At 74.0% G+C, this 41,500-nt stretch carries 34 protein-coding genes and 1 pseudogene (1 of these 35 running past the window's edge); 9 read left to right on the top strand and 26 right to left on the bottom strand.

What is annotated here, in order from left to right; genetic code table 11:
- Positions 1 to 105 precede the first annotated feature (105 nt).
- The 4 genes from ACZLMO_RS04615 to ACZLMO_RS04600 form a co-directional block, all read right to left on the bottom strand.
- The gene (locus tag ACZLMO_RS04615) at positions 106 to 1,029 is read right to left on the bottom strand and encodes a hypothetical protein (protein ID WP_463653018.1); all 924 of its coding nucleotides are present in this window, start codon (positions 1,027 to 1,029) and stop codon (positions 106 to 108) included.
- 135 nt (positions 1,030 to 1,164) lie between these two features.
- Complete coding sequence (locus ACZLMO_RS04610; protein ID WP_425713687.1) at positions 1,165 to 1,695, bottom strand: amino-acid N-acetyltransferase; 531 nt, start codon at positions 1,693 to 1,695, stop codon at positions 1,165 to 1,167.
- Between the two features lie 42 nt (positions 1,696 to 1,737).
- Positions 1,738 to 3,402, bottom strand: coding sequence for an alpha/beta hydrolase (locus ACZLMO_RS04605; RefSeq protein WP_463653017.1), 1,665 nt, complete (start codon positions 3,400 to 3,402; stop codon positions 1,738 to 1,740).
- Positions 3,396 to 3,974 carry an LppA family lipoprotein gene (locus ACZLMO_RS04600; protein WP_463653016.1) on the bottom strand — a complete coding sequence of 193 codons (579 nt, stop codon included), beginning with the start codon at positions 3,972 to 3,974 and terminating at the stop codon, positions 3,396 to 3,398. Before ACZLMO_RS04600 ends, ACZLMO_RS04605 begins: the two co-directional genes overlap by 7 nt.
- A gap of 198 nt (positions 3,975 to 4,172) precedes the next feature.
- Between ACZLMO_RS04600 and ACZLMO_RS04595 the strand changes: the two genes are divergently transcribed.
- Positions 4,173 to 5,033 (top strand): SMP-30/gluconolactonase/LRE family protein, encoded by an 861-nt coding sequence (locus tag ACZLMO_RS04595; protein ID WP_463653015.1) that lies wholly within the window; start codon positions 4,173 to 4,175, stop codon positions 5,031 to 5,033.
- A 7-nt stretch (positions 5,034 to 5,040) separates the two neighbouring features.
- Here ACZLMO_RS04595 and ACZLMO_RS04590 read toward each other — a convergent pair whose 3' ends face one another.
- Both ACZLMO_RS04590 and ACZLMO_RS04585 read right to left on the bottom strand, forming a co-directional pair.
- Complete coding sequence (locus ACZLMO_RS04590) at positions 5,041 to 5,325, bottom strand: hypothetical protein (RefSeq protein ID WP_463653014.1); 285 nt, start codon at positions 5,323 to 5,325, stop codon at positions 5,041 to 5,043.
- A 57-nt stretch (positions 5,326 to 5,382) separates the two neighbouring features.
- Positions 5,383 to 6,816: an HNH endonuclease gene (locus tag ACZLMO_RS04585; RefSeq protein ID WP_463653013.1), complete on the bottom strand. Its 1,434-nt coding sequence runs from the start codon at positions 6,814 to 6,816 to the stop codon at positions 5,383 to 5,385.
- A gap of 892 nt (positions 6,817 to 7,708) precedes the next feature.
- Here ACZLMO_RS04585 and ACZLMO_RS04580 point away from each other — a divergent pair.
- Entirely contained in the window at positions 7,709 to 8,512 is an 804-nt protein-coding gene (locus tag ACZLMO_RS04580; RefSeq protein WP_463653012.1) for an ATP-binding protein, read from the top strand.
- Positions 8,513 to 8,569: 57 nt separating this feature from the next.
- On the opposite strand, the gene ACZLMO_RS04575 is transcribed toward ACZLMO_RS04580, so the two are convergent.
- The 16 genes from ACZLMO_RS04575 to ACZLMO_RS04500 all read right to left on the bottom strand — a co-directional run bounded on the left by ACZLMO_RS04575 (position 8,570) and on the right by ACZLMO_RS04500 (position 25,278).
- Positions 8,570 to 9,541, bottom strand: a complete 972-nt coding sequence (locus ACZLMO_RS04575) for an aldo/keto reductase (RefSeq protein ID WP_463653011.1) — start codon at positions 9,539 to 9,541, stop codon at positions 8,570 to 8,572.
- A gap of 9 nt (positions 9,542 to 9,550) precedes the next feature.
- Positions 9,551 to 11,104, bottom strand: a complete 1,554-nt coding sequence (gene lysS / locus ACZLMO_RS04570) for a lysine--tRNA ligase (protein ID WP_463653010.1) — start codon at positions 11,102 to 11,104, stop codon at positions 9,551 to 9,553.
- A 26-nt stretch (positions 11,105 to 11,130) separates the two neighbouring features.
- A complete protein-coding gene (gene panD, locus ACZLMO_RS04565; RefSeq protein ID WP_463653114.1) occupies positions 11,131 to 11,592 on the bottom strand; it encodes an aspartate 1-decarboxylase in 462 nt (153 codons plus the stop codon).
- Between the two features lie 29 nt (positions 11,593 to 11,621).
- On the bottom strand, positions 11,622 to 12,506 hold the full coding sequence (panC, locus tag ACZLMO_RS04560) for a pantoate--beta-alanine ligase (protein WP_463653009.1): 885 nt from the start codon (positions 12,504 to 12,506) through the stop codon (positions 11,622 to 11,624).
- A gap of 44 nt (positions 12,507 to 12,550) precedes the next feature.
- Positions 12,551 to 13,438, bottom strand: coding sequence for a Rossmann-like and DUF2520 domain-containing protein (locus tag ACZLMO_RS04555; RefSeq protein WP_463653008.1), 888 nt, complete (start codon positions 13,436 to 13,438; stop codon positions 12,551 to 12,553).
- Positions 13,435 to 15,288, bottom strand: coding sequence for a PH domain-containing protein (locus tag ACZLMO_RS04550; protein ID WP_463653007.1), 1,854 nt, complete (start codon positions 15,286 to 15,288; stop codon positions 13,435 to 13,437). Before ACZLMO_RS04550 ends, ACZLMO_RS04555 begins: the two co-directional genes overlap by 4 nt.
- Entirely contained in the window at positions 15,285 to 15,812 is a 528-nt protein-coding gene (locus ACZLMO_RS04545; RefSeq protein ID WP_463653006.1) for a PH domain-containing protein, read from the bottom strand. The genes ACZLMO_RS04550 and ACZLMO_RS04545 overlap by 4 nt, the downstream gene beginning before the upstream one ends.
- A gap of 153 nt (positions 15,813 to 15,965) precedes the next feature.
- The gene (locus ACZLMO_RS04540; RefSeq protein ID WP_463653005.1) at positions 15,966 to 16,436 is read right to left on the bottom strand and encodes a DUF3180 family protein; all 471 of its coding nucleotides are present in this window, start codon (positions 16,434 to 16,436) and stop codon (positions 15,966 to 15,968) included.
- Complete coding sequence (gene folB, locus ACZLMO_RS04535; protein WP_425713701.1) at positions 16,433 to 17,362, bottom strand: dihydroneopterin aldolase; 930 nt, start codon at positions 17,360 to 17,362, stop codon at positions 16,433 to 16,435. The genes ACZLMO_RS04540 and folB overlap by 4 nt, the downstream gene beginning before the upstream one ends.
- Positions 17,359 to 18,246: a dihydropteroate synthase gene (gene folP / locus ACZLMO_RS04530; protein WP_463653004.1), complete on the bottom strand. Its 888-nt coding sequence runs from the start codon at positions 18,244 to 18,246 to the stop codon at positions 17,359 to 17,361. The genes folB and folP overlap by 4 nt, the downstream gene beginning before the upstream one ends.
- 5 nt (positions 18,247 to 18,251) lie before the next feature.
- Positions 18,252 to 18,848: a GTP cyclohydrolase I FolE gene (folE, locus tag ACZLMO_RS04525; protein WP_425713703.1), complete on the bottom strand. Its 597-nt coding sequence runs from the start codon at positions 18,846 to 18,848 to the stop codon at positions 18,252 to 18,254.
- Entirely contained in the window at positions 18,845 to 20,956 is a 2,112-nt protein-coding gene (ftsH, locus tag ACZLMO_RS04520; protein WP_463653003.1) for an ATP-dependent zinc metalloprotease FtsH, read from the bottom strand. Before ftsH ends, folE begins: the two co-directional genes overlap by 4 nt.
- Positions 20,957 to 21,103: 147 nt before the next feature.
- Entirely contained in the window at positions 21,104 to 21,658 is a 555-nt protein-coding gene (hpt, locus tag ACZLMO_RS04515; RefSeq protein WP_463653002.1) for a hypoxanthine phosphoribosyltransferase, read from the bottom strand.
- Positions 21,649 to 22,785 (bottom strand): tRNA lysidine(34) synthetase TilS, encoded by a 1,137-nt coding sequence (gene tilS / locus ACZLMO_RS04510; protein ID WP_463653001.1) that lies wholly within the window; start codon positions 22,783 to 22,785, stop codon positions 21,649 to 21,651. Before tilS ends, hpt begins: the two co-directional genes overlap by 10 nt.
- 10 nt (positions 22,786 to 22,795) lie before the next feature.
- A complete protein-coding gene (locus tag ACZLMO_RS04505) occupies positions 22,796 to 23,836 on the bottom strand; it encodes a zinc-dependent metalloprotease (protein WP_463653000.1) in 1,041 nt (346 codons plus the stop codon).
- A 41-nt stretch (positions 23,837 to 23,877) separates the two neighbouring features.
- Positions 23,878 to 25,278, bottom strand: coding sequence for a D-alanyl-D-alanine carboxypeptidase/D-alanyl-D-alanine-endopeptidase (locus tag ACZLMO_RS04500; RefSeq protein ID WP_463652999.1), 1,401 nt, complete (start codon positions 25,276 to 25,278; stop codon positions 23,878 to 23,880).
- Positions 25,279 to 25,441: 163 nt separating this feature from the next.
- Between ACZLMO_RS04500 and ACZLMO_RS04495 the strand changes: the two are divergent.
- The 4 genes and pseudogenes from ACZLMO_RS04495 to ACZLMO_RS04480 all read left to right on the top strand — a co-directional run.
- A pseudogene (locus tag ACZLMO_RS04495) lies at positions 25,442 to 25,936 on the top strand (inorganic diphosphatase); the annotation flags it as partial.
- 252 nt (positions 25,937 to 26,188) lie between these two features.
- Positions 26,189 to 27,508 carry a bifunctional o-acetylhomoserine/o-acetylserine sulfhydrylase gene (locus tag ACZLMO_RS04490; protein WP_463652998.1) on the top strand — a complete coding sequence of 440 codons (1,320 nt, stop codon included), beginning with the start codon at positions 26,189 to 26,191 and terminating at the stop codon, positions 27,506 to 27,508.
- A 1-nt stretch (position 27,509) separates the two neighbouring features.
- Entirely contained in the window at positions 27,510 to 28,694 is a 1,185-nt protein-coding gene (metX, locus tag ACZLMO_RS04485) for a homoserine O-acetyltransferase MetX (protein WP_463652997.1), read from the top strand.
- Between the two features lie 48 nt (positions 28,695 to 28,742).
- The gene (locus ACZLMO_RS04480) at positions 28,743 to 29,984 is read left to right on the top strand and encodes an alpha/beta hydrolase (protein WP_425713711.1); all 1,242 of its coding nucleotides are present in this window, start codon (positions 28,743 to 28,745) and stop codon (positions 29,982 to 29,984) included.
- On the opposite strand, the gene ACZLMO_RS04475 is transcribed toward ACZLMO_RS04480, so the two are convergent.
- A complete protein-coding gene (locus ACZLMO_RS04475) occupies positions 29,985 to 30,647 on the bottom strand; it encodes a hypothetical protein (RefSeq protein ID WP_463652996.1) in 663 nt (220 codons plus the stop codon).
- A gap of 182 nt (positions 30,648 to 30,829) precedes the next feature.
- On the opposite strand from ACZLMO_RS04475, the gene ACZLMO_RS04470 reads away from it, so the two are divergent.
- The gene (locus tag ACZLMO_RS04470) at positions 30,830 to 31,282 is read left to right on the top strand and encodes a TetR/AcrR family transcriptional regulator (RefSeq protein WP_463652995.1); all 453 of its coding nucleotides are present in this window, start codon (positions 30,830 to 30,832) and stop codon (positions 31,280 to 31,282) included.
- A 15-nt stretch (positions 31,283 to 31,297) separates the two neighbouring features.
- Here the strand turns inward: ACZLMO_RS04470 and ACZLMO_RS04465 are convergent, their stop codons facing one another.
- Both ACZLMO_RS04465 and ppdK read right to left on the bottom strand, forming a co-directional pair.
- On the bottom strand, positions 31,298 to 34,309 hold the full coding sequence (locus ACZLMO_RS04465) for an FAD-binding and (Fe-S)-binding domain-containing protein (RefSeq protein ID WP_463652994.1): 3,012 nt from the start codon (positions 34,307 to 34,309) through the stop codon (positions 31,298 to 31,300).
- A gap of 130 nt (positions 34,310 to 34,439) precedes the next feature.
- Positions 34,440 to 37,157: a pyruvate, phosphate dikinase gene (ppdK, locus tag ACZLMO_RS04460; protein ID WP_463652993.1), complete on the bottom strand. Its 2,718-nt coding sequence runs from the start codon at positions 37,155 to 37,157 to the stop codon at positions 34,440 to 34,442.
- Positions 37,158 to 37,343: 186 nt separating this feature from the next.
- On the opposite strand from ppdK, the gene ACZLMO_RS04455 reads away from it, so the two are divergent.
- Positions 37,344 to 38,075 carry a glutamine amidotransferase gene (locus ACZLMO_RS04455; RefSeq protein ID WP_463652992.1) on the top strand — a complete coding sequence of 244 codons (732 nt, stop codon included), beginning with the start codon at positions 37,344 to 37,346 and terminating at the stop codon, positions 38,073 to 38,075.
- Between the two features lie 108 nt (positions 38,076 to 38,183).
- A complete protein-coding gene (locus tag ACZLMO_RS04450; protein ID WP_463652991.1) occupies positions 38,184 to 39,317 on the top strand; it encodes a DUF4349 domain-containing protein in 1,134 nt (377 codons plus the stop codon).
- 93 nt (positions 39,318 to 39,410) lie between these two features.
- Here ACZLMO_RS04450 and ACZLMO_RS04445 read toward each other — a convergent pair whose 3' ends face one another.
- A protein-coding gene (locus ACZLMO_RS04445) for an ATP-dependent Clp protease ATP-binding subunit (RefSeq protein WP_463652990.1) crosses the window boundary here: on the bottom strand, positions 39,411 to 41,500 show its 3' portion. The gene runs 487 nt beyond the window's last position; only the last 2,090 of its 2,577 coding nucleotides appear in the window; its start codon lies off the right edge, out of view — the gene reads right to left on this strand; the stop codon is at positions 39,411 to 39,413.

Raw genomic sequence — 41,500 nt, 5'->3', positions numbered from 1 at the left:
TTACCACACCCCCCCTCCCCAACCCCCCCCTCGCCGTAGCACCCTCCCCCCCCCCCCCCCCCCCCCCCGAGGTCGGACTGCTACCGGGTCACGGGTGCCGCCGGGTCACTGGAGCGACATCTCGCGGACGGACTCGAGGACCGCGTCGTCGACACCCTCGCTCTGGTACTCGAGGACGGCGACCTCCTCGGTCTCCTGGTTCTCCACGACCCAGTAGACGATCTCGGTCTGGCCGTCGCTCACCGAGATCTCGGTGGCGTTGAGGCCCTCGGCGACCGGCTGCAGCTGCTGGATGTCGACCTCGGTGTCCGGGTCGGCCGCGCTCGGGTCCCCGGTCTGGGGGATGAAGTCGACGCAGTCGCTGTAGCCGAGCGTCCCGGAGTCCGGCGCGTGGCAGTCGTTCAGGTGCAGCGCAGCACCGTCGTTGCCGGACCAGACGCCCTCCTCGAACTCGCTCCAGTCCTCGGGCAGCGGAACGGCGAGCCAGTCGGAGTGGATCGCGACGCCGGCCGCACCGGTCCCGGCCGGATCGCCCTCGGGGGCCCCGCCCTCAGGGGCCTCACCCTCCGGTGGTGCTCCGCCGTCGTCGGGCACCCCACCGTCGTCGGGCACCCCACCGTCGTCGGGCATCTCCCCTCCGTCGTCGGGCACCCCACCGTCGTCGGGCATCTCCCCTCCGGGGACGTTCCCGTCCTCGCCGGGCGCGACGCCGCCCTCGGAGCCACCGTCCCCGCCGGGCGCGACGCCGTCGGACGCACCTTCCTGGCCGGGCGCGACGCCGTCGGGCGCCCCCTCGTCGGAGGCCGAGTCCTCGTCGGGAGCCTCCGGCTCCTGCGAGTCCTCGACGGCGGGCGGTTCGACGGGGTCCGTCGCATCGTCGGAGCAGGCGGCGATCCCGCCGACGAGAAGCAGCGCGCTCGAGCCGAGCGCCAGTCGCTGGGTGACCTTCGCGTTGATGGTCGTCTCCTTCCTGCCCTTGTGGCCGCTGCGGCCACGAGGAACCGGAGTGTCGATGTCGTGCTCGGTCACCCACCACGCTAGAAATCACGCCGCGCGGGTCGCAGATCCGGACCGTGGGGACTTCTGTCCTGCCCTGACCTGGGCAAAGACTCCGACATGCAGAGAACCGCGTCGTCGTGGGGAACGGTGTGCCTCCCCCGGGTACTACAGCTCGAGCAGCATCCGGGTGTTGCCCAGGGTGTTCGGCTTGACACGGGCGAGGTCGAGGAACTCGGCGACACCGTCGTCGTGGGAGCGCATGAGCTCCTCCTGGACGTCGACGCCGACGGGCGTGCCCTCGATGACCTCGAAGCCGTGACGGCCGAAGAAGTCGACCTCGAAGGTGAGGCAGAACAGACGCTTGAGCCCGAGGGCGCGGGCGCGGTCGACGAGGGACCGGAGGAGCAGTCCGCCGATGCCGCGTCGGAGCCACGACTCGTCCACCGCGAGCGTGCGGATCTCCCCGATGTCGTCCCACATGACGTGCAGGGCGCCGCAGCCGACGATCGTGCCGTCGTCCGCCTCGGCCACGAGGAACTCCTGGACGGACTCGAAGTAGGTGACGAGGTCCTTCGTGATGAGCGTGTTCGTGGCGGCGTAGGGCTGGACGAGCCTGGCGATCGTGCGCACGTCCGTCACGAGCGCGGGCCGGACGGCGACCGCGCCACGGGGCTCCGTGCCTGGTCGCGACGTCATCGGAGAATCATGCCACCGCCTCGGCCGACGGTCCGGACGTGGCTACCAGGGCCACTCGACCGGGTCGGTCCAGAACTCGTGCGCGCGCTCGGAGACCACGTGCTCCTCGAGCCCGGCCACGACGAGCCCGGTGTTGTGCTGCGCCATCGACCCGTCGTCGAAGACGCTGGAGTGCCCGGTGGTGCCGTCGCGGTGCTCGCCGTACGCCGTCTGTCCCTCGTACGTGGACAGGTGGGTGAGGCCGTCGACGCCGGTGGGGTCGGGCCCGAACCGGCCGAGGTCGGCGATGAGGTCGTTGTCGTTCTCGAGGTAGTAGATCGCGTCGCCCGGCACGTCGAAGTCGTCGAGATCGCCGGTCGAGATGCCCGGGGAGGACATGAACACGGCGTTGTCGACCCCCGTGCCCTCCTGCTGGAGCGCGTACCCCTGGGTCGTCGACCCGTACGAGTGCCCGAGCGCCGTGAGGTTGGGGTCGACGGGACGCGAGGCGTTGATCCCGGTGTAGAAGCCCGCGAGGTCGTCGCCGCCTCGCTGCGCGGCGCCGGACAGCGCGACGGAGTTGCCGGACAGCGTCTCGTCCCACTGGGGTGCGTCGTAGCCGAGCCACGATACCGTCGCCACCGTCTGGTCGTGGTGGCCGTAACGGTCGAGCTCGGCCTCGGTGACCCCCTTGAGCGAGGACATCCGGCTGTCGTAGCTCGCCAGGCTGCCGTCGACGGTGGTGGTGAACCCCGGCGTGAGGACGGAGACGTGGTCCGCGGTGTCGACGTCGCCGTTCGCGACCGCCGCCTTGACCCGGTCGCCGGACTCGGTGTCGAGCAGGAGGAGGTAGCGGTCGTCCTGGGCGATCGTCTCCTCGACCTGGGTGATCGAGTCGAGCGCGGCCTGGGCGTCGTCGATCGCACCCTGGTCGCCCGAGGCCTCGGCGGCTGCCAGCGCCTCCTCGGCGTCGGTCTTCTCGCCGTCGAGCCGGTTGCGGTTGGCCTCGTCCCTGGCGGTGGACGGGATGCCGTCGCGGTTGCCGACGAGGTCCGGCTCGTCGTCGAGGATCTCCTGGCGCTGGGCCGGGGTGAGGGACTCCCACCAGTCCGCCTGGGCCTGCTCGTCGCCGTCGGGCGGCGGGGGCCAGGTGATCTGCCCGTCGGTGTCGCCGGCCGCGGCGGCCGCCGCGAGATCGGTGTGCCCCGAGTCGAGCTGGTCGCCGTGCGCGGAGTCGAGGACCGCGGCCAGCGTTGTGTCGGCGGATTCGGCAAGCAGGAGGACCTCGGTGACGGCCTGCGACACGACGTCGACGGCCTCCTGGCGCTCGCGCGTGTACGCGTCGCGGTCCTCGACCGTGTCGAACTGGGCCGGCGGCGTCCGGGTGTCGGTGACCGAGCCGTCGCTGCCCACCGTGACCTCGCGGCTGCTGGCGAGCGCGTCGATGTCGGCGACCTTGTCCTCGACGGTGCGCACGGAGTCCTCGGCCTCGTCGACGGCCGCCCGGACGAGGGAGACCTCGTAGACGATCGACTGCGCGGCGGTGCCGATCTGGGTGCGGCGGGTCCCGGCGGCGGTGGCGGCATCACCGGTCCAGCCGGCGGGGGTGACCATCGCGTCGAGCTCGTCCTCGATGCCCTGCAGCGTGTCGCGAGCGTTCCCGAGCGCGGTGACCTCGGCGGCGAGCGACGACGACGACCAGCTCCGCACGTCCGACCAGGTCACCATCGCGGGACCTCGTCGACGATGTCGGGGGCCGCATCCGGGAGGTCGGCGCCGGCGGGGCCGATGAGGGGCTCGGCCGAGGCCGAGCCGGCCGAGGCGGGGTCGGGCGCGCCGGGGCCGACGGCGCCGGACCCTGGCGCCGCGCCTGGTCCGCCCATGTGCGCCGGCAGGCCGGCGCCCGGTCGCACGGTCACGCGGAAGATCGTCGAGGCGGCGGTGCCGAAGGTGAGGATGCGGCCGTCCTCGGCGTAGAACCGAGCCTCGTGGTCCTCGAGCCTGTCGACGGCGAGCTCGGCCCCCGTGTACCCCACCCGGCGGGCGTGGGCCGCGACGATCGCGATCGCGCGGTCCCACTCGTCCTCGTCGAGGTGCCGGGCGACGCCGAACGTGTAGTGCCGGTCCACCGGGTCGCTCGCTCCCGGACCGGTGCGCGCCGTGCTCAGCTGCGGGCGGTTCTGGATCCAGGTGAGCCCGTCGAGCGCGGCATCGAGGTCGTCCTTGACGGCCTCGGCGAGGTCGGTGATCTCCCGGTCGGCGTCGGTCGGCTCGGGCGGTGAGCCGTCGGCATCGTCCATGCGCGCATCTCCTGGGCAGGTCCGTCGTCGTCGGCGTCCCGGAAGTGCCGACGGGACGAATCTTCCACGTCGCGCCCCGAGGGCCGAATCCATGACAACGATCGCGCGGGGAGAAGTCCCCATCGACGACGACGGGAGCACGTGGCAGGCCCGCTCCCGGGTGGCGCGCCGCGACGGGCCGTGGTCGACAATGGGCCCATGACACACGTGCACTCGGCACCCGAACAGGTCACCGACGCCGTCGCCTATCACGGTGAGGGGCCGGTCTGGTCCGCGAGCTGGGGCGGGCTCCGGTTCGTCGACATGCTCGCCGGGGACCTGCTGACCGTCCGGGACGACGGCGTGGTCGACCGCCTGCCGACCGGCTCCGCCGTCGCCGCCTTCGTCCGCCCGCGCGCCGACGGCGGCTACGTGGTCGGCACCGAGCGTGGGCTGGCCACGTCCGACGAGCCCGACGCCGAGCCCTCACCGTGGTTGACCCTCTGGCGCCACGAGGGACTGCGGATGAACGAGGGCGGCTGCGACGCCGCCGGCAACCTCTACGCGGGCAACATGGCGTACGACCGCAGCCCGGAGGTCGCGAGCCTCTACCGGATCACGCCCGGCGGGGACGTGACGACCGCCATCGAGCGGGTGACGACCTCCAACGGCTTCGACGTCTCCCCCGACGGCTCGCTCGCGTACTACAACGACACCTCGGCCGGAGGGACCGATGTCTTCGACGTCACCGACGCCGGGCTCCGCAACCGACGGCGCTTCGCGACCGTAGCGTCCGACGAGCGGCCCGACGGCCTGACCGTCGACTCGGCGGGGAACGTGTGGGTCGCGCTCAACCGCGTCGGGAAGGTGCGCCTGTACTCCCCCGAGGGGGCCGAGCTGGCGACGGTCGACCTGCCCGTCCGCCTCGTCACCGCATGCACGCTCGGCGGCGAGGACGGCCGCGACCTGTTCGTCACCACGTCCAGGGAGAAGCTCGACGACCCGGAGCCGGAGGCCGGCGCCGTCTTCCGCATCCGGGTCGAGGTACCGGGCCGGCCGGTGCGCACGTTCGGCGGCTGAGCCGGGGTCAGCCGAAGTCCTGCGCCGCCGCCTCGTCGGTGTCGCGGTAGGTGCGCGCCGCTGCCTCGAGCCCGGCCGCGTAGTCGTCCAGCCCCCCGGTGAGGGCATCCTTCTCCCCGGTCCAGCTCGTCCCCAGCTCTGGCGCCGACACCGCGGAGGTCGAACCGGGCATCGCCGTGGCGATCCCGTCGACCGCTGCCGGCAGGTCGACGTCGGCGATCTCGCCGGACGCGTCTCGGGCGTTGCTCGCCGCGGTCTCGAGCTGGCTGATCTCGGCCTCGAAGTCGCTCACGGGGAGATCGTGCCACGTGCCCCTGACCGGCCCGACATGGTCCCGCCAGGGACGGGCTCACCCCGACCACCCCCCGCGGTAAGGCAGGTCATACATGTCGGGCACCTCGAACTCCTCCAGGTCGTCCACGTAGGACAGGTCGTCGAGGTCGTCCAGGTAATCACGATCGTCCGGCTCCACCATCTCGGGTGGATCACCACCGGCCGCCGCGATCCAGCCGGGCGGATCGCCACTGGTTCCGACGCCTGGCAGCTGCGAAGGAGCCACGCCGTCCGAGATTCGGACCGGCTGCTCGAGCTCCGCAAGCGCCGCCCGGCTCTCGGCGTAACGCCGACGCATGGCGTCCGTCCGGCTCGCCCGGAACGTCTGGGCGAGGGCCGAGCCGCCACGGGTCGAGTACGTGTGCCCCGTCGGCGTCCTGACCACGAGGTCCTCGCCGTCGACGCTGTGGGACCACCCCTCGTTCTCCTTCGCGAGGTTGCACCGCTGGCACAGCCCCGACGCATTCGCGACGTCCGTCGTCCCGCCGGCCGCGTGCGGGCGCACGTGGTCGACCTGCCGGATCGGCGCGCCGCACCACAGGTTGCGGCATCGGTCGTCGCGCGCCAGCACGAGTGCCCGGAGTCGTTTGGAGAAGAGCCGCGAGCGGACGTCCATCTTCGTGATCCGCCCGGTCTCCGGCTCGACCCACAGGCGCCGCAGCTGGACGTCGCCCGCCTGGTCCGCGGTGAGGATGCCGCGCGCGACGGCCGCGTCGAGCGGACCCTCCCCCGGTATCCGTGCCGGCTCGTTGCCGCCCAGCAGCGTCTCGTCCGTCATCACGAGGGTGAGGTCGACACCTCCCGGGCGTCCGGGTCGCGTGCCGGTGATGCGTTCGACGAACAGATCCGCCGCCACCTGGTCTCGGGTACGCGCAACGGTGCCACCCTCGGTGACCTCGGTGTCGGCCGCCCGTAGCAGCGAGGCCTTGACCGCCACCGCGTCGGTGAGCGTGAGGAGCGCCGTCACGTAGGCCATGCCGCCCGGCGCAGGTCGGACGGAGACGCGGCGTTCGCGCCTGTGCCGCTCGAGCCGCTCCACGGCCGACGCCTGGTCCAGCTGCCGGGCATGGTGACGCGCGCGTGCAGCCGCCTGTGCGTCGCTCAGTCGCGGCAGGTCGGTCGCGACGGCCTCGTCGACGACCCGGCGGTCCTCGGCGTCGAGCATCGCCGTCTCGCGCGCGACGAGCGTGGCCCGCCACTCCGACACGTCGCCCTGCTCCAGAAGGGTCATGGTGCGGGGCAGCTCGCGAAGGAGCGCCTTGGCGAACCCGAGATGCTGCGAGCCCTTCGTCGGCGAGTCCCGCCGGGCGAGCGCCACCTCCTCCGCGACGCCCTTGCCGCGCTCATGCGCAGGCACGCCCCGCGCGGCCTCGGCCGCCCGCCGCCGCTCGTCGAGTCGTACCGCTGCACGCGCCTGGACGGCTGCGAGCGCCGACTTGACCGACTCCACCCGTGTGATGAGGTCGATCTCCCCCGGCTCATCGGCAGCCTCGACGCCGGACAGCTCGACGAGGAGCGCACCGAGCGCGTCGTCCCCGAGCAGCGCGTCGGTCCACGTCCCGCCGGCCCGCGACGCGGAGCCGGCCTGGCCAGGGGGCCGAGTGGCAAGGGCCGATGCAAAAGCGGGCGCGGTCGTACGGGTAGCCGTGGCAGGTACGGCGGGAACGGCAGGGATACTCGCGGACCCGGGAGCGTCGGCGGGCCGAGGCGCCGCGTCTTGCCCGGTCGTGGCGGTGACGTCAGGCGCAGAGGCGGACTCCGTTGTGGTTGCGGGGCGAACCGCGGAGTCCGACCCGGCCGTGGAGGTGCCGCAACGCCCCGACGCGAGAGCGGTCGTGGTCGTGGCTCCAGAAGCAGTGAGGGGCGATCGAGAGACCGCGCGCGAGCCAACAACGTGGGTCTCGGTACTCGTGTCGGTCATCTCGCCACCTCCTCGTCGAGCCAGTTTCTCGAACCTGTGTTCGAACTGATCCAAGCCTACCGCAACGAACTGACACCACACGAGATCAACCGAAATAAGTGGACAAGACGTCACGAAGGCGTCCTGTGGATAGATCGGGACCGGGGCAAACGGTGGGGCGAATCGCCGACGCGCCGCCAGGCCAGGCGCAGAGGCAGGGTTGGAGGCACTGGCAGGAGTAGGGGCAGAGGCACAGTCACAGTCACAGGCACAGGCACAGGCACAAGCGGCGGCACCGGCGCACCCAACGGGCATGGCACACGCGAGGATCGGGGCGGGTCCCGCGCGACAGTCACGGCCGGGCGACGTACCGGCGTGCCGGCACGCCTCGCCTACCCTTGTCCGGTGCGGGCACCGGCCCGCCGACGGACCGGAGGTGGCGATGGACGACGACGCCCGCACCACCCGCCACACGCCCGGGGAGGGCGCGACGGATCACCCCTCGCGCATCCCGACGCCGGACCCGAGGACCCCGGACCCGACGACGCCGCCCCCCACGACCCCAGACCCGCCCCCGACACCCCCAGCCCGACCGGCGCAGGAACCGCTGTTCGACATCCCCGAGGCGGCGCGGACCCCGCTCGCACGGGTCGTGCTCGTGACAGGGCCGTCAGGCTCCGGCAAGACGCGCCTCACGCGCCGGCTCGGCCTGCCCACCGTCGCCCTCGACGACTTCTACCTCGACGGCGACCACCCCGGCCTGCCCCGTCGCCACGGCATGGTCGACTGGGACTCCCCCGCCAGCTGGGACGGCGCCGCGGCCGTGGCGGCACTCGTCGAGCTCGTGACGACGGGGTCGGTGGAGGTCCCGGTCTACGACATCCCGTCGAACGCGCGCGTGAGCTCGAGGACGATCGAGCTCGGCACGGCCCGCGCCGTCGTCGCGGAAGGGATCTTCGCCGCCGAGATCATCGACGCCTGCCGGACGGAGGGGATCCTCGCCGACGCCCTGTGCCTCACCCGCCCCCGACTGCAGACCTTCGTGTTCCGCCTGGCCAGAGACCTGGACGAGGGCAGAAAGCCGCCGCTCAACCTCGTGCGCCGCGGCCTCGCGCTCACGCTCGCCGAGCCCGCGATGTACCGCGACCTCGTCGCCAAGGGAGCCCGTCGAACAACCGTCGACGACGCCGAACGGACGATCCTCCGGGTGGCCGCCGGGCTGCCGCCGGAGCCCGTCGAGGACTGACGCCACCGACCCTGCGGGGTGCGCGAGGCAGGGAGCGTGCGGCGCGGGTGGGGACGATCAGAACGGCGCGACCTTCGGGACCGCCGGGAACAGCTCGTCGAGCTCGGCCTCGTCCTCCTCGGTCGGCACCCAGGCGATGGCCTCGGCGTTCTGCCGGATCTGCTCCGGCGTCGTCGCGCCGGCGATGACCGAGGCCACCGGGCCGCGCGAGGCCAGCCACGAGAAGGCCACCTGCAGCTCGGTGAGGTCGCGCGCACGGGCGAACTCGCCGAACTTCCGCAGCGTCGCGAGGGTGTTCTCGTCGTCGAGCAGGTGCTGACGCGTGAGGGTGAGCCGGGAACCCGCCGGGGCCACCCCCTCGGAGTACTTGCCCGTGAGCAGGCCGTTGGCCAGCGGGAAGAAGGGCAGCACGCCGAGGCCGAAGTGCTCGGCGGCGGGGATGACCTCCTGCTCGGCGCGACGGTCGAGCAGGTTGTAGTGGTTCTGCGCGGACACGAACTGCACCCCGCCGAGCGACTCGGCCACGTGGGCGGCGTCGGCGATCTGCCAGCCGGCCAGGTTCGAGTGCCCCACGTAGAGGACCTTGCCCTCGCGCACGAGGTCGTCGAGGGCGGAGATCGTCTCGTCGATCGGGGTGTCGGCGTCGGGCGTGTGGTACTGGTACAGGTCGATCCGGTCGGTCTGCAGACGCCGGAGCGAGTGCTCGACCGACCGCTTGACGTGCCGCCGCGAGCCGCGCGCACCGAAGTCGGGCCCTTCGTCGTCGTGGGCCTTCATCCCGAACTTCGTCGCCACCACGACGTCGTCGCGGCGCCCCTTGAGCGCCTCCCCGAGCAGCGTCTCGGACGTGGCCGGCCCGTAGGAGTTCGCGGTGTCGAAGAACGTGATTCCGGCGTCGAGCGCCGCGTGGACCAGGGCGGACGCGCCGTCCTGGTGCTCGGTCACGGTCCCGCGGCGGCCGAGGTTGTTGCACCCCAGACCCACGCGGGAGACGGACAGTCCGGAGGCGCCGAGGCGTGCGTGGTCCATGGATCCAGACTAGATCCGCTTGACCAGCGGGAACGTGATCGTCTCGCGGATACCCGCGCCGGTCATGGCGGCGAGCAGGCGGTCGATCCCCATGCCCATCCCGCCGGCGGGCGGCATCCCGGCCTCCATCGCCTGGAGGAAGTCCTCGTCGAGGACCATCGCCTCCGGGTCGCCGGCGGCGGCGACGAGCGCCTGCGCCTCGAAGCGCTCTCGCTGGACGACCGGGTCCACGAGCTCGGAGTACGCCGTCGCGAGCTCCATGCCCCGCACGTACAGGTCCCACTTCTCGACCGTGCCCGACTTCGAGCGGTGCGCCCGCGTGAGCGGCGAGGTGTCGACCGGGAAGTCGCGCACGAACGTCGGCGCCCACAGGTGGTCCCCCACGCGCGCCTCCCAGATCTCCTCGACGATCTTGCCCGGCGTGTGGTGCGGCGCGAGCGGGATCTCGAGCCGATCCGCGAGCGAGCGCAGGTCCTCCTCCGACGTCTCGGGGGTGATCTCCTCCCCGAGGGACTCGGCGAGCGACTCGTAGAGGCCCAGCTGTGCCCACTCGCCCCCGAGGTCGTACTCCGTGCCGTCGGCGAGCGTGACGAGCGTGGTCCCCAGCGCGTCCTGCGCGGCGGTCTGCACGAGCGTCCGGGTGAGCTCGGCCATCGTGTCGTAGGAGCCGTACGCCTCGTAGGCCTCGAGCATCGTGAACTCCGGGGAGTGCGTGGAGTCCGCGCCCTCGTTGCGGAAGTTCCGGTTGATCTCGAAGACCTTGTCGATCCCGCCGACCACGGCCCGCTTGAGGTACAGCTCCGGCGCGATGCGGAGGAACAGCTCGGTGTCGTACGCGTTCATGTGCGTGACGAACGGCCGGGCCGCCGCGCCGCCGTGCAGGTTCTGCAGCATCGGCGTCTCGATCTCGAGGAAGTCGCGCGCGTCGAACGTGCGGCGCAGCGAGCGGGTCACGGCGGAGCGCAGCCGCACCATGTCCCGCGCCCCGGAACGCATGACGAGGTCGAGGTGTCGATGCCGGACACGCCCCTCCTCCGAGAGCGAGGACTCGGCGCCGTCGGCCGTCTCGTAGGTCTTCGGCAGGGGCCGCAGGGCCTTGGCGGCAATCCGCCAGGCGGGGGCGGGCTCGCCGGCGACCTGCCCGGGGCGGGCGAAGATGCTCAGCTCGCCGCGGCGCGAGGCGCCCACGTGCCCGTGGACGTAGAGGTGGTCACCGAGGTCGACGTCGGACTTGAACGCCGCGAGGGACTCCTCCCCGACCGCGGCGAGCGACAGCATGACCTGGATGCGCGTCCCGTCGCCTGCCTGCAGGGTGGCGAAGCACAGCTTGCCGGTGTTGCGCAGGTACATCACGCGGCCCGCGACGCCGACGAGCACGTCGTCCAGCTCGGTGCCGGCCTCGAGGTCGCCGTGCGCGGCACGGACCTCGGCGATCGTCGTCGTGATCGGCAGGATGACCGGGTACGGGTCGGTCCCGGCGGCCAGGAGCCGCGCGCGCTTCTCGGCGCGGACGCGGACCTGCTCGGGGGTGTCGTCGTCGGGGGTCTCGGGAGTCTCGGTCACCGGGCCAGGGTAGTCCGAGAGCCCGCTCAGCCCTTCGGCAGCGTGTGCCGGGCCTTCGCCGCGCGGTAGGACGCGAACGTCTCGCCGGAGGACTCCATCTCGGGCGCGCTCCCGCGGTCCGTGTCCGGCACCTGCCCCGGCTCGTGCGAGCACTCGACGATCCGGTTGTCCTCGTCGACGAACACGACGGACGGCTCGTAGGAGCGCGCGTCCTCGTCGGAGAGGTGGCCGTAGGCGATGACGATGACGAGGTCGCCGGCCTGGATGTGGTGGGCGGCCGCGCCGTTGATCGTCAGCACGCCGCTGCCCCGCTCGCCGGGGATGACGTAGGTGGTCAGGCGCGCGCCGTTGGTGATGTCGACGACGTCGACCTGGTGGCCGGGCGGGAGGTTCGCGGCGTCGAGCAGGTCGGCGTCGACGGTGAGCGAGCCGACGTAGTGCAGGTCGGCACCCGTGATCGTGGCCCGGTGGATCTTGCCGATCATCATCGGGCGCATGAGCGAGGCGGGCGTACGGGTCACGAGGTGACCTTTCTGGGTGCGAGTTGGACGGTGAGGTTGTCGATGAGGCGGGTCGCGCCCACGCGGGCGGCGACGGCGAGGAGGGCCTCGCCGGTGTGGTCGGGGTCGACGTCGAGGAACGTGGCCGGGTCGACGAGGACGAGGTAGTCGGGCACGACGCCGTCGCTCGCCTCGAGCGCGCCGCTCGCCGCGGCGAGGACCTCGGCCGGGGAGGCGCCGGCCGCCGCGCGATGCTCGCCGGCAGTCAGCGCCCTGACCAGGGCCGTCGCGCGTTCCCGCTCGGTCGCGGACAGGTGGGCGTTGCGCGAGGACATCGCGAGGCCGTCGTCCTCGCGGCGGATCGGTGCGCCGACGATCTCTGTACCGAGGCTCAGGTCGTCGACGAGCGTGCGGACGAGCGCGAGCTGCTGGGCGTCCTTCTGGCCGAAGACCGCGACGTCCGGGCGGACCGTGGCGAGGACCTTGGTGACGACCTGGAGGACGCCCGCGAAGTGGCCGGGCCGGGTCGCGCCCTCGAGGACCGCCGCGACGGGCCCCGGGTCGATCCGCACGAGCGGCTCGCGGGGATACATCTCGGCGTCGTCGGGGGCGAGGACGTAGGCGAGGCGGCCGCCGAGGCCGGCCCCGGCGAGCAGGTCGAGGTCCGCGTCGAGGTCGCGCGGGTAGCGCTCGAGGTCGTCCGGGTCGTCGAACTGGAGCGGGTTGACGTACACGGACACGACGACGTGCTCGGCCCGCCCGGCGGCCTCCCGCACGAGCGAGAGATGGCCGTCGTGGAGGGCGCCCATCGTCATCACGAGCGCCACGCGGCCGGTGAGGGCGTCGCGGGCCGTGCGCGCGCCGAGGAGCGTGCGCACGACGATCGGGCGGAGCCTGTCCATCCCTCAAGGGTACGCGGGGGGCCGTGCGGTGGATCGGGGCAGGGTCAGGGCAGTGCGTCGAGGACCGCCGCCGCGGCGTCCGGGTCGAGGCGCCCGGTGCGGACGGCGCGGGCGGCCGTCGCGCGCGCGAGGTGCGCGTAGGTGGCGAGGAGATCGGCCTGCGACGGCTGGTCGAGCTCGCCCAGCGCGGCGGTGTGCGCGCGGACGGTCGCGGCGTCGCCGCGCGCCACGGGGCCGGTCAGCGCGCTCTCCCCGCTGGCAAGCGCGTTGCCGAGGGCCGCCTCGAGGAGCGGCCGCAGGTAGTCGCCGGGCTCGGACACGCCGGCCTCCTCGAGCATCCGCGTGGCCTGGCCGACGAGGGTGACGAGGTGGTTCGCGCCGTGGGCGAGCCCCGCGTGGTAGAGCGCGCGGTCCGCGGCCGCGACGACGACGGGCTCGCCACCGAGGTCGATCGCCACCGCCTGGGCGAGCGGGAGGAGCGCCGGCGCCGCGGTGACGGCCGTCGGGCAGCCCGGCAGCCGGCGCAGGTCGAGCGAGGTGCCCGTGAAGGTCATCGCCGGGTGCACGGCGAGGGTGAGCGCGCCGCGCGCGGCGGCGGGCTCGAGGACGTCCGTCCCGTGCCGCCCGCACACGTGGACGACCACCTGTCCCGGCCGGATCGCGCCGGAGTCGGCGAGCTCGGCGACGAGCCCGGGCAGGACGTCGTCCGGGACCGCGAGGAGGAGCAGCTGGGCCTCGGCGGCGACGTCGACGGCCGGAAGGACCGGCACGTCCGGCAGGAGGACCGCGGCCCGCTCGCGGCTCGCCTCGCTCCGCGCCGTGACGCCGACGAGCCGGTGGCCGGCGACGCCCATCGCCGCGCCGAGCACGGAGCCGGCGCGGCCGGCGGAGACGATGCCGACGTCGAGGCGGCCGGGGCGGCTGTCACTCATGCCGTCGGCCCCTCGACGTGCGTCGCGTCGTGGTTGGCCGACCAGCTGCCGCCGTCCGGGCCGCGCGGGTGGGTGGGGCTCGGGTGGGTGGGGCTCGCAGGGCCGCCGGGAGGTACTGGGCCGCCGGCCGGCGCCGGGGCACCGGTCGGCACAGGTCCGCCGCTGGGCGGCGGCGCACCGGGCGTGGCGGCGTCGTCGTCGTCGGGGGCGGGTGCCTTGACGTCCGGGAGCACGGCGACGCGGCGCGCCCACTCCTCGGGGCCCTCGCGGTGGCGGGCCTCGCGCGCGCGTTCGGCCTGGTGCTGCAGGAGGGCGAGCGCGTCCTGCTCGTCGAGGTGCTGGACGGCGGGCTGACCGGGACCGGCCACCGTGTGCATGTGGAGGTTCGCGAGCCGGAGCCGGCGCTCCCACGGGCCCTGGGTGATCCCGACGGACTGCGTGCGCCCGTGCGGGACGACCTCGAGCTTCCGGCCGAGCCAGCCGGTGCGCAGGAGGATCGCCTCGCGCGTGACGAGCACGGCCTGCCGGCGCCATGCCTTGGGGTCGAGCCAGCGCGCGCGCCGGGGCGAGGTGAGGAAGCCCGCGGCGTCGCCGGAGCCGTCGAGGCCGGCGTCGAGGACGGCGGGGAGGTCGTCGACCCCGAGGTCGGGCACGACGAGCCACATCGCCGTCAGGGCCTCGGACCGCGTCCCGACCGGCATGAGCGTGCTCGACGAGCTGGCGAAGCTGCCCTCGGCCACGCCGTACCCGGCGATGTAGCCCTCGACGCGCCACCAGCCGCGCCACCGCCACAGCCAGGGCTGGCTAAGGCGGACGGCCTGCACCCGGCGGGGCGGGATGGTCTGCGAGGTGGTCTCGAGCAGGCCGCGGCGGACGCGGATGCCGTCGGGCGAGGTCGCGCTGGTGAAGCTGAACGCCCCCGAGAACCGGCTCCACACGAAGCCCACGGAGCTGATGACGCCCGGGACGAACGCGGCGAGCACGCCGAACGGGGCGCGCAGCGCGAGGACGACGATCGCCGCGACCAGCATGAGCGCGATGGAGATGAAGCCCGGCGAGAGCAGGGTGGACGCGACGAGACGCCCGTTGTCGATCTCGAACACGACACGCTCGGGCGCCTCGCGGTAGCCCGTGCGGGCGGCGCGCAAGGAGCGGGGGTCGTCGGGGTCGGCGCCGGCTTCGGCCGACGCTCCGGCTGCTCCCGAGGCTCCCGCGGCTCCGTCGTGGTCGCCGCCGGCACCACCCGCACCGGCCGCCTCGCGAACGGCCTGCTCGGCGTCCGTCCCGCCCGCGGCGGCCTCGGCGGCGATGCGCACCTCGTCGAGGTCGACCCCGGCGGCGCGGGCGAGGATCTCCGCCCGCAGCGCGTTCGCGTCCGCGAGCCGGAGGAACGCGATCGTCACGTTGGAGTCCGCCGCGCCCGCGGTCTCGACCTTGACCCGGGCGAGGCCGAACATGCGGCCGAGCAGCGGCTGCTGGAGGTCGACCGCCTGGACCCGCGCGAGCGGGGCGCGGCGCTGCTGCCGGAAGAGGATGCCCGAGTTGAGCTCGACCCCGTCGGTGTCGACCCGGTAGCGCATCCGCCGCCAGGACAGCGACGAGTAGATGCCGACCACGACGATGACGACCGCGATCCCGACGCCCAGCCACAGCAGCACAGTGCTCAGGTGGTCGACGACCCAGTCCCAGCCGCCGGTGCCGGCGAGCTCCTGGCCGACCTGGAAGACGAGGACGGCGAGGATCGCCGCGAGGACCTGCCACACGAGCAGGACGGGCGTGACGGGGTGCACCCGCCGCCAGCCGTCCCCGGCCTCGACGGGGAGGTCGTCCTGCCGGCTCTCCCCACTCACAGGCCGGCCAGCCGTGCCTCGCCGCGCGAGGTGAGCGACTCACGCAGGCGCGCCGCCTCGTCGGCGGGCAGGCCCGGGATCTTCGCGTCGGTCTGCGCGGACGCCGTGCTCAGCTTGACCGACGCGATGCCGAAGCGCCGGTCGAGCGGACCGGCCTCGACATCGATCTGCTGCATGCGGCCGTAGGGCACCACCACGAGCGAGCGCCAGAGGAGGCCCTTGCGGAACAGCAGGTCCTCGTCCATCTCGCAGTAGCCCATCGCGCGGACCTGCCGGGGCACGAGCAGCACGATCCACAGCAGCAGGGCCGCGACGATCCCGGTCCCGAGCCACCAGCCCCAGCCACCGACCCAGATCCCGAGGACCACGCCGACGACGGCGAGCGGGCCCAGCCAGAGACACGTCGAGATGATCCGGACCGTTGCCAGGCTCTGGTCGACGGGCCGGAACGGGACGCCGGGCGGCGCGAACGGGGAGGGGCGCTCGGCAGCCGGTGCGTCCGGTTGCTCCCACTGCTGCGACATGCCGTCTCCGATCACGCTGGGCGTCCGGGAGCGTCCGCCCCCGCGCGAATCATGCCAAACGAGGCGTCGTCAGCAGATCCACCGACCGGCGGACGGTGGGCGCGCTCCTCCACCCCGCGGTGGACCCGTCCGGATCCGCTGCGCCGACCGGCCTCACGCCGGTTCCGGCCCCGAGGCGGCCGATCGGACCTCGGTCTCGTCCTCGGGCGGGATCGAGCACCAGTGCTCGACCACGAGCCCGACGACGACGAGCACGACGGCGGCCGCCCCGTTCGCGACCGACTCGGCGAGGTGGGCGGCGGCGAACGCGGCGTGCCAGCTGCCGGCCGCGACGAGCGCCTGCGCCGCGAACCACCCGGTCACCAGCGAGCCGCCCCAGGCCGACGCCTGCGCGAGGGCCGCGACGCGCGCGGCGCCGAGCGGCGTCATGCTCGTCCGCTCCCCCTCGACGAGCCGCCTGACCGCGCGCCCGCCGAGCCACAGGCCCAGCGCGAGCCCGAGCAGGACGACCGCGGTCAGCCACGAGACCTCGACGTACACCTCGGCGATCCCGAGCAGCAACCAGGACGCCGCGCCGGCGATGATCGCGGCGCCCACGAGCCAGGCGATCGACGTGCGCCTCATCGCCAGACCTCGGTCACCGAGCGGACCCCGTCGGCGTCCGCTGCCCGCGCGGCGAGGTCGGCCACGCGCCCCGCGCCCGGGAGCTCGGCGGCCGGGTCCGCGAGCGACCACGGCAGCAGGACGAAGGCTCGCTCGGCGGCCCGCGGGTGGGGCAGCGTGAGGGCCGGGTCGTCCGAGGTGACGCCCCGGTAGGCGACGACGTCGACGTCGAGGGTGCGCGCCGCCCACCGCTCCGTCCGCACGCGGCCGGCCCGTTCCTCGCACCGCCTGGCGATCTCGAGGACGCCCGCCGGCGCGAGCGTGGTGGTCCCCACGAGGACCGCGTTGACGTAGTCGGGCTGCGGCGCCTGCCCCGGCGCGAGGGCGGCCGCGGTGGCCACGAGCGGCGAGACCGCGTCGATGTGCAGCCCGTCGGCGTGCGCGAGGGCGTCGACCGCGCGGCGCAGCTGGTCCGCGGGTGCGGCGAGGTCACCGGCCTGGTTGGAGCCGAGCGCGAGGACGACCGGCGTCGGCCCCACGGGGGCGGCGCGCAGCACGGGGTCCGCGACGTCGTCGTGCGCCGTGCGCTCCCGGCGGATCGTCAGGGTGACATCGTCGACCTCGACCCCGACCGGCGCCTCGGGCTTGTGGACGGTGACCTCGACGGCGCCGGCCCCCAGGTCGAGGACGGCGCCCGCGATCCGCTCGGCGAGGGTCTCGAGGAGGTCGACCGGCTCGCCCGCGAGGATCGCCCGGGCGGTGCGCGCGACCTCGCCGTAGGAGAGCGTGTCCGCGACGTCGTCGGTCGCCGCCGCGCGCTCCGTCGCGAGCTCGAAGACGACGTCGACGCCGAAGGGCTGGCCGTCGCGCCGCTCGTGGTCGTACACGCCGTGGTGGGCGTGGGTCCGCAGGCCCGTCACGGCGATCCGGGCGGGGCCGCTGCTCACCGCCCGTCACCGCCCGCGAACGGGGCGAGCGCGGCGGCCACGGCCACGGCGTCGGCGGATGGCCGGACGTCGTGGACCCGCACCGCCCACACGCCTCGGGCGGCGAGCAGCGCGGTCGTGGCGGCGGTGGCGGCGTCGCGGTCGACCGGGGTCCCGGTGCGGTCCGGGCCGTCCGCGACGGCGGCGGCGAGGAACCGCTTGCGGCTCGTCCCCACGAGGAGCGGGTGGCCGAGCGCGGCGAGTGCCTCGAGGCGCTCGAGCACCTCCCAGGACTGGGTGCCCTCCTTGGCGAACCCGAGGCCCGGGTCGAGGACGATCCGGTCCGCCGCGATCCCGGCCGCGAGCGCCGCGTCCCGGCGCTCGGCGACCTCGACGACGACGTCGGGCACGAGGTCGTCGTAGTCGGCGAGAGCGGTCATCGTGCCCGCCTCGCCCCGGCGGTGCTGGAGGACGACGACGGCGCCGGCCCGCGCGGCCACCTGCAGGATCTCCGGGTCGTGGACCCCGGCGGAGACGTCGTTGACGATGCGGGCGCCGGCCTCGAGCGCGGCGGCCGCCGTCGCGGCGTGCAGGGTGTCGATGCTGACGACCACGCCGCGTTCCGCGAGCGCGCGGACCACGGGCTCGACCCGGCGGATCTCCTCGGCGGGGTCGACGGGCGTGGCGCCGGGCCGGGTGGACTCGCCCCCGACGTCGACGAGGTCGGCGCCGCGCGCCACCATGTCGAGCCCGTGCGCCAGGGCGGCACCCGGGTCGACGTACGCGCCGCCGTCGGAGAAGGAGTCCGGGGTGACGTTGAGGACGCCCATGACCAGCGTGCGGCCGGTGGGCACGGACGCGGGCAGGCCGGCGGGGGCGCCGCGGAACAGGTCGCCGGTGCGCACGGCGGCTACGAGCGCGAGCGCAGGAGGCTCATCGCCTCCGCGCGGGTGGCGGGGTTGCGCATCATGCCGCGCACGGCCGAGGTGACGGTGCGGGTACCCGTGGCCCGGGCCCCGCGCATCGACATGCACATGTGCTCGGCCTCGACCACGACCAGGGCGCCGCGGGCGCCGAGCCGGTCGACGAGCGCGTCGGCGACCTGGCTCGTGAGGTTCTCCTGGACCTGCGGGCGCCGGGCGTAGCCCTCGACCATCCGCGCCACCTTCGACAGGCCCGTGACACGGCCGTCCTCGCCCGGGATGTAGCCGACGTGCGCCTTGCCGTGGAACGGCAGCAGGTGGTGCTCGCACATCGAGTACAGCGGGATGTCGGCGACGATCACCATCTCCTGGTGGCCGAGGTCGAACACGGAGTCGAGGTGGTCGGCAGGGTCCTCCGCGAGCCCGGCGAACAGCTCGCCGAACGAGCGGGCCACGCGCTCCGGGGTCTCCCGCAGGCCCTCGCGGTCCGGGTCCTCCCCGACGGCGACGAGCAGCGCGCGCACGGCCGCGGCTGCGGCCGCGAGGTCGACCGGCTGGGCGGGCAGCGCGTCGTGCTCCGTCACGGCCGCCCCTCGGTGGCGGGACCGTCCGTGGCGCCGCCGTCGGGCGTGGCCTCCCCCGACCCGAAGTCGGGCGAGGTGGGCGGCGGCTGCGTGCCGAACATGTCGCTCGTGTCCTCCGGACGCGGGCGGAACTCGCTCGCGGGGCGCGGGTCGGCCGCACGGCGGGACTGCTCCTCGCGGGTGAGCACGGGGCGGCGGCCGAGGTCCGGGCGGTTGTGCGAGGCGTACCAGAGCTCGCGCGGCTCGCGCTTGACCACCCGGGAGAAGATGCGGCGCAGGTCGGCCTCGTTGAGGGTCTCGCGGTCCATCAGCTCGATCACGAGCTCGTCGAGGACGTCGCGGTACTCGGTGAGGATCTCCCACGCCTCCTGGTGCGCGTCCATCATCAGCGTGCGCACCTCCTCGTCGACCACGCGCGCGACGTCGTCGGAGTAGTCCTTCGACCCGCCCATGTCGCGGCCGAGGAACGGCTCGCTGCTGCTCTCGCTCAGCTTGACCGGGCCGACGCGCGCGGACATGCCGAGCTCGGTGACCATCTGCTTGGCGGTCGTCGTCGCCTTCTCGATGTCGTTGCCGGCACCCGTGGTCGGCTCGTGGAAGACGACCTCCTCGGCCACCCGGCCACCGAGCGCGTAGACGAGCTGGTCGACCAGCTGGTTGCGCGAGCTCGAGTACCGGTCCTCGGTGGGCATGACCATCGTGTAGCCGAGGGCCTGGCCGCGCGGCAGGATCGTCACCTTCGTCACCGGGTCGGTGTATCGCAGGGCCGCGGCGGTCAGCGCGTGCCCGCCCTCGTGGTAGGCCGTGACCTTCTTGTCCTTGTCGTTCATCACGCGGGTGCGGCGCTGCGGGCCGGCGATGACGCGGTCGATCGCCTCGTCGAGCGCGCGGTTGTCGATGAGCTGCGCGCCGGAGCGGGCCGTGAGAAGCGCGGCCTCGTTGAGGACGTTGGCGAGGTCCGCGCCGGAGAAGCCGGGCGTGCGGCGGGCCACACCCTCGAGGTCGACGTCCGGGGTCATCGGCTTGCCGCGCGCGTGGACGCGGAGGATCTGGTGGCGCCCCGGCAGATCGGGGGCGGTCACCGAGATCTGGCGGTCGAACCGGCCCGGGCGCAGGAGCGCGGGGTCGAGGACGTCGGGACGGTTGGTCGCGGCGATGAGGATGACGTTCGTCGTCGAGTCGAACCCGTCCATCTCGACGAGGAGCTGATTGAGCGTCTGCTCGCGCTCGTCGTGCCCGCCGCCCATGCCGGCGCCGCGCTGGCGGCCCACCGCGTCGATCTCGTCGACGAAGATGATCGCCGGGGTGTTCTGCTTGGCCTGCTCGAACAGGTTGCGCACGCGGGAGGCGCCGACGCCGACGAACATCTCGACGAACTCCGAGCCGGAGATCGAGTAGAACGAGCCGCCCGCCTCGCCCGCGACGGCGCGCGCGAGGAGCGTCTTGCCGGTGCCCGGGGGGCCGTAGAGCAGGACACCCTTGGGGATCTTCGCGCCGACGGCCTGGAACTTGCTCGGTTCCTGGAGGAACTCGCGGATCTCCTGGAGCTCCTCGACCGCCTCGTCCACGCCCGCGACGTCGGAGAACGTGACGTCCGGGGTCTCCTTGCTCACCTTCTTCGCCGTGGACTTCCCGAAGCCCATGACGCCGCCGCCCTGCGAGCGGGACATCAGCCACCAGAAGAGCCCGAGGATGAGGATCATCGGGAGCATGAGGCCGAGCAGGGAGAGGAACGCGTTGCCCTGCGGGACCTCGACGTCGTAGCCCCTCACCGGGTCCGCGTCCTCAAGCAGGTCGGTGATCGCGCCGCTCTGGGCGTCCGCGTACGTGAACTCGACGCTCGTGCCGTAGTTCTCGTTGTTGTCCGAGCCCTCGTCGCCGTTCGGCGCCACGAGGTCCTCGGTGAGCGTGAGCTCGACCCGCTGGGTGGTGTCGTTGACGCGGGCCTGCTCGACCGTGTCGCCGCGCAGGACCTCCATGCCCTGCGAGGTGTCGATCGGCGAGACCCGACCGCCGCTGAAGAAGGGCACGAGGACGACGACGACCAGCAGGGCCCCGATCACCCACGGCCAGGGACTCCGCGCGATCTTCTTCCAGGTTGTCTTCATGCCAGCCTCAGCCGCTCCGTCCGGTCGGCGCCCGCCCCGGGCGACCCGACGACGATAACCGAGCGCGACACGCCGAGGGTCCGGGGGCCGGGCCCGCTCCGCGCACGGCGAACGGGGTGGCGGACGGGAGCGACCCGGCCGGCGTGGTCAGCGGGAGTAGACGTGCTCCGCGAGCCGGCCGACGAACGGGAGGTTGCGGTAGCGCTCCGCGTAGTCCAGGCCGTACCCGACGACGAACGCCGAGGGGATGTCGAACCCGACGTAGCGCACGTCGACGGCGACCTTCGCGGCGTCCGGCTTGCGCAGGAGCGTGGCGATCTCGACGGAGGCGGCGCCGCGCGAGCGCAGGTTGCCCTGCAGCCAGGACAGGGTGAGCCCGGAGTCGATGATGTCCTCGACGATGAGCACGTCCCGGCCGGTGAGGTCGGAGTCGAGGTCCTTGAGGATGCGCACGACCCCGGAGGACTTCGTGCCCGAGCCGTAGGACGACACCGCCATCCAGTCCATCTCGAGCGGCGTGTGCAGCTCGCGCGAGAGGTCGGCCATCACCATGACGGCGCCGCGCAGGACGCCGACGAGCAGCAGGTTCCGGCCGGCGTAGTCGCGGTCGATCTCGGCCGCCATCTCGGTCAGCCGCGCGTCGATCTCGTCCTTGGAGACGATGACCTCGGCCAGGTCCTCGCCCATGTCCGCTACGTCCACGTCGCTCCTTCGTCTCCTTGGTCCGTCCTCCGGGAGAGCATCAGCCTGCCACAGCTGCGGCGGGCGAGAACTCCCCCGGGCAGCGCGGCCGGTCCCTGCCCCGTATACCTCGTCACGAGGGCGTCGAGCGCCTCGATGTGCGCGGCCTTGACGTCGCCCGGTCGCCAGCCCGCCCGCTCGCCGGCCGCGCGCAGGGCGCGGGTGCGCACGGCCGGGTGGGCGGCGGCGAGGACGGCGGTGTCGAGGGTCATCACCGGGTCCGACGACGACGCCGGTCCGTCGTCGTCGGTCGCCCTCGTCGCGGCGCGCGACCGCCGCGCGTCGTCGAGCAGGGCGTCCGCGAGCAGCGCGTCGGCCCGCTCGGTCAGCGCGTCGTCGTCGCGCCGGGCCTGGAAGGCCGTGCGGGCGAGCGCCGGGACGGGGTCGGCGCCGAGGGCGTCGGCGAGCGCCGGCAGGGCGCGGTCGCGGACGGCGGCGCGGCGCAGGGCGGTGCCGTCGGCGGCGCGCCAGGGGCCGTCGGCGGCGTTCGTCGGGTCGATGACGGGCGTGAGGCCGAGCTCGTCGCACACCGCGAGCGTCTGGGCGCGGCGGATCGTGAGGAACGGGCGGCGCACCCCAGGTTCCACCGCCCGCATCCCGGCGAGCGAGCGGGCGCCCGAGCCGCGGGCGAGGCCGAGCAGGACGGTCTCGGCCTGGTCGTCCATCGTGTGGCCGGTGAGGATGACGGCCGTGTCCTCGGGCGCAGCGGCGCCTCCGGGTGCGGCGGCCCGCGCCCGCAGCGCCGCCCAGCGCGCGTCCCGGGCGCGGGCCTCCGGCCCGCCCGTGCCCGACCCCGCGTCGACGGAGGTCGCCGACGCGGCGAGACCCACGGCGCGGAGCCGGGCGACGACGTCGGAGGCCTCGCCCGCCGACCCCGCGCGCAGGCCGTGGTCGACGACGAGCGCCTCCGCGACCCAGCCGGCCTCCGGCACGAGGTGCGCGACCGTGACCGCGAGCGCGAGCGAGTCGGGGCCGCCCGAGCACGCGACGAGCACGCGCGTCCCCGGCGGCAGGTCGGCGAGCGCGGTGCGCAGGGCCCGGCGCGCCGCGAGCGTGGCGGGGCCGGAGACCCGCGGGTGCCGGGTCATGCGTGGTGGGTCATGCGTGGACGCGGGACACCCAGGCGGCCGGCTCGAGGATCTCGGTCGGGGTCGGCAGCAGGTCCGGCGCCGCCCACACGGCGTTGAGGCCGTCGTGGCCGACCCGCTCGACGACCTGCCGGACGAACGCGGCGCCGTTGCGGTACTGGGCCGTCTTCGCGCGCATCCCGAGCAGGGTGCGCAGGAGGACGTCGAGGGGGCCCGTGCCGTCCCGGCGCTTGTCGAACTGGCGCCGGATGCGGCGCACGCTCGGCAGGACGGCCGGGCCGACGGCGTCCATCACGACGTCGGCGTGCCCCTCGAGCAGGCTCATCACCGCGACGACCCGCTGGAGCGACTCGCGCTCGGCCGGCGTGAGCAGGGCGTCGACGAGCGGGCCCGCGATCTCGAGGCCGGCCGGCGTCTGCTCGTCCCGGTCGCGCAGGGCGGCGACGACGGCGGCGAGCATGCCGCCGACGTCCCGGTCCTGGTCCTCGGCGAGCGCCGGGCCGATCGTGCCGCGGATCATCCCCGTCAGGTGCTCGGCGAGCCAGGGGGCGGCGGCGAACTGCACGGCGTGCGTCTGCTCGTGCAGCGCCACCCAGCGGCGGAAGTCGCGGGCGTCGAGGTCGAGCTCGCGCTCGAGGCGCAGCACGTTGGGCGCGACGAGCAGCAGGTGCGGGGCGCCGGGACCGAAGGGGTCGAACTGGCCGAGCACCTTGGTCGAGAGGTAGGCGAGCAGCGCGCCGGCCTCCTCGCCGGCGAGGCGCGCGCCGAGGCGTCCGACCGGGGGCAGGAGGCCCGTCGAGACGTGCCCGAGCAGGTCGGCGTTGGCGCGCGCCCAGCCCGGCCGGTCGACCACGCTCACGCGCTGTCCGGCGACCCGGTGCGCGGCGTCGTGCAGCCCGGTGAGCCGGCCCACGTGCTGCGGCGCCGAGGCCGCGGCCTCGCGCAGGCCCGCCACCAGGGCGGTCAGCTCCTCGGGCGTGCCGCGCGGGCCCGGGGGCGCGAGGCGGGCCGCGCGCCGGGCGGCGAGCCGGAGGTCGACGGGATCGGTCACGCCTCCCACGGTAGTCGCGGGGCGGGGCCGGGGCGGTGGTCCTAGGCGCAGCCGCAGGCCGCGAGCTCGGAGACGAAGGTGTCCATCGACTCCCGCGCGGCCCACGCCCCGCCCTCGTCGAACGAGTGCATGACCACGGAGAACGTGAGGAGTCGCTCGTCGGCGGTGAGCACGGTGCCCGTGAGCGAGACCGAGCGCGCGAGCGTGCCCGTCTTGGCCTGGACGCGGCCGGCGTTCTCGCCGACGAGCCGCTCGGAGAGGGTGCCGTCGAGCCCGGAGGTCGGGAGCGCGGGGACGAGGCCGGCCAGGGTCGTGGCCGACGGGTCGAGCGCGAGGTCGACGAGCTCGGTCAGGACGGTGACGGTGGTCGAGTCGGTGATGGAGAGGCCCGCACCGTCGATCATCACGGTGCCGGCGGTGTCGATGCCGAGCGCGCCGACGGCGTCGACGACCGCGGTCCCGCCGGAGGTCGCGTCGCCGGGCAGGCCGCTCGCGAGCGCGACCATGCGGGCGAGCACGTCGGCGATCGCGTTGTCCGAGTCGGCGAGCATGGTCCGCACGATCTGCTCGACGGGCGCGGACTCGGTGGTGGCGATCGCGCTCGCGCCGTCGGGGGCGGTGGCCCGTCCCTCGACCGTGGCCGTCACGCCGCGCTCCTCGAGGGCGGCGGCGAGGGCCTCCGTCGCGCCCATGGCGGGGTCCGCGGTGTAGGCGCCGTCGACCGCGCCGGTGTTCACGGCCACCGTGGTCGCGGGCATCGTGAAGCTGCGGTCCCACCCGGTGACGTCGTCGGCGTAGGGCTCGCCGGTGAACTGGGAGTCGTCGACGGCGAGGCGGACCTCCGTGGTGCCCGAGGACTCGAGCTCGGCGGCGACCTGGTCGGCGAGGTCGGCGATGCCGGCGTGGCCGCGGGTCGCGCTCGGGTCGCCCTCGCCCTCGCCGAGCAGGACGTCGCCGCCGCCGACGAGGACGAGCAGCCCGTCCCCGGCGGAGACCACCGTGGTGGGGAACCGCGTCTGCGGGCCGAGCACGCTGAGCGCCGCCGCGCCGGTGAGGATCTTCGCCGACGAGGCCGTCTGCAGGGCGCTCGTCGGGTCGCGCTCGGCGAGGACCTCGCCGGTCGCGGAGTCGACGACGCGGACGGCCACGTCGCCGGGCCGGGCCGGGTCCGCGACGAGCGACTCGACGGCGGACGCCACCGCGTCCGGAGTCGCCGCGGGCGCGGCCGGGTCGAGCAGGTCGACGGGGGCCGCGGCCGGGCGGGCACCCGGCAGGGCGACGGCGGGGTACGGCGCGGCCTCGGCGGGGGCGGGCTCGTCCGTCAGCACGCCGGGGACCGCGTCCTGCACGTCGAGGAGGACGTAGAGCGCGACGAGGACGACGGCGAGGCTGCCGGCCACCCAGGCGACGGTGCTGCGGGCCGTGGAGCCGATTCGTGCCATGCCGTCCGTCCGTCGTCGTGCCCTGGTGTTCGTGCCGTCCCGGCCCGTCGGCGCGCAGGTGGCGCCGCGTACGCCACACTAGGTGCTGACCGGGTCCTCCGAGCGGGGACCAGCCGTAGATCCTCGCCGCGCGCGCGGCCCGACACCCGAGGAAGTGCTTGCTGTGGAGTTCGACGTCACCATCGAGATCCCCAAGGGGAACCGCAACAAGTACGAGGTGGACCACGAGACCGGGCGGATCCGCCTGGACCGCCTGCTCTTCACCTCGACCCGATACCCGGACGACTACGGGTTCATCGAGGGCACCCTCGGCGAGGACGGCGACCCGCTCGACGTCCTCGTCCTCCTCGAGGAGCCGACGTTCCCGGGCTGCCTCATCCGCGCCCGCGCGCTGGGCATGTTCCGCATGCGCGACGAGGCCGGCGGCGACGACAAGGTGATCGCGGTGCCCGCCGGCGACCAGCGCGCGTCCTGGCGCACGGAGATCGAGGACGTCTCGGAGTTCCACCGCCTCGAGATCCAGCACTTCTTCGAGGTCTACAAGGACCTCGAGCCCGGCAAGTCGGTCGAGGGCGCGCACTGGGTGGGCCGCGAGGAGACCGAGGAGGAGATCCGCCGGTCCTACCAGCGCGCGATCGACACCGGCTACTACGAGCACGGCGGCGGCGGCCACCAGCGCGTCGGCGGCTCCGGCAGCCAGCCGGGCCCCGACGGCGAGCCGGACCTCGACGGCGACCGCGGCCACGCGAGCCCGCTCGGCCCCGGCGACGCCCGCCGGATCCCGGTCGAGCCGCAGGCCTGAGCGCGTCCAGCACCTGAGACGACGCCGTCGCGCCCTCTCGGGTGCGACGGCGTCGTCGTAGGTTCGGGGAAGTTCACGCCCCGGCCACCGACGCGAGCAAGGACCCACATGACCGAGAACTCGACGCCCGCCCAGGGCTTCAGCACCCGCCAGATCCACGCCGGGCAGACGCCCGACCCGGCCACCGGCGCCCGCGCGCTGCCGATCTACCAGACGACCTCGTTCGTGTTCGACTCCGCCGACCACGCGGCCGCCCGCTTCGCGCTCGCCGACCCGGGCCCCATCTACACGCGCATCACCAACCCGACCCAGGAGGTCGTCGAGAACCGGATCGCCGACCTCGAGGGCGGCGTCGCCGGTCTGCTCGTCGCGTCCGGCCAGGCGGCCGAGACGCTGGCGATCCTCTCGATCGCGGAGGCCGGCGACCACGTCGTCGCCTCGCCGTCCCTGTACGGCGGCACGTACAACCTCCTGCGCCACACGCTCCCGAAGTTCGGCGTGACGACGACCTTCGTCGAGAACCCCGACGACCCGGAGTCGTGGCGCGCGGCCGCGACCGACCGGACGAAGCTGTTCTTCGGCGAGTCGATCCCCAACCCCAAGGGCGACGTCCTCGACATCGAGGCCGTCGCCGGCGTGGCGCACGAGATCGGCGTGCCGCTGATCGTCGACAACACGATCGCCACCCCCTACCTCCTGCGCCCGATCGAGCACGGCGCGGACGTGGTCATCCACTCCGCGACCAAGTACCTCGGCGGCCACGGCACCACGGTCGCCGGCGCGATCGTCGACGGCGGCACGTTCGAGTGGTCGAGGTACCCCGAGCGCTTCCCCGGCTTCAACACGCCCGACCCGTCCTACAACGGTCTCGTGTTCGCGGACCTCGGCGCGCCGGCGCTCGCCCTCAAGGCGCGCACGCAGCTCCTGCGCGACACGGGCCCCGCGATCTCGCCGTTCAACGCCTTCCTCATCGGCCAGGGCATCGAGACCCTCTCGCTGCGCGTCGACCGGCACGTGGAGAACGCCCGCGCCGTCGCCGAGTTCCTCGAGGCGCGCGACGACGTGGCCCGCGTGGCCTGGGCCGGCCTGCCCAGCTCGCCCTGGTACGAGAAGGCGCAGAAGTACACGCCCAAGGGCCCGGGCGCGGTCCTCGCGTTCGAGCTGGCGTCCGGCGGCAAGGAGGCGGGCGTGGCGTTCGTCGACGCGCTCGAGCTGCACTCGAACGTCGCCAACATCGGCGACGTCCGCTCGCTCGTCATCCACCCGGCCTCGACGACGCACTCCCAGCTGAGCGAGGAGGAGCTCGCCGCCGCGGGCGTCTCGTCGACCCTCGCCCGGCTCGCCGTGGGCCTCGAGGACCTGCCCGACATCCTCGCCGACCTCGAGCGCGGCTTCGCCGCGGCAGCGGCCCTCGGGACGGGCGCCTGACATGGCGGGCGCCGGCCGCCGACCTGCACGCACAGCCGTGCCGAGCACGCTGCCCGCCTCCGGCGGGTGGCTGCCCGGCCAGGACCTGGGCGACCGCAGGCAGATGCCGATCGGGGCGGTCCGCCTCGAGGTCGGCGGCCGGCTCCCGCACGCCACCCTCGCCTACGAGACGTTCGGCGAGCTCAACGAGGACCGGTCCAACGCCGTCCTCGTCCTGCACGCCCTGACCGGCGACTCGCACGTGACGTCGCACCGGTCCGACGACGCGGCCGGGCCTGGCTGGTGGTCCGAGATCGTCGGGCCGGGCAAGGCGATCGACACGGACGAGTACTTCGTGCTCGCCCCCAACGTGCTCGGCGGCTGTCAGGGCTCGACCGGCCCCTCCTCCACCTCCCCCAACGGCATGCCCTGGGGCGCGCGGTTCCCCATCCTCACCGTCCGGGACCAGGTGGCCGCCGAGATCCGGCTCGCCGACGCGCTCGGCATCAGCTCGTTCGCGCTCGTCGTCGGCGGCTCCGTGGGTGGGCAGCGCGCGGTCGAGTGGGCGGTCACGGCCCCCGAGCGCGTCGAGCGGGTGGCGGTCGTGGCGTCCAACGCGCGCACGACCGCCGACCAGATCGCATGGGCCCACGCCCAGATCGGCGCGATCGAGCTCGACCCGGGCTGGCGCGGGGGCGACTACTACGACGCGGGTCCCGGCGAGGGGCCCTCCCGCGGCCTCGGGGTGGCCCGCCAGATCGCGCACACCACCTACCGATCCGCGTTCGAGCTCGAGGAGCGGTTCGGCCGCCTCCCGCAGGGCGCTGAGGAGCCGCTCGACGGCGGGCGGTTCGCCGTCCAGTCCTACCTCGACCACCACGCCGGCAAGCTCGCCGCCCGCTTCGACGCCGGGAGCTACGTGGCGCTGAGCCGGACGATGCTCACCCATGACATCGGGCGCGACCGCGGCGGCGTGGCCGAGGCGCTCGCGAGCATCACCTCCCGCACGCTCGCGGTGGCCGTCAGCTCGGACCGCCTGTTCGACCCCGCCGAGGCCCGGCGGATCGCGGACGGCGTGAGCGGGCCGTCGGACTACGTCGAGATCGACTCCCCGTACGGCCACGACGGGTTCCTCGTCGAGCACGAGCAGGTGGGGGCCGCGATCGCGCGGCTCCTGACCGAGGACCGGGTCGACTCGCTGAGCTGAGCGGGTCGGGGCGAGCGGCGTCCCTGCGTCCGGTGCCACCATGGGCGGGTGGACATCTTCCGACTCGGTCGCAGCTCGTCCGGCGGCCGCGCCGCGGACGACCCGGGGGCGACCGACACGCACTCGACCGCCGACACCGCCGTCGAGGAGGACGCCGTCCCCGACGCCACGGGGCGCAAGGTCCGCACCGGGGTCGGGCCCAACGCCCGCAGCTACCTTCTCGAGGCCGACCTCCCCCCGCTCGACGAGCCCGGCCCGCCGGGCGAGTGGGTGCCCGACCTCCTCGGCGCCGGGTTCCACGCGCGCACCCTTCCCCTGCCCGACGACGACGAGGGCGAGGTCGTCGCCACCCTCGTCGCCTACCGGCCCGCGGAGGACCCCGCCGCGCTCCCCGGGACGCCGGCCGTGCCGACCTGGGCGATGCTCTACCTGCACGGCTGGAACGACTACGTGCACAACGCCGAGCTCGCCCGCCGCGTCGCCGCCCTCGGCGGGGCGTTCTACGGGCTCGACCTGCGCAAGTACGGCCGGAGCCTGCGCGCGCACCAGTCCCGCGGGTACGTCGACTCGCTCTCGGTGTACGACGACGACATCCACGCCGCCCGCGACGTCGTCATGGCCGAGCTGGGCCTGGGCACCGACCTCGTCCTCGCCGGGCACTCGACCGGCGGGCTGACCGCCGCCCTGTGGGCCCACCGGCACCCCGGCGCCCTGCGCGCGCTCGTCCTCAACTCCCCCTTCATCAGCGCGGGCATGCCCGGGTTCGTGGGGGCGGCGACCACGCCGGTCGTCGAGCGGATCGCCCGGACCGCGCCGAGGACGGTCGTCCGCGTCAACCCCGTCGACGTCTACCAGCGCACGCTCGACGGCCTCGCCGAGGGGGACGAGGAGGAGGCCCCCGAGGACGAGGCCGACGACCGGTTCTGGACCGGATGGGGGCTCGACCGGCGCTGGCGCATGGCCCCGGCCGGCCCCGTCCGGTTCGGCTGGCTCGCCGCCATCCTCACCGGGCAGCGCCAAGTGGCGAACGGCCTCGAGATCACGTGCCCGGTGCTCGTGCTCACCTCCACGAGGTCGGCGCAGGCGCTCAAGTGGTCCCCCGACCTGCGCTTCGTCGACACCGTGCTCGATGTCGGCGCGATGCGGTCGGCCGCCCTCCGGCTCGGCCCGCTCGTCACCCTCGCCGCCTTCGAGGGGGCGGTCCACGACGTCACGCTGTCCGCACCGAACGTGCGCCGCGACGTCTACGACGAGCTGGCCCGCTGGGTGGGGGCCTACGTGCGGCGCTGATCAGCGCGGGCGGCGCGCACCCCGCAGGAGGTCGAGCGCGATCCACGCGACGGCGAGCGCGAGCACCCCGACCGCGACCGCGACGACGGGCGTGGGCAGGAACGACCGGAGCCCGATGAGCGCGCCGGTCACGCCGTAGACCACGAGCGGCACGACCGGTGCCGCGCGACCGGCGAGCAGGACGCCCACGTGGACGAGGGTGCCGACGAGGAACCACATCGACCCGACGACGAGCAGCGTCCCGGCGGGCCCCTCCCGGAGCTCGGCCACCTGGGCCGGCGTGACGTACGGGAACACGTCGTTCGTCAGCGCCTCGATCGCGACGACGAGCGCGAGCCCGACGAGGTTGACCGCGCCCGCGAGCACGCCCCAGGCCCCTGTCCGTCGGGCGGTGGCGGCGACGAGCATCGCGATGAGGACGATCGCCAGGCTCTGCGCGAACGGAGCGAGGAGCTGGTTGAGGGCGACGGCAGGGACCACTCCGCCGAGCTTGAGGGCGTTGGACACGAGCAGAACGGCCGAGAGCAGGCCGGCCGCTCCGCCGACCGCACGGGCGGCACGGAGCGCGCCGTGCGGATCGACGAGGGGTCCGGGACCGTGGACGGGGTCGAGCGAGGGGGTCGAGGAGGTCGAGGGGTCGAGCACACGCGCGGAGGTGGACACAGGAGCTCCCTGGGAGTGCGACGCCCGCAAGAACGAGCGTGATAACGTTCGCTATCGAGAACGGACGTTATAGGCTGAGGAGCAGGACGGCCAGACTCCTCGTGTCACGATCGGGACACGAATCGGGTGCGGTGGACGGCGGGGCGCGGGTCACGTGCCGCCGCACGACGAGAAGAGGATCGATGTCGAGCAGGTCGGAGATCGACGAGTCGCTCATCGCCGGCGCCCTCGCGCTGGTCGCCACCTCGGGCAGCGCCGAGCTCTCGGTACGGTCGCTGGCATCCGCGGGCGGGCGTTCGACGATGTGCGTGTACTCCCACTTCGGCGGTCGGGGCGGACTGCTGACCGCCGCCTACGCGCGGGCGGCGGAGGGACTCCTGCAGGCGATGGACGCGGCGGTCTCCGATGCGACGGCCGCCGACGCGGCGGGACGCGCCCGGGAGGCCTATCTCGCGTGGGCCGGACAGGACCTGCGGCGGTACCGCCTCCTGTTCGCGAGCGAGCTCGGGCCGCTCGACATCGACCCCGCCGTCCGGGGACGGCTCGTCGACGACGTGGCGGAACGGCTCGGTGGCCGTGACCGCTGGGCCGCCGCGCACGGCGAGGTGAGCCTCGACCTCGTGACGATCGGCTGACCGGCCGCCCCCGCGTCAGGGGGTGACGCGGCCCAGCAGCAGCTCGGCGAGGTGCACGCCGCTGCGCCCGGCGAGCTGGTCCGCCTGCGTGCGGCAGGAGAAGCCGTCGGCGAGGAACGTGGCGTCCGGGTGCTCGCGGAGCGCCGGCAGGAGGGCGTTCTCGGCGACGGCGGCGCTCACCTCGGCGTGCCCCTTCTCCATCCCGAAGTTGCCGGCCAGGCCGCAGCAGCCCGCGAGGTTCGTCGTCGTCGCCCCGGTCGAGGCGATGAGCGCGCGGTCGGTCTCCCAGCCCATGACGGAGTGGTGGTGGCAGTGCGGCTGCGCCACGACCTCGACCCCGGTGAGGTCCGGCGCGCTCCACCGCTCCCCCGGGCCGATCGGGTCGGGCGCCGTGAGGAGCTCGGCGAGCGTGTACGTGCTGCTCGCGAGCAGGTGGGCGCGCGGGTCGTCCGGGAGGAGCTCGGGCATGTCGTCGCGCAGCGCCGCGGTGCACGACGGCTCGACGCCGACCACCGGGATGCCGTTGGCCGCGAACGGGGCGAGGACCCCGAGCAGGTCGCGCATCCGGGTCCGTGCGCCGTCGAGCTGACCGGTCGAGATCCACGTGAGCCCGCAGCAGACCTTGTCCTCCGGGATGACCACCGTGTAGCCGGCGGCCTCGAGGAGCTCGACGGTGGCCTGCGCGCCGGCGCCGTCGAGGGTCTCGGAGAACGAGTCGGTGAACAGCACGACGTACCGTCGAGATTGCGGTTCGTGCACGTCGAGACTGCGGTTGGTGGCCGCACGCTCGGCACCGTCTCGTCGAGACTGCGGTTCGTGCGTATCGTTGCGGCTCGCGAGACCCGGGCCGTCCAGCGCCTCGGCCGACGCCGTGCGCACGGCGCCGCGCCCGCAGCTGCGTTTCTTCCACCAGGTCGTCAGGCGCTGCGTGGCGAAGCCCGGCATGGCGCGGGATGTGTCGACGCCGGCGATCGCGAACGCGAGCCTGCGCAGCGCGCCGACGCTGAGGACGGCGTTGGCGACGCGCGCGAGGCCGGGCACCCCGGTGACGAGGTTGGCGAGCACCGGGAGACGGCCGAGCGTGTAGTGGGTCCGCGGCCGGAGCTTCCCCTCGTACGCGCGGTGGAGCGTCTCGGCCTTGAGCCGCGCGACGTCCATCCCCGCGGGGCAGTCCGCCGAGCACGCCTTGCAGGACAGGCACAGGTCGAGCGACTCGAGCAGCGCCGGGTCGTCCCACCGCGCGACGAGCTCGCCGTTGGTCACCTCCTGCAGGACGCGGGCGCGCCCGCGGGTGACGTCCTTCTCGTCCTTCGTCGCCTGGTAGCTCGGGCACATGAAGCCGCCCGACGCCGAGCTGTCCGCCCGGCACTTCCCCACCCCGGTGCACCGATGCGCGGCGCGCGTGACGTCGCCACCGTCCTCGCTGAATGCGAACCCACCGCCACGGGCGACCGGCAGCGGCTTCGCGGCTGGCCGGCGCAGGTACGCGCCGACGGGGTCCGGGTCGACGAGCACACCCGGGTTGAGCGACACCTTCGGGTCGAACAGGTTCTTGACCTGCCCGAACAGGCCCATCACCTCGGGTCCGTACATCCGGTCGAGCAGCTCGGACCGAGCGCGACCGTCGCCGTGCTCCCCGGAGAGCGATCCCCCGTGCGCCACGGCGATGTCGGCCGCCTCGGCCACCGTCTCCGCGAACTCCCGCGCGCCGCGCGCGCCGTCGTCGAGGGGGAAGTCGACGCGCACGTGGACGCACCCGTCCCCGAAGTGGCCGTAGAGCAGGCCGTCGAGGCCGCGACGGTCGAGCATGGCCATGAAGTCGCGCAGGTAGGCCCCGAGGTTCTCCGGGGGGACGGCGGCGTCCTCCCAGCCCGGCCACGCCGGCATGCCGGCGGGCGTGCGTCCGCCGAGCCCGGCGCCGTCGGCCCGGATCCGCCACAGGGCGTCCGCCTCGGCTCCCGCGGGGACGACGACCGCCGCGTCCGTCGATCCGGCGGCGGCGAGCGCGCGCGCCCGGGCGAGGACGTCGGCGTCGGACTCGTGCTCCTCTGCACCGACCTCGACCATGAGCCAGCCCTGCCCCGCGGGCAGCTCGGGAACGGCGCCGGGCCCCTTGGCACGGCGCACGACGTCGACGAGCCTGGCGTCGAGCCCCTCGACGGCGAGCGGCCGGTGCTCGAGGAGGGCCGGCACGGCGTCGGCGGCGGCGATCATGTCCGGGTAGCCGAGGACGACGAGCACGGGCCGCGCCGGGACCGGCACGAGCCGCACGGTGCCGCCGAGCATCGTGACGAGCGTGCCCTCGGACCCGACGAGCATCTTCGCCAGGTCGCGTCCGTTCTCCGGCAGCAGGTGCTCGAGGGAGTAGCCGGAGACCTGACGGCCGAATCGGCCCAGCTCCGACCGGATCGGCCCAAGCCCCCTCGTGACCAGGTCGGACAGTCCGTCGACCACGTCGAGCGCGTTCCGTCCCGAACCCGCCGTGAAACGGCGGCCGAGCCCGTCGACGACGTCGAGCGAGTGGACGTTGTCCGCCGTGCGGCCGTAGGCGAGCGCGTGGGGTCCGCACGCGTTGGTGCCGATCATCCCGCCGATCGTCGCGCGGTTCTGCGTGGACGGGTCCGGGCCGAACCGCAGGCCGTGCGGCGCGGCCGCGCGCTGGAGGTCGGCGAGCACGACGCCGGGCTCGACGACAGCGGTGCGCGCGTCCGGGTCGATCTCGCCGATGCCCGTGAGGTGCCGGGACACGTCGAGGACCACGCCGGGACCGACCGAGTTGCCGGCCGTCGAGGTCCCGCCGCCGCGCAGGGTGACCGGCGCGCCGGCGGCGCGCGCCACGTCGAGCGCGGCGAGGGTGTCCGGTACGTCGCGCGGGACGACGACGACCTGCGGGACCACGCGGTAGTTCGAAGCGTCGGTCGAGTACTCCGCGCGGCGGCGCGTGCCGTCGGAGACCTCGCCGTCGACCGCCGACCGGAGCGAGGCGGCGAGCTCGTCGGTGCCGGGGGTCGCCGTCGTCGTGCTCATCCCCCCATGATCACCCCTGCCGGACCACCCGGGCGCCGGGGGCCGCGGGTCGGGACGTCCGAGGCGTCACCAGGTCGACGACGAACCGCAACCTCGATGGGCACCAACCGCAATCTCGACGAAGAAGGGGTCAGCGGGTGGCGTCCTCCCCCTGCACCGCCGCGCGGCCGGCCTCGAGGCGCGCGATCGGCACCCGGAACGGGGAGCAGGACACGTAGTCGAGCCCGACGGACTCGAAGAAGTGGATCGACTCCGGGTCGCCGCCGTGCTCGCCGCAGACCCCGAGCTTGAGGCTCGGCTTCGTCGACCGGCCGCGCTCGGCACCGATCCGCACGAGCGCGCCCACGCCGTCGGCGTCGATGGTCTCGAACGGGGAGATCGTCAGCACGCCGTTGGCGAGGTAGTCGGCGAAGAAGGCGCCCTCGACGTCGTCGCGGGAGAAGCCCCACGCCGTCTGGGTGAGGTCGTTGGTGCCGAACGAGAAGAAGTCCGCCTCGTCGGCGATGCGCTCCGCCGTCATGGCGGCCCGCGGGAGCTCGATCATGCAGCCGATCGGGATGTCGAGCGTGACGCCGTGCTCGGCGGCGACGTCGGCGACCACCTGCTCCGCCTCGTCGCGCACGATCTGCAGCTCGCGGCGCGAGCCCACGAGCGGCACCATGATCTCCGGCCGGGGCCTGCCCCCGGCCGCGATCCGCCGCGCAGCGGCCTCGGCCACGGCGCGGATCTGCAGCGCGAACAAGCCCGGGATCTTCAGGCCGAGCCGCACGCCGCGCAGGCCGAGCATCGGGTTGGACTCGTGCATGCGCCGCACGGCGCCGAGCAGGGTGCGCCGGCGCTCGACCTCCGCCCCGCTCTCGCCGCGCTCCTCGGCGAGCGCCACCTCGACCGCCAGCTCGGTGAGGTCGGGCAGGAACTCGTGCAGCGGCGGGTCGATGAGCCGGATCGTGGCCGGGAGCCCGTCCATCGCCTCGAGGATCCCCTCGAAGTCGGACCTCTGCGGCTCGAGCAGGCCGGCCAGGGCGGCTTCCCGCTCGGCGTCCCCGTCGGCGAGGATGAGCCGCTCGACGAGCTCGCGCCGATCGCCGAGGAACATGTGCTCGGTGCGGCACAGGCCGATGCCCTGGGCACCGCGCTCGCGGGCGCGCTGCGAGTCGTCCGCGTTGTCGGCGTTGGCGCGCACGTCCATGCGGCGCCGGGCGTCGGCGTGGCTGAGCAGGCGGTGGACGGCCTCGACGAGCTCGCGCGGGTCGACGTCGTCGCCCGCGGCCGCCAGCCCGGCGTCGATCCCGCCGGAGATGTAGGCCATGACCGGCGAGTCGGAGACCGGGACGTCGCCGAGGAAGACCTCGCCGGTGGTGCCGTCGATGGCCACGACGTCGCCCGGCCGGAGCACGTGCTCGCCGATCGTCACGGTGCCGGCCTCGACGTCGACGACGATCTCCTCGGCGCCGACGACCGCGCACGTGCCCATGCCCCGGGCCACCACGGCCGCGTGCGAGGTCTTGCCGCCGCGCGAGGTGAGCACGCCCTTGGCCACGATCATCCCGCCGAGGTCGTCCGGGTTGGTCTCGCGCCGCACGAGGATGACGTCGGCGCCGGCCGCGGCGCGGGCCTCCGCCTGGGCGGTGTCGAGGACGATCTCGCCGACGGCGGCACCCGGCGAGGCCGACAGGCCGGTCGTCAGGTGCTCCTTGGCGGCGGCGGGGTCGAACTGGGGGAACATCAGCTGGCTGAGCTGCGCGCCGGTCACCCGTCCGAGGGCCTCGTCCATCGTGATGAGGTTCTCGTCGACGAGCTGGGTCGCCACCCGGAAGGCGGCCCCCGCGGTCCGCTTGCCCACGCGGGTCTGGAGCAGCCACAGCTTGCCCTGCTCGATCGTGAACTCGATGTCGCACAGGTCGCGGTAGTGGGTCTCGAGCCGGCGCATCGCGGCGCGCAGGTCGGCGTACGAGCCCGGGTCCAGCGTCTCGAGGTCGGTGAGGTGGAGGGTGTTGCGGATGCCCGCCACCACGTCCTCGCCCTGCGCGTTGACGAGGTAGTCGCCGTACATCCCCGACTCGCCGGTGGACGGGTCCCGCGTGAAGCAGACGCCGGTGCCCGAGGAGTCCCCGAGGTTGCCGAACACCATCGTCACGACGTTGACGGCGGTGCCGAGGTCGTCCGAGATGCGCTCGCGGCGGCGGTAGAGCCGCGCCCGGTCGGTGTTCCACGACCGGAACACGGCCTCGACCGCGAGGTCGAGCTGCTCGCGCGGGTGCTGCGGGAACTCCCGCCCCGCGTTGTCGCGCACGATCGCCTTGTACTCGTCGACGAGCTCGCGCAGGTCCTCCTCGGTGAGGTCGACGTCCGCCGCCGCCCCGCGCGCCGCCTTCTTCGCGTCGAGCGCGTCGGAGAACAGCTCCCCGTCGACGTCGAGGACCGTCTTGCCGAACATCTGGATGAGGCGCCGGTAGGAGTCCCAGGCGAAGCGCGCGTCCCCGGCGAGCTCGGTGAGGCCCTGCACGGACGCGTCGTTGAGCCCGATGTTGAGGACCGTGTCCATCATCCCGGGCATCGAGAACTTCGCCCCGGAGCGCACCGACACGAGCAGCGGGTCGTGGAAGTCGCCGAGCGAGCGACCCGCGGTGTCCTCGAGCTCGCGCAGCGCGAGCGTCACCTCGACCCGCAGGTCGGGGGGCACGTCGCCGTCGCGCAGGTACGCCCGGCACGCCTCGGTGGTGATCGTGAATCCCGGGGGCACGGGCAGCCCGAGCCGGGTCATCTCGGCCAGGTTCGCCCCCTTCCCGCCCAGGAGGTCCTTCTGGTCCTTGTCACCCTCGGTGAACCGGTACACGTACGTCGCCATCGCCGTCCCTCACTTGTGTTCACAGCGCACGCCGCCTCGTGCGCATACGTGCACCGTAGGGAAGCCCTCGCCCCGCCGGGCCCGTTTGTCACCATGTGGAACTCGGCGTGCCGCCGTGACCGACCGCATGCTGGACCGCGCGGCGCACGGTCGCCGCGCACCCGCCACCTGGGGCAGGATCTCTTGGTGCCCGCCCACTTTCTCCTCCTCTCGTCGCGCCCCGAGCAGCGCGCCGCGGACGACGAGCACACGGCGGTCGCCCGCCACATGGGCGTGCCCACCGAGCGCGTCGTCCGCCTGTCGATGACCGACGACGCCTACGTCGCGCCCGACCCGACCGCGTTCGCCGGTGTCCTCCAGGGCGGCTCGCCGTTCACCGGCTCCACGCCCCTCGAGGAGCAGTCGGACCTCCAGCGCCGCACGGAGGACCGGCTCGGCGAGGTGCTCGACCAGGTCGTGGCCTCGGCCGTGCCGTTCATGGGCCTGTGCTACGCGGTCGGCACGCTGACGCGGCGCCTGGGAGCCGTCGTCGACGAGACCTACGGGCGCGGCACCTCCGCCGTGCGGGTCAGGCTGACCGAGGAGGGGCGGGCCGACCCGCTGCTCACCGACGTGCCGGACGCGTTCGACGCCTACGTCGGACACCACGAGGCGGTGACCGTCGCCCCGCCGGGGTCCGTGCGGCTCGCGACCTCGGCCCCCACGCCTGTCCAGATGCTGCGGACCGCGCCGGACCAGTACGTCACCCAGTTCCACCCCGAGCTCGACACCGCGGGCCTCGTGCGGCGGATGACCGACTACCGGCACTCGGGCTACTTCCCGTCCGACGAGTTCGACCGGGTCGTCGCCGAGATCTCGCGCGCCCGGGTCGACGACGCCCACCGCGTCCTGGAGGCCTTCGCCCGCCGCTACGGCTGACCGCGGGTCCTGTCGATGGGGAGAACTTCGGTGACGACGAGGTCACCGCGAGGTCCCGAAACGGTTGCCGGCGTGGCCGGGGCCGCCCCGTCCTGCGACGGTTCGATCATGCGAACGACGACACCCACGACCACCCGACGACGACGAACCCCCCGCCGCGCGACCGCCGTGCTCGCGCTCGGGCTAGCCGCCACGCTCAGCGCCTGCGGGTCCTCCGGCTCCGGCGGCGACGAGGCGCACGAGGATGCGGGCGTCCCCGCGTACGAGGAGTCCGTCGAGAGCGCCGACCAGGCCGAGGGCGGCGCGGCCGACAGCGGCGCCGACCCCGCGGCGGACGCCGCCCAGGTCACGGCCGACGGCGTCGACCGGGTGGTCGTCACCACCGGGGACGCGACCGTCGTCGTCGAGGACCCCGTCGCCGCGACCGAGGAGGTCGTCACCCTCGTCGAGACCTACGAGGGCCGCGTCGAGGGTCGTCAGCAGAACAGCAGCGCGGAGCGGCCGTGGGGCCAGGTGGTCGTCCGGGTCGCGCCCGAGGAGACCGACGCCTTCCTCGCGGACCTCGGCGAGATCGGCGAGGTCGACCAGGTGGCGACCACGGCCGACGACGTCACCGGCACGGTCCGGGACCTCGACGCCGAGATCAGCGCGCTCGAGACCTCCGTCGCCCGGCTCGAGGGCCTGATGGAGGAGGCGGGGTCGGTGGCGGACCTGCTGGCCGCCGAGACCGAGCTGACCACCCGGCAGGCCGAGCTCGACCAGCTCCGGGCCCAGCGCACGGACCTCGGCGAGCAGGCCGCGATGTCCACCCTCACCGTCGATCTCGTCACCGAGGACGCGCCGTCCACCACCGGGGAGCAGTCCGGCTGGTCGGAGATGTGGGAGGACGCGAGCGAGGCGTTCACCGGGGCGATCCAGGGCATCGTCGTGGCGGTCGCCGCGCTCGCGCCGCTGCTCGTGGCGCTGGGGATCGTCGCGGCGATCGTCGTCGTCGTCGTGCGCCGGAACCGCGCGCGCACCCGGGAGCGCGAGGAGGCCACGCGGGCCATGCACGCCGAGGCGCAGGCGCTGGACCAGGCCCGCGCGCGGCGCGGGCCGCAGCACCCGGACGGACCTGCGACGCAGGCGGGCGGCCGGGTGCCCGCCGGTCGTCCGGGCACCTCGGGGACGCCGCAGGACGGGCCCCAGCAGGACGTGCCGCAGCAGGACGTGCCGCAGCAGGACAGCTCGCCGAAGGACTGAGGCCGTCCCCGGTCACAACGAACGGCGGGGGCCGGAGGTGGATGTCCACCTCCGGCCCCCGCCGTCGTCGTGCGTGCGGTCGACCGCCCGGGATCAGCTGCCCGGCTGCATCTGGCCGGACCCGCCGGCGCCGCCCACGGGGGCGGCCGCCGGGAGCGCCCGCCCGGCCGTGGCCACGCGCTCGGCCTCGGGGCGCTCGACCTTCTCGATCGGCCCGTCGTGGTCGACGAACTCGAAGGTCAGCTCGCCGAGGATGCCCTCGCCGGTGGCGTCGACCTTGATGAGCTGCCCGGCCTTGACCTCGCTGAACAGGATCTTCTCGGACAGGACGTCCTCGATGTCCCGCTGGATCGCGCGGCGCAGCGGACGCGCGCCGAGCACCGGGTCGTAGCCGCGCTCGGCGAGCAGGGCCTTGGCGGCGTCGGTCAGCTCGATCGTCATCTCCTGGTCGCGCAGGCGGGCGTCCAGGCGGGCGATCATGAGGTCGACGATCTGGACGATCTCCTCCTGCGAGAGCTGCGGGAAGACGATCGTGTCGTCGACACGGTTGAGGAACTCGGGCCGGAAGTGCTGCTTGAGCTCGTCGTTGACCTTGTTCTTCATCCGCTCGTACGAGGTGGACAGGTCGCCGGAGGCCTGGAAGCCCGTCTGCAGGCCCTTGGCGATGTCCTTCGTGCCGAGGTTCGTCGTCATGATGATGATCGTGTTCTTGAAGTCGACGACCCGACCCTGGGAGTCGGTGAGGCGACCGTCCTCGAGGATCTGCAGCAGCGAGTTGAACAGGTCCTGGTGGGCCTTCTCCACCTCGTCGAACAGGACCACCGAGAACGGACGACGCCGGACCTTCTCCGTCAGCTGGCCGCCCTCCTCGTAGCCGACGTACCCGGGGGGCGCGCCGAAGAGGCGAGAGACGGTGTGCTTCTCGGAGTACTCCGACATGTCGAGCGTGATGAGCGCGTCCTCATCCCCGAACAGGAACTCGGCGAGCGCCTTGGCGAGCTCGGTCTTCCCGACGCCGGTGGGGCCGGCGAAGATGAACGAGCCGCCCGGACGACGCGGGTCCTTGAGGCCGGCGCGCGTGCGGCGGATCGCCTGGGAGAGGGTCGAGATCGCCTCGTCCTGGCCGATGACCCGCTTGTGCAGCTCGTCCTCCATGTGGAGCAGCTTCGCCGACTCCTCCTCGGTGAGCTTGACGACCGGGATGCCGGTCGACATCGCGAGCACCTCGGCGACGAGCTCCTCGTCGACCTCGGAGACCACGTCGAGGTCGCCCTCGCGCCAGTCCTTCTCGCGCTGCTGGCGGCGCTCGGTGAGCTGACGCTCGTCGTCGCGCAGGGAGGCGGCCTTCTCGAAGTCCTGGTCGTCGATCGCGGACTCCTTCTCCCGGCGCACCTCCTCGATCTGGTCGTCGAGCTCGCGCAGCTCCGGCGGCGCCGTCATCCGGCGGATGCGCAGGCGCGCGCCCGCCTCGTCGATGAGGTCGATCGCCTTGTCCGGCAGGTGCCGGTCGGAGACGTAGCGGTCGGCGAGCGTGACGGCCGCCTGCAGGGCGGAGTCCGTGATCGAGACCCGGTGGTGGGCCTCGTAGCGGTCACGCAGTCCCTTGAGGATCTCGACCGCGTGCGGGACCGACGGCTCCGGCACCTGGATGGGCTGGAACCGGCGCTCGAGCGCGGCGTCCTTCTCGATGTGCTTGCGGTACTCGTCGACGGTCGTGGCGCCGATCGTCTGGAGCTCGCCGCGGGCGAGCATCGGCTTGAGGATCGAGGCGGCGTCGATCGCGCCCTCCGCGGCACCAGCGCCGACGAGCGTGTGGATCTCGTCGATGAACAGGATGATGTCGCCGCGCGTGCGGATCTCCTTGAGCACCTTCTTCAGGCGCTCCTCGAAGTCACCGCGGTAGCGCGAGCCGGCCACGAGGGAGCCGAGGTCGAGCGTGTAGAGCTGCTTGTCCTTGAGCGTCTCGGGGACGTCGCCCTTGACGATGTCCTGGGCGAGGCCCTCGACCACGGCGGTCTTGCCGACGCCGGGCTCGCCGATGAGGACCGGGTTGTTCTTCGTGCGGCGCGAGAGCACCTGCATGACCCGCTCGATCTGCTGCTCGCGGCCGATGACCGGGTCGAGCCGGCTCTCGCGCGCCGCCTGCGTGAGGTTGCGGCCGAACTGGTCGAGCACGGCGGAGC

The organism is Georgenia sp. G2120 (genome assembly GCF_055326485.1).
Note: the sequence above shows the minus strand (reverse complement) of the source record. Positions and strands in the feature narration are given on the sequence as shown.

Excerpts from the sequence above, each read along its gene's own strand:
- ppdK (WP_463652993.1), bottom strand. The coding sequence starts at position 37,157 with ATGGCGACGTACGTGTACCGGTTCACCGAGGGTGACAAGGACCAGAAG.
- ACZLMO_RS04580 (WP_463653012.1), top strand. The coding sequence starts at position 7,709 with ATGGACGACGACGCCCGCACCACCCGCCACACGCCCGGGGAGGGCGCG.
- ACZLMO_RS04600 (WP_463653016.1), bottom strand. The coding sequence starts at position 3,974 with ATGGACGATGCCGACGGCTCACCGCCCGAGCCGACCGACGCCGACCGG.
- ftsH (WP_463653003.1), bottom strand. The coding sequence starts at position 20,956 with ATGAAGACAACCTGGAAGAAGATCGCGCGGAGTCCCTGGCCGTGGGTG.
- ACZLMO_RS04500 (WP_463652999.1), bottom strand. The coding sequence starts at position 25,278 with ATGGCACGAATCGGCTCCACGGCCCGCAGCACCGTCGCCTGGGTGGCC.
- ACZLMO_RS04490 (WP_463652998.1), top strand. The coding sequence starts at position 26,189 with ATGACCGAGAACTCGACGCCCGCCCAGGGCTTCAGCACCCGCCAGATC.
- ACZLMO_RS04470 (WP_463652995.1), top strand. The coding sequence starts at position 30,830 with ATGTCGAGCAGGTCGGAGATCGACGAGTCGCTCATCGCCGGCGCCCTC.
- ACZLMO_RS04575 (WP_463653011.1), bottom strand. The coding sequence starts at position 9,541 with ATGGACCACGCACGCCTCGGCGCCTCCGGACTGTCCGTCTCCCGCGTG.
- ACZLMO_RS04595 (WP_463653015.1), top strand. The coding sequence starts at position 4,173 with ATGACACACGTGCACTCGGCACCCGAACAGGTCACCGACGCCGTCGCC.
- ACZLMO_RS04610 (WP_425713687.1), bottom strand. The coding sequence starts at position 1,695 with ATGACGTCGCGACCAGGCACGGAGCCCCGTGGCGCGGTCGCCGTCCGG.
- tilS (WP_463653001.1), bottom strand. The coding sequence starts at position 22,785 with ATGACCCGGCACCCGCGGGTCTCCGGCCCCGCCACGCTCGCGGCGCGC.
- ACZLMO_RS04605 (WP_463653017.1), bottom strand. The coding sequence starts at position 3,402 with ATGGTGACCTGGTCGGACGTGCGGAGCTGGTCGTCGTCGTCGCTCGCC.
- ACZLMO_RS04450 (WP_463652991.1), top strand. The coding sequence starts at position 38,184 with ATGCGAACGACGACACCCACGACCACCCGACGACGACGAACCCCCCGC.
- ACZLMO_RS04555 (WP_463653008.1), bottom strand. The coding sequence starts at position 13,438 with ATGAGTGACAGCCGCCCCGGCCGCCTCGACGTCGGCATCGTCTCCGCC.
- metX (WP_463652997.1), top strand. The coding sequence starts at position 27,510 with ATGGCGGGCGCCGGCCGCCGACCTGCACGCACAGCCGTGCCGAGCACG.
- ACZLMO_RS04540 (WP_463653005.1), bottom strand. The coding sequence starts at position 16,436 with ATGAGGCGCACGTCGATCGCCTGGCTCGTGGGCGCCGCGATCATCGCC.
- panD (WP_463653114.1), bottom strand. The coding sequence starts at position 11,592 with ATGATGATCGGCAAGATCCACCGGGCCACGATCACGGGTGCCGACCTG.
- ACZLMO_RS04465 (WP_463652994.1), bottom strand. The coding sequence starts at position 34,309 with ATGAGCACGACGACGGCGACCCCCGGCACCGACGAGCTCGCCGCCTCG.
- panC (WP_463653009.1), bottom strand. The coding sequence starts at position 12,506 with ATGGACAGGCTCCGCCCGATCGTCGTGCGCACGCTCCTCGGCGCGCGC.
- ACZLMO_RS04545 (WP_463653006.1), bottom strand. The coding sequence starts at position 15,812 with ATGTCGCAGCAGTGGGAGCAACCGGACGCACCGGCTGCCGAGCGCCCC.